This window comes from Escherichia sp. MAL-1 (genome assembly GCF_052948035.1).
The window spans coordinates 1,151,711-1,208,671 of the sequence record NZ_CM129609.1; the positions used below are offsets into that span (position 1 = coordinate 1,151,711).

56 protein-coding genes, 5 tRNA genes and 1 pseudogene (2 of these 62 only partly in view) are annotated in these 56,961 nt (G+C 52.8%); 30 read left to right on the forward strand and 32 right to left on the reverse strand.

Annotated features, from left to right (window positions below; translation table 11 throughout):
• The 6 genes from flhA to hypA all read right to left on the reverse strand — a co-directional run.
• Positions 1 to 802 carry the start of a formate hydrogenlyase transcriptional activator FlhA gene (gene flhA / locus ACU8XX_RS05610; protein WP_001301332.1) on the reverse strand. The gene continues 1,277 nt to the left of window position 1, outside the view, so the window shows 802 of its 2,079 coding nt (coding positions 1-802); the start codon lies at positions 800 to 802; the stop codon falls past the left edge of the window.
• Between the two features lie 73 nt (positions 803 to 875).
• On the reverse strand, positions 876 to 1,886 hold the full coding sequence (gene hypE / locus ACU8XX_RS05615; RefSeq protein WP_001059922.1) for a hydrogenase maturation carbamoyl dehydratase HypE: 1,011 nt from the start codon (positions 1,884 to 1,886) through the stop codon (positions 876 to 878).
• Positions 1,883 to 3,004 carry a hydrogenase formation protein HypD gene (hypD, locus tag ACU8XX_RS05620; RefSeq protein WP_001212982.1) on the reverse strand — a complete coding sequence of 374 codons (1,122 nt, stop codon included), beginning with the start codon at positions 3,002 to 3,004 and terminating at the stop codon, positions 1,883 to 1,885. The genes hypE and hypD overlap by 4 nt, the downstream gene beginning before the upstream one ends.
• Positions 3,004 to 3,276, reverse strand: coding sequence for a hydrogenase 3 maturation protein HypC (hypC, locus tag ACU8XX_RS05625; protein WP_000334881.1), 273 nt, complete (start codon positions 3,274 to 3,276; stop codon positions 3,004 to 3,006). The genes hypD and hypC overlap by 1 nt, the downstream gene beginning before the upstream one ends.
• Positions 3,267 to 4,139 carry a hydrogenase nickel incorporation protein HypB gene (hypB, locus tag ACU8XX_RS05630; protein WP_060618018.1) on the reverse strand — a complete coding sequence of 291 codons (873 nt, stop codon included), beginning with the start codon at positions 4,137 to 4,139 and terminating at the stop codon, positions 3,267 to 3,269. The genes hypC and hypB overlap by 10 nt, the downstream gene beginning before the upstream one ends.
• 3 nt (positions 4,140 to 4,142) lie before the next feature.
• Positions 4,143 to 4,493, reverse strand: a complete 351-nt coding sequence (hypA, locus tag ACU8XX_RS05635) for a hydrogenase maturation nickel metallochaperone HypA (RefSeq protein WP_001299100.1) — start codon at positions 4,491 to 4,493, stop codon at positions 4,143 to 4,145.
• A gap of 211 nt (positions 4,494 to 4,704) precedes the next feature.
• Between hypA and hycA the strand changes: the two genes are divergently transcribed.
• The 9 genes from hycA (at position 4,705) to hycI (ending at position 12,567) form a co-directional block, all read left to right on the forward strand.
• The gene (hycA, locus tag ACU8XX_RS05640) at positions 4,705 to 5,166 is read left to right on the forward strand and encodes a formate hydrogenlyase regulator HycA (protein ID WP_000158056.1); all 462 of its coding nucleotides are present in this window, start codon (positions 4,705 to 4,707) and stop codon (positions 5,164 to 5,166) included.
• A gap of 124 nt (positions 5,167 to 5,290) precedes the next feature.
• Complete coding sequence (gene hycB, locus ACU8XX_RS05645; RefSeq protein ID WP_001079186.1) at positions 5,291 to 5,902, forward strand: formate hydrogenlyase subunit HycB; 612 nt, start codon at positions 5,291 to 5,293, stop codon at positions 5,900 to 5,902.
• Positions 5,899 to 7,725 (forward strand): formate hydrogenlyase subunit 3, encoded by a 1,827-nt coding sequence (gene hycC / locus ACU8XX_RS05650; protein ID WP_001274418.1) that lies wholly within the window; start codon positions 5,899 to 5,901, stop codon positions 7,723 to 7,725. The genes hycB and hycC overlap by 4 nt, the downstream gene beginning before the upstream one ends.
• Before the next feature lie 2 nt (positions 7,726 to 7,727).
• On the forward strand, positions 7,728 to 8,651 hold the full coding sequence (hycD, locus tag ACU8XX_RS05655; RefSeq protein WP_000115199.1) for a formate hydrogenlyase subunit HycD: 924 nt from the start codon (positions 7,728 to 7,730) through the stop codon (positions 8,649 to 8,651).
• A 17-nt stretch (positions 8,652 to 8,668) separates the two neighbouring features.
• The gene (gene hycE, locus ACU8XX_RS05660; protein ID WP_001288134.1) at positions 8,669 to 10,378 is read left to right on the forward strand and encodes a formate hydrogenlyase subunit HycE; all 1,710 of its coding nucleotides are present in this window, start codon (positions 8,669 to 8,671) and stop codon (positions 10,376 to 10,378) included.
• Between the two features lie 9 nt (positions 10,379 to 10,387).
• Positions 10,388 to 10,930, forward strand: a complete 543-nt coding sequence (gene hycF, locus ACU8XX_RS05665; RefSeq protein WP_000493785.1) for a formate hydrogenlyase subunit HycF — start codon at positions 10,388 to 10,390, stop codon at positions 10,928 to 10,930.
• A complete protein-coding gene (gene hycG / locus ACU8XX_RS05670; protein ID WP_000067392.1) occupies positions 10,930 to 11,697 on the forward strand; it encodes a formate hydrogenlyase subunit HycG in 768 nt (255 codons plus the stop codon). Before hycF ends, hycG begins: the two co-directional genes overlap by 1 nt.
• The gene (hycH, locus tag ACU8XX_RS05675; RefSeq protein WP_016242341.1) at positions 11,694 to 12,104 is read left to right on the forward strand and encodes a formate hydrogenlyase assembly protein HycH; all 411 of its coding nucleotides are present in this window, start codon (positions 11,694 to 11,696) and stop codon (positions 12,102 to 12,104) included. The genes hycG and hycH overlap by 4 nt, the downstream gene beginning before the upstream one ends.
• A complete protein-coding gene (hycI, locus tag ACU8XX_RS05680) occupies positions 12,097 to 12,567 on the forward strand; it encodes a hydrogenase maturation peptidase HycI (protein ID WP_000132961.1) in 471 nt (156 codons plus the stop codon). The genes hycH and hycI overlap by 8 nt, the downstream gene beginning before the upstream one ends.
• Positions 12,568 to 12,725: 158 nt before the next feature.
• On the opposite strand, the gene ascB is transcribed toward hycI, so the two are convergent.
• Complete coding sequence (gene ascB, locus ACU8XX_RS05685; RefSeq protein WP_016242340.1) at positions 12,726 to 14,150, reverse strand: 6-phospho-beta-glucosidase AscB; 1,425 nt, start codon at positions 14,148 to 14,150, stop codon at positions 12,726 to 12,728.
• 8 nt (positions 14,151 to 14,158) lie between these two features.
• Positions 14,159 to 15,616 (reverse strand): PTS cellobiose/arbutin/salicin transporter subunit IIBC, encoded by a 1,458-nt coding sequence (gene ascF, locus ACU8XX_RS05690; protein ID WP_001107827.1) that lies wholly within the window; start codon positions 15,614 to 15,616, stop codon positions 14,159 to 14,161.
• Positions 15,617 to 15,875: 259 nt separating this feature from the next.
• Here ascF and ascG point away from each other — a divergent pair, with 259 nt between their 5' ends.
• The 3 genes from ascG (at position 15,876) to hypF (ending at position 19,967) form a co-directional block, all read left to right on the forward strand.
• Entirely contained in the window at positions 15,876 to 16,886 is a 1,011-nt protein-coding gene (gene ascG / locus ACU8XX_RS05695; protein ID WP_001394680.1) for a DNA-binding transcriptional regulator AscG, read from the forward strand.
• 148 nt (positions 16,887 to 17,034) lie between these two features.
• Entirely contained in the window at positions 17,035 to 17,562 is a 528-nt protein-coding gene (gene hydN / locus ACU8XX_RS05700) for an electron transport protein HydN (RefSeq protein ID WP_001078777.1), read from the forward strand.
• A gap of 152 nt (positions 17,563 to 17,714) precedes the next feature.
• Positions 17,715 to 19,967: a carbamoyltransferase HypF gene (gene hypF / locus ACU8XX_RS05705; RefSeq protein WP_032174791.1), complete on the forward strand. Its 2,253-nt coding sequence runs from the start codon at positions 17,715 to 17,717 to the stop codon at positions 19,965 to 19,967.
• A gap of 127 nt (positions 19,968 to 20,094) precedes the next feature.
• Here hypF and norW read toward each other — a convergent pair whose 3' ends face one another.
• Together norW and norV are read right to left on the reverse strand one after the other, a co-directional pair.
• Positions 20,095 to 21,228: an NADH:flavorubredoxin reductase NorW gene (gene norW, locus ACU8XX_RS05710; protein ID WP_000064752.1), complete on the reverse strand. Its 1,134-nt coding sequence runs from the start codon at positions 21,226 to 21,228 to the stop codon at positions 20,095 to 20,097.
• Positions 21,225 to 22,664 (reverse strand): anaerobic nitric oxide reductase flavorubredoxin, encoded by a 1,440-nt coding sequence (gene norV, locus ACU8XX_RS05715; RefSeq protein ID WP_000029634.1) that lies wholly within the window; start codon positions 22,662 to 22,664, stop codon positions 21,225 to 21,227. Before norV ends, norW begins: the two co-directional genes overlap by 4 nt.
• Before the next feature lie 186 nt (positions 22,665 to 22,850).
• Between norV and norR the strand changes: the two genes are divergently transcribed.
• Positions 22,851 to 24,365: a nitric oxide reductase transcriptional regulator NorR gene (norR, locus tag ACU8XX_RS05720; protein ID WP_000010770.1), complete on the forward strand. Its 1,515-nt coding sequence runs from the start codon at positions 22,851 to 22,853 to the stop codon at positions 24,363 to 24,365.
• On the opposite strand, the gene gutQ is transcribed toward norR, so the two are convergent.
• The 7 genes from gutQ to srlA form a co-directional block, all read right to left on the reverse strand.
• Positions 24,362 to 25,327 (reverse strand): arabinose-5-phosphate isomerase GutQ, encoded by a 966-nt coding sequence (gutQ, locus tag ACU8XX_RS05725; RefSeq protein ID WP_001287420.1) that lies wholly within the window; start codon positions 25,325 to 25,327, stop codon positions 24,362 to 24,364. The genes norR and gutQ overlap by 4 nt on opposite strands.
• Positions 25,320 to 26,093 carry a glucitol operon DNA-binding transcriptional repressor SrlR gene (gene srlR / locus ACU8XX_RS05730; RefSeq protein ID WP_000804550.1) on the reverse strand — a complete coding sequence of 258 codons (774 nt, stop codon included), beginning with the start codon at positions 26,091 to 26,093 and terminating at the stop codon, positions 25,320 to 25,322. Before srlR ends, gutQ begins: the two co-directional genes overlap by 8 nt.
• Positions 26,094 to 26,159: 66 nt before the next feature.
• The gene (gene gutM, locus ACU8XX_RS05735; RefSeq protein ID WP_000252908.1) at positions 26,160 to 26,519 is read right to left on the reverse strand and encodes a transcriptional regulator GutM; all 360 of its coding nucleotides are present in this window, start codon (positions 26,517 to 26,519) and stop codon (positions 26,160 to 26,162) included.
• A gap of 104 nt (positions 26,520 to 26,623) precedes the next feature.
• Positions 26,624 to 27,403: a sorbitol-6-phosphate dehydrogenase gene (gene srlD, locus ACU8XX_RS05740; RefSeq protein ID WP_001077358.1), complete on the reverse strand. Its 780-nt coding sequence runs from the start codon at positions 27,401 to 27,403 to the stop codon at positions 26,624 to 26,626.
• A gap of 3 nt (positions 27,404 to 27,406) precedes the next feature.
• Positions 27,407 to 27,778 carry a PTS glucitol/sorbitol transporter subunit IIA gene (srlB, locus tag ACU8XX_RS05745; protein WP_000216194.1) on the reverse strand — a complete coding sequence of 124 codons (372 nt, stop codon included), beginning with the start codon at positions 27,776 to 27,778 and terminating at the stop codon, positions 27,407 to 27,409.
• Between the two features lie 10 nt (positions 27,779 to 27,788).
• A complete protein-coding gene (srlE, locus tag ACU8XX_RS05750; protein WP_000148875.1) occupies positions 27,789 to 28,748 on the reverse strand; it encodes a PTS glucitol/sorbitol transporter subunit IIB in 960 nt (319 codons plus the stop codon).
• Positions 28,745 to 29,308, reverse strand: a complete 564-nt coding sequence (gene srlA / locus ACU8XX_RS05755; RefSeq protein ID WP_000573321.1) for a PTS glucitol/sorbitol transporter subunit IIC — start codon at positions 29,306 to 29,308, stop codon at positions 28,745 to 28,747. The genes srlE and srlA overlap by 4 nt, the downstream gene beginning before the upstream one ends.
• A 255-nt stretch (positions 29,309 to 29,563) precedes the next feature.
• On the opposite strand from srlA, the gene mltB reads away from it, so the two are divergent.
• From mltB to luxS, 15 genes are all read left to right on the forward strand, one after another.
• On the forward strand, positions 29,564 to 30,649 hold the full coding sequence (gene mltB / locus ACU8XX_RS05760) for a lytic murein transglycosylase B (RefSeq protein ID WP_001295177.1): 1,086 nt from the start codon (positions 29,564 to 29,566) through the stop codon (positions 30,647 to 30,649).
• Positions 30,650 to 30,793: 144 nt separating this feature from the next.
• Positions 30,794 to 31,291, forward strand: coding sequence for a nicotinamide-nucleotide amidase (gene pncC, locus ACU8XX_RS05765; RefSeq protein ID WP_016242338.1), 498 nt, complete (start codon positions 30,794 to 30,796; stop codon positions 31,289 to 31,291).
• 79 nt (positions 31,292 to 31,370) lie between these two features.
• Positions 31,371 to 32,432 (forward strand): recombinase RecA, encoded by a 1,062-nt coding sequence (gene recA, locus ACU8XX_RS05770; RefSeq protein WP_000963143.1) that lies wholly within the window; start codon positions 31,371 to 31,373, stop codon positions 32,430 to 32,432.
• Positions 32,433 to 32,500: 68 nt separating this feature from the next.
• On the forward strand, positions 32,501 to 33,001 hold the full coding sequence (gene recX, locus ACU8XX_RS05775; RefSeq protein ID WP_000140508.1) for a recombination regulator RecX: 501 nt from the start codon (positions 32,501 to 32,503) through the stop codon (positions 32,999 to 33,001).
• A gap of 127 nt (positions 33,002 to 33,128) precedes the next feature.
• On the forward strand, positions 33,129 to 35,759 hold the full coding sequence (gene alaS / locus ACU8XX_RS05780) for an alanine--tRNA ligase (RefSeq protein ID WP_000047184.1): 2,631 nt from the start codon (positions 33,129 to 33,131) through the stop codon (positions 35,757 to 35,759).
• 234 nt (positions 35,760 to 35,993) lie between these two features.
• Positions 35,994 to 36,179 carry a carbon storage regulator CsrA gene (csrA, locus tag ACU8XX_RS05785; RefSeq protein ID WP_000906486.1) on the forward strand — a complete coding sequence of 62 codons (186 nt, stop codon included), beginning with the start codon at positions 35,994 to 35,996 and terminating at the stop codon, positions 36,177 to 36,179.
• A 315-nt stretch (positions 36,180 to 36,494) separates the two neighbouring features.
• Positions 36,495 to 36,587: transfer RNA gene (locus ACU8XX_RS05790), tRNA-Ser, on the forward strand.
• 3 nt (positions 36,588 to 36,590) lie between these two features.
• Positions 36,591 to 36,667 (forward strand) — tRNA-Arg (locus tag ACU8XX_RS05795).
• Between the two features lie 64 nt (positions 36,668 to 36,731).
• Positions 36,732 to 36,808, forward strand: a tRNA-Arg gene (locus ACU8XX_RS05800).
• 62 nt (positions 36,809 to 36,870) lie between these two features.
• Positions 36,871 to 36,947 (forward strand) — tRNA-Arg (locus tag ACU8XX_RS05805).
• Positions 36,948 to 37,145: 198 nt separating this feature from the next.
• Positions 37,146 to 37,222, forward strand: a tRNA-Arg gene (locus ACU8XX_RS05810).
• Between the two features lie 280 nt (positions 37,223 to 37,502).
• Positions 37,503 to 38,069 (forward strand): fructose-1-phosphate/6-phosphogluconate phosphatase, encoded by a 567-nt coding sequence (gene yqaB, locus ACU8XX_RS05815; protein ID WP_000273290.1) that lies wholly within the window; start codon positions 37,503 to 37,505, stop codon positions 38,067 to 38,069.
• On the forward strand, positions 38,066 to 38,494 hold the full coding sequence (locus ACU8XX_RS05820) for a YqaA family protein (protein WP_001287454.1): 429 nt from the start codon (positions 38,066 to 38,068) through the stop codon (positions 38,492 to 38,494). The genes yqaB and ACU8XX_RS05820 overlap by 4 nt, the downstream gene beginning before the upstream one ends.
• 72 nt (positions 38,495 to 38,566) lie before the next feature.
• Positions 38,567 to 40,123, forward strand: a complete 1,557-nt coding sequence (gene gshA / locus ACU8XX_RS05825; protein WP_000611804.1) for a glutamate--cysteine ligase — start codon at positions 38,567 to 38,569, stop codon at positions 40,121 to 40,123.
• Positions 40,124 to 40,272: 149 nt separating this feature from the next.
• Positions 40,273 to 40,788 (forward strand): S-ribosylhomocysteine lyase, encoded by a 516-nt coding sequence (gene luxS, locus ACU8XX_RS05830; RefSeq protein WP_001130211.1) that lies wholly within the window; start codon positions 40,273 to 40,275, stop codon positions 40,786 to 40,788.
• A gap of 63 nt (positions 40,789 to 40,851) precedes the next feature.
• Here the strand turns inward: luxS and emrB are convergent, their stop codons facing one another.
• The 14 genes and pseudogenes from emrB to ACU8XX_RS05900 form a co-directional block, all read right to left on the reverse strand.
• Positions 40,852 to 42,390 (reverse strand): multidrug efflux MFS transporter permease subunit EmrB, encoded by a 1,539-nt coding sequence (emrB, locus tag ACU8XX_RS05835; protein WP_001295176.1) that lies wholly within the window; start codon positions 42,388 to 42,390, stop codon positions 40,852 to 40,854.
• Between the two features lie 16 nt (positions 42,391 to 42,406).
• On the reverse strand, positions 42,407 to 43,579 hold the full coding sequence (emrA, locus tag ACU8XX_RS05840) for a multidrug efflux MFS transporter periplasmic adaptor subunit EmrA (protein WP_001295175.1): 1,173 nt from the start codon (positions 43,577 to 43,579) through the stop codon (positions 42,407 to 42,409).
• Between the two features lie 126 nt (positions 43,580 to 43,705).
• On the reverse strand, positions 43,706 to 44,236 hold the full coding sequence (gene emrR, locus ACU8XX_RS05845; RefSeq protein ID WP_000378442.1) for a multidrug efflux transporter EmrAB transcriptional repressor EmrR: 531 nt from the start codon (positions 44,234 to 44,236) through the stop codon (positions 43,706 to 43,708).
• A 90-nt stretch (positions 44,237 to 44,326) separates the two neighbouring features.
• Complete coding sequence (gene ygaH, locus ACU8XX_RS05850; RefSeq protein ID WP_000119763.1) at positions 44,327 to 44,662, reverse strand: L-valine transporter subunit YgaH; 336 nt, start codon at positions 44,660 to 44,662, stop codon at positions 44,327 to 44,329.
• Complete coding sequence (gene ygaZ, locus ACU8XX_RS05855) at positions 44,652 to 45,389, reverse strand: L-valine exporter subunit YgaZ (RefSeq protein ID WP_000445651.1); 738 nt, start codon at positions 45,387 to 45,389, stop codon at positions 44,652 to 44,654. Before ygaZ ends, ygaH begins: the two co-directional genes overlap by 11 nt.
• Before the next feature lie 123 nt (positions 45,390 to 45,512).
• Positions 45,513 to 46,697: an MFS transporter gene (locus tag ACU8XX_RS05860; RefSeq protein ID WP_000165699.1), complete on the reverse strand. Its 1,185-nt coding sequence runs from the start codon at positions 46,695 to 46,697 to the stop codon at positions 45,513 to 45,515.
• Between the two features lie 291 nt (positions 46,698 to 46,988).
• On the reverse strand, positions 46,989 to 47,981 hold the full coding sequence (gene proX, locus ACU8XX_RS05865) for a glycine betaine/L-proline ABC transporter substrate-binding protein ProX (protein WP_001216521.1): 993 nt from the start codon (positions 47,979 to 47,981) through the stop codon (positions 46,989 to 46,991).
• A gap of 57 nt (positions 47,982 to 48,038) precedes the next feature.
• Positions 48,039 to 49,103 carry a glycine betaine/L-proline ABC transporter permease ProW gene (proW, locus tag ACU8XX_RS05870; protein ID WP_000774988.1) on the reverse strand — a complete coding sequence of 355 codons (1,065 nt, stop codon included), beginning with the start codon at positions 49,101 to 49,103 and terminating at the stop codon, positions 48,039 to 48,041.
• Positions 49,096 to 50,298: a glycine betaine/L-proline ABC transporter ATP-binding protein ProV gene (gene proV, locus ACU8XX_RS05875; protein ID WP_000985494.1), complete on the reverse strand. Its 1,203-nt coding sequence runs from the start codon at positions 50,296 to 50,298 to the stop codon at positions 49,096 to 49,098. The genes proW and proV overlap by 8 nt, the downstream gene beginning before the upstream one ends.
• Positions 50,299 to 50,651: 353 nt before the next feature.
• Entirely contained in the window at positions 50,652 to 51,611 is a 960-nt protein-coding gene (gene nrdF / locus ACU8XX_RS05880) for a class 1b ribonucleoside-diphosphate reductase subunit beta (protein ID WP_000777969.1), read from the reverse strand.
• A gap of 9 nt (positions 51,612 to 51,620) precedes the next feature.
• Positions 51,621 to 53,764, reverse strand: a pseudogene (nrdE, locus tag ACU8XX_RS05885) (class 1b ribonucleoside-diphosphate reductase subunit alpha).
• The gene (gene nrdI / locus ACU8XX_RS05890) at positions 53,737 to 54,147 is read right to left on the reverse strand and encodes a class Ib ribonucleoside-diphosphate reductase assembly flavoprotein NrdI (RefSeq protein ID WP_000080947.1); all 411 of its coding nucleotides are present in this window, start codon (positions 54,145 to 54,147) and stop codon (positions 53,737 to 53,739) included. The pseudogene nrdE and the gene nrdI overlap by 28 nt, the downstream one beginning before the upstream one ends.
• A complete protein-coding gene (gene nrdH / locus ACU8XX_RS05895; RefSeq protein WP_061351061.1) occupies positions 54,144 to 54,389 on the reverse strand; it encodes a glutaredoxin-like protein NrdH in 246 nt (81 codons plus the stop codon). Before nrdH ends, nrdI begins: the two co-directional genes overlap by 4 nt.
• 247 nt (positions 54,390 to 54,636) lie before the next feature.
• Entirely contained in the window at positions 54,637 to 54,966 is a 330-nt protein-coding gene (locus ACU8XX_RS05900; protein ID WP_001295174.1) for a DUF883 domain-containing protein, read from the reverse strand.
• Between the two features lie 151 nt (positions 54,967 to 55,117).
• Between ACU8XX_RS05900 and ACU8XX_RS05905 the strand changes: the two genes are divergently transcribed.
• Positions 55,118 to 55,462 carry a DUF2002 family protein gene (locus ACU8XX_RS05905; RefSeq protein WP_000281320.1) on the forward strand — a complete coding sequence of 115 codons (345 nt, stop codon included), beginning with the start codon at positions 55,118 to 55,120 and terminating at the stop codon, positions 55,460 to 55,462.
• A gap of 36 nt (positions 55,463 to 55,498) precedes the next feature.
• On the opposite strand, the gene alaE is transcribed toward ACU8XX_RS05905, so the two are convergent.
• Positions 55,499 to 55,948, reverse strand: coding sequence for an L-alanine exporter AlaE (alaE, locus tag ACU8XX_RS05910; RefSeq protein ID WP_000492656.1), 450 nt, complete (start codon positions 55,946 to 55,948; stop codon positions 55,499 to 55,501).
• 668 nt (positions 55,949 to 56,616) lie between these two features.
• On the opposite strand from alaE, the gene stpA reads away from it, so the two are divergent.
• Positions 56,617 to 56,961: the 5' portion of a DNA-binding protein StpA gene (gene stpA / locus ACU8XX_RS05915; protein ID WP_000115383.1), read on the forward strand. 60 nt of this gene lie beyond the right edge of the window; the window shows 345 of its 405 coding nt (coding positions 1-345); the start codon lies at positions 56,617 to 56,619; the stop codon falls past the right edge of the window.

Sequence of the window (56,961 nt, forward strand, 5' to 3'; positions counted from 1 at the left end):
TTTTGAACACGCGTTCGGTGAGGGTTCCGGCTTCATCGACTTCGCTCTGTTCGTGGGCGGGATGCTGTTTATCAAGATAGTGAGTGGAGTAGATGTTGAGTTTGTTTTTACGGTGGCTGCGTAAGACGATACTGATATCGTCAATGTCGAAATAGTAATGGATTTCTTTGGCGACTTCGCTGACCAGTTCGTCCATATCCAGGCGGGAAAGCACCGCGTTGGTGATGGCGACCAGGATGCGGAAGTTATCGCGTTCCCGGCATAACAACTCATAGTCGACATTGTTAACGACGCGGCTCTGGATTTGTTCGGTGACGACAGAAACGATCTGCGTAAATGTTTGCAGACGATTGAACTCTTTTTCGCTCCAGGGGCGATCGTCATAACGAATAAATTCACAGCCACCAAAAATATGCCCTTCCGCCGCCAGTGGCATCAGGCAATAGTGACCAAATTTTGGGTATAGCCCACCTGCGTCCAGCTGCGGCCAGGTTTCACAAAATTCTTCGTAACTGCAATGCAGCGTATCAGGGCGCGACAAAATGCTGCGTACCGGACCGTGTGCCAGAACAGTTTCGTCTTCATATTTAATGGGGGTGTCTTTTTCACGCGACGCGTAATAAGACGCACGTTGAGTCTGCGCTTGCCACAACACAATAGCCGCGTTGTCGGCGAGCGCAGAACGCTTTACCAGTTGCGAAAGAGCCTCACACAGCGAGGCCAGATCGGGCTGCTGCAATAGTGTCCGAGTGATGTCGAACAACCCTTGTTGTCCGAGATCACTCATCGGTGTATATGACATTTTGTTCTTCCAGGAAAGCACCGCAAAGCGGTGCAAAAGGTCATTGACTAACTATAGGAGATTTAGAATTTTATTAGCATATACGCGGAAGCGGTTCGGCGTGTGGTAAATCGAGGGTTCGTTTCACGCCATACAGACCGGCAAGACGAACACCTTTACGTTCCACCACTTCACCAATCAGCGCCGCGTCTTTCCCCAGTGGATGGGAATGTAACGCTGCCAGCACTTGCTCTGCCGCGTTGCGTTCAACAGCTATTACTAGTTTGCCTTCGTTGGCAAAGTTCAGGGCGTCCAGTCCCAGCAATTCGCAAACGCCACGCACGGCAGGTTTAACAGGCAGTGCCGCTTCTGAAAGTTCAATACCACAACCGCAGGCTGCCGCGAACTCATGAACCACCGCGTTTACACCACCACGGGTGGCATCACGCAGCGCTTTCACGCCGGGAATGTCACGCAGCGTCTGAATAAGCGGCGTCAGCACCGCGCAGTCGCTGACCAGTTCGCCATCCAGCCCCAGCTGCTCACGCAGGTTAAGGATAGTCGCCCCGTGGTCGCCGAGTGTACCGCTCACCAGCAATACATCGCCTGCGGTTAGCGTCTGTGCGCCCCAGTGAATATTCGCCGGAATTGCGCCCATGCCAGCGGTGTTGATAAACAGTTTATCTACCGCGCCGCGCTGCACCACTTTAGTATCGCCAGTAACGATGGCAATGCCTGCCGCGCGGGCGGTTTCTGCCATGCTGGTCACTACGGCTTTCAGTGTCTCCATCGGCAATCCTTCTTCGAGGATAAAGCCACAGGAGAGATAGCGCGGAATAGCGCCACTGACCGCAACGTCATTGGCTGTGCCGCAAATCGCCAGCTTGCCGATATTACCGCCAGGGAAGAACAGCGGGTCAATAACGTAACTGTCGGTGGAGAACGCCAGACGGTCGCCTTCCGCTACCAGCTGCGCCAGATCAAGACGTGCCTGATCTTCCTGCTCTGCCAGCCACGGGTTGGCAAAGGCTTCCATAAACAGGCTGTTGATTAATTGCTGCATCGCCTGGCCGCCGCTACCGTGGGCGAGTTGGATATTATTCACGCTTCACTCTCCTGCTGACGATACTGATACCACGCGGCGCACGCTCCTTCGGAGGAAACCATCAGCGCACCAAACGCGGTTTGAGGATTACAGGTGTTACCAAACAGCGGGCATTGATGCGGCTTACATTTGCCCGTTAATACCTCACCACAACGCGCGCGCGGGTCATCGCAGACCTGCTGCGGTGCCGGGCGGAAATGTGCTTCGGCATCGAATCGTTGATAATCCGGCGTCAGGTGCACGCCAGAAGATTCAATCACGCCTAAGCCGCGCCATTCGCTGTCGCCGTTGACACAGAACACATCGGCAATCGCTTGTTGCGCCAGCAGGTTACCGGCATCCGGTACCACTCGACGATACTGATTCTCTACCTTGCTGTGGGCCGCTATTTTCTGCTCCACCAGCATCACCACGCCTTGCAGTAGATCAAGGGGTTCGAAACCAGCGACCACCAGCGGACGATGAAAATCGCTGGCGATAAAATTATAGGCATCAGTGCCGATAACCATACTAACGTGGCCCGGCGCGAGGAACGCGTCGATACCGTTATCCGGCTGTTCCAGCAAACTGCGCAGCGTCGGGATAAGCGTAATGTGCTGGCAGAAGAAGTAAAAATTCTGCACATCACGCGCTTTCGCCTGTTGCAGAGTGATAGCGGTGGTCGGCATAGTGGTTTCAAAACCTAAGCCGAAGAACACCACTTTGCGGGTTGGATTCTCCTGCGCCAGTTTCAACGCATCCATCGGCGAGTAAACGATGCGCACATCGGCACCGCGTGCTTTTGCCTGCAACAGCGATCCCTGTTTCCCCGGCACGCGCATGGCGTCGCCAAAGGTACAGAAGATGACTTCCGGATGGCTGGCAATCTCCACGCAGGTGTCGATTCTACCCATCGGCAGTACGCACACCGGGCACCCCGGACCGTGGATAAACTCAACGTTTTCCGGCAGTAACTGGTCGAGGCCGAATTTAAAGATAGCGTGGGTATGACCGCCACACACTTCCATAATCCGCAGAGGGCGTTCGGCGGTGTAAGAGAGATGTGAAGCACGTTCGCGCAGATGCTCAATTAACTGCATCACCTGTTCCGGCGCGCGATATTCATCAACAAAACGCATTATTTTTCCTCGCCATACAACAGCGCGCCGACATCCGGCTCAACGTCAAACATGTTTTGTAAGGCGTCGAGAGTGTCGCGTGCTTCGGCTTCATTAATTACGCTCATGGCAAAGCCAACGTGTACCAGTACCCACTGGCCCACGCGCGGCTGACCGTTTTCATCGCAGCTGCCGACTAACGTTAAATCGACATCGCGCTGAATGCCGCAGACGTCGACTTTCGCCTGGTTGCCGTCAATGGTGCGGATCTGGCCGGGAACGCCTATGCACATCGCTGTGTCTCCAGCCAGTTCAGCCACTGGTCCATCCCTTCGCCGCTGGTGGCGGAAATAAGGATGATTTCAATTTCTGGATTGATTTCGCGGGCGCAGGCGATGCACTTTTCAACGTCAAAGTTGAGATACGGCAACAGGTCAACTTTGTTGAGCAGCATCAGCGAGGCGGCGGCAAACATATGCGGATATTTCAGCGGTTTGTCTTCACCTTCGGTAACGGAAAGCACCGCCACTTTGTGTTTTTCACCGAGATCGAAGCTGGCCGGGCATACGAGGTTGCCAACGTTTTCGATAAACAGAATACCGTTATCGTCCAGTGGCAGACGCGGTGCGGCGTCGGCAATCATCTGTGCGTCAAGATGGCAGCCTTTACCGGTGTTCACCTGAATCGCTGGTGTGCCGGTAGCGCGAATGCGTGCGGCATCGTTCACGGTTTGCTGGTCGCCTTCAATAACTGCGCACGGAACGCTGTCTTTCAGGCGCATTAGGGTTTCCGTCAGCAGGGTGGTTTTACCGGAACCAGGGCTGGAAACCAGGTTGAGCACCAGTTGCTTGCGGGCAGCAAAGCGCGCGCGGTTGCGTTCAGCCAGACGGTTATTTTTGTCCAGCACGTCAATTTCGACTTCCAGCATCCGACGCTGGCTCATGCCCGGTGCGTGAGTGCCCGCTTCGCCATGACCGTAATGCAGGTCGCCTTCTTCAGTCTGGCTGGGGGTAAATTCAGGCGCTTTAATGCCGGTGATTTTCATCTTCGGGCGTGCCGCCGGGGCAAATGGCGCGCTACGAAACGCGGAATGAGGGTTATGTTCATCACCCTCGATATACAGGTTGCCTTCACCGCAACCGCATGTTGTACACATCGCTCACTCCTGGTCTATTTCTATCCGCCGAATCTGTAAACCGTCGTCTGCCACAATCTGCAGCATGTCACCATGACACTGTGGACAGCGGCGGACGCGCTGGGTCAGTAGCGTCACATACTGTTGGCATGTTTCACACCAGCATTCGGCCTCTTGTTCTTCGAGGTGCAGTTTACAACCTTCCGCCACGCTGCCGCGGCAAACCAGATCAAAACAAAAGGCAAGAGAGCTGGTTTCGACACAAGAAAATGCGCCAATTTTGAGCCAGACCCCAGTTACGCGTTTTGCGCCGTGTTTTGCGGCCTGCTGTTCGATCAATTCCAGTGCCCGTTGGCAGAGGGTTATTTCGTGCATATCGCCTCCCATTAACTATTGCCAGCTACAAGCAATAATTGTGCCAGTGTTGATTATCCCTGCGGTGAATAATGTCGATGATGTCGAAATGACACGTCGACACGGCGACGAAATTCATCTTTAGCTTAAAAATCTCTTTAATAACAATAAATTAAAAGTTGGCACAAAAAATGCTTAAAGCTGGCATCTCTGTTAAACGGGTAACCTGACAATGACTATTTGGGAAATAAGCGAGAAAGCCGATTACATCGCACAGCGGCATCGTCGCCTACAGGACCAGTGGCACATCTACTGCAATTCGCTGGTTCAGGGGATCACGTTATCGAAAGCGCGCCTGCATCACGCCATGAGCTGCGCGCCGGACAAAGAACTCTGTTTCGTCCTTTTTGAACATTTTCGCATTTACGTCACCCTGGCGGATGGCTTTAACAGCCACACCATCGAGTATTACGTCGAAACAAAAGATGGCGAAGACAAACAGCGGATTGCGCAGGCGCAACTGAGCATTGACGGCATGATTGATGGCAAGGTCAACATCCGCGATCGCGAACAGGTTCTGGAACACTATCTCGAAAAAATCGCTGGCGTTTACGACAGCTTATACACCGCCATTGAAAACAATGTGCCGGTGAATTTAAGCCAACTGGTAAAGGGACAAAGCCCGGCAGCATGAGCTGAGGCTTTGCCCGTTTTGCAGGCGTTACGCCTGTTTGGGGATGGGCGTGTCGATGAGTGTCGAAAATGACATTTCATCGGCATGTTTTCGTCAAAAATGACAATCACCTGAGGAATGCCTGGTGAATCGTTTTGTAATTGCTGACTCCACGCTCTGTATCGGCTGCCACACTTGTGAGGCCGCCTGTTCAGAGACGCATCGCCAGCACGGCCTGCAATCAATGCCGCGCCTGAGAGTGATGCTGAATGAAAAAGAATCTGCGCCGCAGCTCTGTCACCACTGTGAAGATGCACCCTGCGCGGTGGTCTGCCCGGTTAACGCCATCACCCGCGTTGATGGGGCCGTGCAGTTGAATGAAAGCCTGTGCGTAAGCTGCAAACTGTGCGGCATCGCCTGCCCGTTTGGCGCAATTGAATTTTCCGGCAGCCGTCCGCTGGATATTCCGGCAAACGCCAATACCCCGAAAGCGCCACCGGCACCGCCTGCTCCGGCGCGTGTCAGCACATTGCTTGACTGGGTGCCAGGTATTCGCGCGATCGCCGTCAAATGTGACCTTTGTAGCTTTGATGAACAAGGTCCGGCCTGCGTGCGGATGTGCCCGACTAAAGCCCTGCATCTGGTGGATAACACCGATATCGCCCGCGTCAGCAAACGTAAGCGTGAGCTGACTTTTAACACGGACTTTGGCGATCTCACCTTGTTTCAGCAGGCTCAAAGTGGAGAGGCTAAATGAGCGCAATTTCCCTGATCAATAGCGGCGTGGCGTGGTTTGTCGCCGCCGCTGTTCTGGCATTTCTCTTTTCTTTTCAAAAAGCGTTAAGTGGCTGGATAGCCGGAATTGGCGGCGCGGTTGGTAGTCTGTATACGGCAGCCGCGGGCTTCACTGTACTGACTGGCGCGGTTGGCGTGAGCGGTGCGCTGTCGCTGGTAAGCTACGATGTGCAAATCTCTCCGCTTAACGCGATTTGGCTGATTACGCTCGGTCTGTGCGGTCTGTTTGTCAGCCTCTACAACATTGACTGGCATCGCCACGCGCAGGTGAAGTGCAACGGCTTGCAGATCAATATGTTGATGGCTGCCGCCGTCTGCGCCGTCATCGCCAGCAACCTCGGCATGTTCGTGGTAATGGCCGAAGTCATGGCCTTGTGTGCGGTGTTCCTCACCAGCAACAGCAAAGAGGGCAAACTGTGGTTTGCGCTGGGGCGTCTTGGCACTCTGCTGCTGGTGATTGCTTGCTGGCTGCTGTGGCAGCGTTATGGCACGCTGGATCTGCGCCTGCTGGATATGCGTATGCAACAGCTGCCGCTCGGTTCCGATATCTGGCTGCTCGGTGTGATTGGCTTTGGCCTGCTGGCCGGGATTATTCCGCTGCACGGCTGGGTGCCGCAGGCACATGCTAACGCCTCTGCGCCAGCTGCCGCGTTGTTTTCTACGGTAGTCATGAAAATTGGCCTGCTGGGCATGTTAACCCTGTCACTGCTTGGCGGTAATGCACCGCTGTGGTGGGGGATCGCGCTGCTGGTGCTCGGCATGATCACCGCGTTTGTCGGTGGTCTGTATGCGCTGATGGAGCACAACATCCAGCGCCTGCTGGCTTACCACACCCTGGAAAATATCGGCATTATCCTGCTGGGGCTGGGCGCTGGCGTAACGGGTATCGCGCTCGAACAACCGGCACTGATTGCTCTTGGCCTGGTCGGTGGTCTGTACCATCTGCTTAACCATAGCCTGTTCAAAAGCGTACTGTTCCTCGGGGCGGGGAGCGTCTGGTTCCGTACCGGTCATCGCGATATCGAAAAACTCGGTGGTATTGGCAAGAAAATGCCGGTTATCTCCATCGCCATGTTAGTCGGGTTGATGGCAATGGCTGCGCTGCCGCCACTGAACGGGTTTGCCGGGGAATGGGTTATCTATCAATCCTTCTTCAAACTGAGCAATAGCGGCGCGTTTGTTGCCCGTCTGCTGGGGCCGCTGCTCGCTGTGGGTCTGGCAATTACCGGTGCGCTGGCGGTGATGTGTATGGCGAAAGTCTATGGCGTCACGTTCCTCGGCGCGCCGCGTACCAAAGAAGCCGAAAACGCCACCTGTGCGCCGCTCCTGATGAGCGTAAGCGTAGTGGCACTGGCGATTTGCTGCGTAATTGGCGGTGTTGCTGCGCCGTGGCTGCTGCCGATGCTCTCTGCTGCTGTACCTCTGCCTCTGGAGCCTGCTAACACCACCGTTTCTCAACCAATGATCACATTGCTGCTGATTGCCTGCCCGCTGCTGCCATTCATCATTATGGCGATTTGCAAAGGCGACCGCCTGCCGTCACGTTCCCGCGGTGCGGCCTGGGTGTGCGGCTACGACCATGAAAAATCAATGGTGATTACCGCTCACGGTTTTGCCATGCCGGTGAAACAGGCGTTTGCGCCAGTGCTGAAACTGCGCAAATGGCTGAATCCGGTGTCGCTGGTGCCGGGCTGGCAGTGCGAAGGTAGTGCGTTGCTGTTCCGCCGGATGGCGCTGGTTGAACTGGCGGTACTGGTGGTGATTATTGTTTCACGAGGAGCCTGAGAATGAGTGTTTTATATCCGTTAATTCAGGCGCTGGTGTTATTTGCCGTTGCGCCGCTGCTCTCCGGTATTACCCGCGTGGCGCGCGCCCGTCTGCATAACCGTCGTGGGCCGGGTGTGTTGCAGGAGTATCGTGACATTTTCAAACTGCTGGGCCGCCAGAGCGTTGGCCCGGATGCCTCCGGCTGGGTGTTCCGCCTGACGCCGTATGTGATGGTGGGCGTCATGCTGACTATCGCTACTGCGCTGCCGGTGGTGACCGTCGGTTCTCCGCTGCCGCAACTGGGTGATTTAATCACCTTACTGTATCTCTTTGCCATCGCGCGTTTCTTCTTTGCCATTTCTGGTCTGGATACCGGTAGCCCGTTTACCGCTATCGGCGCGAGCCGTGAAGCGATGCTTGGCGTGCTGGTCGAACCGATGCTGCTGCTTGGTCTGTGGGTTGCCGCACAGGTTGCCGGTTCCACCAACATCAGCAACATCACCGACACCGTTTATCACTGGCCGCTGAGCCAGAGCATCCCGCTGGTACTGGCGCTTTGTGCCTGTGCGTTCGCCACCTTTATCGAAATGGGCAAACTGCCGTTCGACCTAGCGGAAGCCGAGCAGGAGCTGCAGGAAGGCCCGCTCTCTGAATACAGCGGCAGCGGCTTTGGCGTCATGAAATGGGGTATCAGCCTGAAACAGCTGGTGGTGCTGCAGATGTTCGTCGGCGTATTTATCCCGTGGGGACAGATGGAAACCTTCACCGCCGGTGGGCTGCTGCTGGCGCTGGTGATTGCCATCGTCAAACTGGTGGTCGGCGTCCTGGTTATCGCGCTGTTCGAAAACAGCATGGCCCGTCTGCGTCTTGATATTACTCCGCGCATTACCTGGGCTGGGTTTGGCTTTGCATTTTTAGCGTTCGTCTCCTTGCTGGCGGCGTGATTAAAGAGAGTTTGAGCATGTCTGAAGAAAAATTAGGTCAACATTATCTCGCCGCGCTGAATGAGGCATTTCCGGGCGTCGTGCTGGACCACGCCTGGCAGACCAAAGATCAGCTGACTGTCACCGTAAAGGTGAACTATCTGCCGGAAGTGGTGGAGTTTCTCTACTATAAGCAGGGGGGCTGGCTGTCGGTGCTTTTTGGTAACGACGAACGCAAACTGAATGGTCATTACGCCGTTTATTACGTGCTGTCGATGGAGAAGGGCACCAAGTGTTGGGTAACGGTTCGTGTCGAAGTTGACGCCAACAAACCGGAGTATCCTTCCGTGACGCCGCGCGTTCCGGCTGCGGTGTGGGGCGAGCGTGAAGTGCGCGATATGTACGGTTTGATTCCGGTTGGTCTGCCGGATGAACGTCGTCTGGTGCTGCCGGATGACTGGCCGGATGAACTTTATCCGCTGCGCAAAGACAGCATGGATTATCGTCAGCGTCCGGCACCGACCACCGATGCTGAAACCTACGAGTTCATCAACGAACTGGGCGACAAGAAAAACAACGTCGTGCCGATTGGTCCGCTGCACGTCACTTCTGACGAACCGGGCCACTTCCGTCTGTTCGTCGATGGCGAAAACATTATCGACGCCGACTACCGTCTGTTCTACGTTCATCGCGGCATGGAAAAACTGGCGGAAACCCGTATGGGTTACAACGAAGTGACCTTCCTCTCTGACCGTGTGTGCGGGATCTGCGGCTTTGCCCACAGCACCGCCTACACCACGTCGGTAGAAAACGCGATGGGTATTCAGGTGCCAGAACGTGCGCAGATGATCCGCGCCATTCTGCTGGAGGTGGAACGCCTGCACTCGCATCTGCTCAACCTTGGCCTGGCCTGTCACTTTACCGGCTTCGACTCCGGCTTTATGCAGTTCTTCCGCGTGCGTGAAACCTCCATGAAAATGGCAGAGATCCTTACCGGTGCGCGTAAAACCTACGGCCTGAACTTGATCGGCGGGATTCGTCGCGATCTGCTGAAAGACGACATGATCCAGACCCGCCAGCTGGCACAACAGATGCGTCGTGAAGTGCAGGAGCTGGTGGATGTGCTGCTGAGCACTCCGAACATGGAACAGCGCACTGTCGGCATTGGTCGTCTGGACCCGGAAATCGCTCGCGACTTCAGTAACGTCGGCCCGATGGTCCGTGCCAGCGGTCACGCCCGCGATACTCGCGCCGATCACCCGTTTGTCGGTTATGGCCTGCTGCCAATGGAAGTCCACAGCGAGCAGGGCTGCGACGTTATTTCCCGTCTGAAAGTGCGTATCAACGAAGTTTATACCGCGCTGAACATGATCGACTACGGTCTGGATAACCTGCCGGGCGGTCCGCTGATGGTGGAAGGCTTTACCTACATTCCGCACCGTTTCGCGCTGGGCTTTGCCGAAGCGCCGCGCGGCGACGATATCCACTGGAGCATGACCGGCGACAACCAGAAGCTGTACCGCTGGCGCTGCCGTGCCGCGACCTACGCGAACTGGCCGACCCTGCGCTACATGCTGCGCGGTAACACCGTTTCCGATGCGCCGCTGATTATCGGTAGCCTGGACCCTTGCTACTCCTGTACCGACCGCATGACCGTGGTCGATGTGCGTAAGAAAAAGAGCAAAGTGGTGCCGTACAAAGAACTCGAGCGTTACAGCATTGAGCGTAAAAACTCGCCGCTGAAATAAGGAATCGCCATGTTTACCTTTATCAAAAAAGTCATCAAAACCGGCACGGCGACCTCGTCTTATCCGCTGGAGCCGATTGCGGTTGATAAAAACTTCCGTGGTAAGCCGGAGCAGAACCCGCAGCAGTGCATCGGCTGTGCGGCCTGCGTCAATGCCTGCCCGTCAAACGCCTTAACGGTTGAAACTGACCTCGCCACCGGTGAGCTGGCGTGGGAGTTTAATCTCGGGCGCTGCATCTTCTGTGGACGCTGCGAAGAAGTTTGCCCGACGGCGGCGATCAAACTGTCGCAAGAGTACGAACTGGCGGTGTGGAAGAAAGAAGACTTCCTGCAACAGTCCCGCTTCGCGCTGTGTAACTGCCGCGTCTGCAATCGTCCTTTCGCCGTTCAGAAAGAGATCGACTACGCCATTGCGCTGCTTAAGCACAACGGCGACAGCCGCGCGGAAAACCACCGCGAAAGCTTTGAGACTTGCCCGGAATGTAAGCGCCAGAAATGCCTGGTGCCGTCCGACCGTATTGAACTGACTCGCCATATGAAAGAGGCCATCTGATGAGCAATTTATTAGGCCCCCGTGACGCCAACGGCATTCCGGTCCCGATGACGGTGGATGAATCCATCGCCAGTATGAAGGCGTCGTTACTGAAAAAAATCAAACGTTCTGCCTATGTTTACCGCGTGGACTGCGGCGGCTGCAACGGCTGCGAAATCGAAATTTTCGCCACGCTTTCGCCGCTGTTTGATGCAGAACGCTTCGGCATTAAAGTCGTTCCTTCACCGCGTCATGCGGATATTTTACTGTTTACCGGCGCGGTCACCCGTGCAATGCGATCCCCTGCGCTGCGTGCGTGGCAGTCCGCGCCGGACCCGAAAATCTGTATCTCCTACGGTGCCTGCGGTAACAGCGGCGGGATCTTCCACGATCTCTACTGCGTGTGGGGCGGTACGGATAAAATTGTCCCTGTGGATGTTTATATCCCTGGCTGCCCGCCAACGCCTGCCGCCACGCTGTACGGCTTTGCAATGGCGCTCGGCCTGCTGGAGCAGAAAATTCACGCCCGTGGGCCGGGTGAACTGGATGAACAACCGGCGGAGATCCTGCATGGCGATATGGTGCAGCCGCTGCGCGTGAAAGTGGATCGCGAAGCACGTCGCCTGGCGGGTTATCGTTACGGTCGTCAGATTGCCGATGATTACCTTACACAGTTAGGGCAGGGCGAAGAACAGGTTGCACGCTGGCTGGAAGCGGAAAACGATCCGCGTCTGAACGAGATTGTCAGCCATCTGAATCATGTTGTTGAAGAGGCGCGTATCCGATGAGTGAAAAGGTGGTGTTCAGTCAACTGAGCCGTAAATTTATTGATGAGAACGATGCCACGCCCGCCGAGGCGCAGCAGGTGGTCTATTACAGCCTGGCGATTGGTCACCACCTTGGGGTTATCGATTGCCTGGAAGCGGCGCTCACCTGTCCGTGGGATGAATATCTGGCATGGATTGCCACTCTGGAGGCGGGCAGTGAAGCCCGCCGCAAAATGGAAGGCGTGCCGAAGTATGGTGAAATCGTCATCGACATTAACCATGTGCCGATGCTGGCCAACGCATTCGATAAAGCCCGGGCAGCGCAAACTTCGCAGCAGAAAGAATGGAGTAGAATGCTGTTAAGTATGTTGCATGATATTCATCAGGAAAACGCCATCTATTTGATGGTGAGGAGATTGCGTGACTGACGTTTTACTCTGTGTTGGCAATAGCATGATGGGCGATGATGGCGCAGGTCCGCTGCTGGCGGAAAAGTGCGCCGCCGCGCCGAAAGGCAACTGGGTGGTGATTGACGGCGGTAGCGCACCGGAAAACGACATCGTCGCTATCCGTGAACTGCGCCCGACACGACTGCTGATTGTCGACGCCACGGATATGGGGCTAAACCCCGGCGAGATCCGCATCATCGACCCGGATGACATCGCCGAGATGTTTATGATGACTACCCATAACATGCCGTTGAACTACCTTATCGATCAGTTGAAAGAAGATATTGGCGAAGTGATTTTCCTCGGCATCCAGCCGGATATCGTCGGCTTTTACTACCCGATGACCCAGCCGATTAAAGATGCGGTAGAAACCGTTTATCAACGACTGGAAGGCTGGGAAGGGAACGGCGGCTTCGCGCAGTTAGCGGTGGAAGAAGAGTAGTTTTTCAATAAGGAATCAGGACAGGGATGTTCTTGATGGGGTGAACCAGCTCTGATGCCAAATGCTAAATTGCCCGATGCACTGCGCTTATCGGGCTTTCCTGGTTCGTGCGACACGTAGGCCGGATAAGGCGTTCACGCCGCATCCGGCACTGTTGCTTACTCTAAATCTTCACCGTTACTGGCAATCACTTTTTTATACCACCAGAATGATTTCTTACGCGTGCGCGTCAGCGTGCCGTTGCCTGCGTCGTCACGGTCAACAAAGACAAAACCGTAGCGTTTGCTCATTTCACCCGTAGAGGCGGAGACTAAATCAATACAGCCCCAGGTGGTGTAGCCCATCAGCGGAATGCCATCTGCAATCGCTTCGCCCATTGCGCGGATATGTTCGCGTAAATAGCTGATGCGATAGTCATCGTTAATCTCGCCATTGGCAGCAAGTTCATCTTTTGCGCCGAGGCCGTTTTCCACCAGAAACAGCGGCTTCTGATAACGGTCGTACATCATGTTCATGGTGATACGCAGACCGAGTGGATCAATACCCCAGCCCCAGTCGCTCACTTGCAGATACGGGTTACGCAGCGATTTCACTACGTTAGCCGCACTGCTGTTGTTGGCGTTCATCTCCGCCGAGGCGCAGCGCGAGGCGTAATAGCTGAAAGAGACAAAATCGACGGTGTTTTTCAGGATTTCATCATCGCCCGATGCTTTGTTGATGGTTACCCCTTTTTCGCGGAATACGCGGGCAGAGTAAGCCGGATACGCGCCGCGCGCCTGCACATCGATAAAAAACAGGTTTTCCCGGTCTTTCTCCAGCGCCGCCCAGACATCTTCCGGCTTGCAACTGTAAGGGTAGAAGTTACCGCCCGCCAGCATACAGCCCACCTGATTTTGCGGGTTAACCTCATGGGCGATTTTGGTGGCTAGCGCACTGGCAACCAGCTGGTGATGCGCGGCCTGATATTTCACCTGATCCTGATTTTCACCTTCTTCAAACACCAGACCCGCGCCGGAGAACGGGCTATGCAACATAATGTTGATTTCATTGAAGGTAAGCCAGTATTTCACCAGACCATCAAATGCTTCAAAGCAGGTCCGGGCGTAGCGGCTGAAAAACTCCACCAGCTTGCGGTTACGCCAGGAGCCATATTCGGTGACCAGATGCATTGGCACATCGAAGTGGCACAACGTGACCAGCGGTTCGATGCCGTACTTTTTGCACTCTTCAAAGACAGAACGGTAAAAAGCAATGCCCTGCTGGTTGGGCGTCAGTTCATCGCCCTGCGGGAAGAGGCGGCTCCAGGCAATTGAGGTACGGAAAACCTTGAATCCCATCTCTGCCATCAGGGCGATATCTTCTTTATAACGATGATAAAAATCCGTCGCCTCATGGCTGGGATAAAACTCGTCATCGCGCAACTGAAAACGTTTTTCCAGCCCCAGTTTCACCGCCATTCGATGCTCGCCATGTGGGATTATATCGACCGTTGTCAGTCCTTTGCCACCTTCACGGAACGCACCTTCAGACTGGTTGGCGGCAAGCGCGCCGCCCCATAAAAAACCTTCTGGAAATACTGACATTTTCATCCTCAATTAAGACTTACTTCTTTGGCGACGGTCGGTTGTACGCTCTGATGCTTTCGCGCCTCGGCAGCCGCTTCCTCAACAGGAATATCCTCAAAGCCGAGCAATAGTGTGAGGATAAACGACAGCACCACCGCCAGCGCCATGACCGCGAACACCCAGACGATGCTCATTGGATTCGCCGGATCGAAGAACTGCACGCTGGTAAATAGCCCCGGCGCTGCCATTGAGTGGCTGGCAAGCCCCGCCATACCGGCAACCGCGCCGCAAATAAAACCGCTGATAAGACTGGCGATAAGCGGACGTTTCAGGCGGATCGCCACGCCGTATAACGCCGGTTCGGAAATCCCCGCCATAATGGCTGATGCCGCCGCAGCCAGCGCCGTCTGGCGCAGTTCCGGGTTTTTCGTTTTCCACGCCACCGCCAGTGATGAACCGCCCAGCGACAGGTTAGCGCCGATCTCTGACGGCATGACCATCCCTTCTTTGCCGGTTTCGGCAATGGTCTGAATGATGGTTGGCGTAAAGACGCGGTGCATCCCGGTCATTACCAGCAGAGGCCACAGCGCGCCCATAATGGCGACTGAAAGCCAGCCCAGATAACCATGAATGGTGTAAACCAGCGCCGAAATGGCGCTACCGATCCAGATACCAATCGGGCCAATCAGCAGGATTGCCAGCGGTGCGGCAATCAACACAATCAGCATTGGTTTGAGGAAGTTTTTGGTCACCGCCGGTGTAATGCTGTCCACCCAGCGTTCGATATATGACAGGCACCAGGTCATCACCAACGCCGGGATCACCGTGTAGGTGTATTTCACCGCGGTGACCGGAATCAGGGCAAATTCGACATGTTCACCCTGGGCCGCTTTCGCCATCAGTTCAATAAAACTCGGATGTACCAGCACACCCGCGATGGCAATCGCCAGCGACATATTGGTTTTAAATTTGATGGCGGCAGATGCCGCGACCATCAGCGGCAGGAAGAAGAAAGCACCGTCACCAATCACATTCAGAATGGTTAAGGTCGGCGATCCTTTTGTCAGCACGCCGCTCATCTCGAGGATCATTGCCAGCAGTTTGACCATCGATCCGCCGATAATCGCCGGGATCAGCGGTGACATGGTGCCGATCAGCGCATCGAGGATCCCCGCACCAATGCGACGTAGCGTGAGTTTGGGTTTACCCACGGGCTGTGCGGGCTGCATATCTCCCGGCAGCAGGCTGACGACTTCCTGAAAGGCTTGTGAAACGGTATTGCCGATAATCACCTGACACTGGTTGTCACTACGTACCACGCCGAGCACGCCGGGGATGGTTTTTAACGTCGGGCTGTCGATAAGCGCATCATCTTTGATAACAAAGCGCAACCGCGTCATACAGTGCGTGACCGCCGAGATGTTATCAACGCCGCCCAGTGCCGCTATCACCGAGCGTGCCAGCGCCGCATAATTTTTGGCCATCGGATTTTATCCTGTTATCAGTAGGGTAGATGTAGTTGTTATCAGTCGACGTGACGGAAAAATGCCGATGCTGAAACGGAATTAAGAAACCGGTTTCACAAAATCATGAATAGTTGTCACTAAATAAGCAAGAGAGTGAATTGTTCATTTTTTATATTTGTGAAACCGGTCACCTGAATATTTTTCCCGCCGATTGTGCAAGGACAATCGGCAAACGGTGCAGTACACTGCGTTGATTGCGTGTAAAGGGATGAAAATGATGACGACGATGCTGGAAGTGGCGAAGCGCGCCGGGGTTTCAAAAGCGACCGTTTCCCGCGTGCTTTCAGGTAATGGCTACGTCAGCCAGGAGACTAAAGATCGCGTGTTTCAGGCGGTAGAAGAGAGCGGTTACCGTCCAAACTTGCTGGCGCGCAATCTGTCGGCGAAGAGTACTCAGACGCTGGGGCTGGTAGTGACCAACACGCTTTACCACGGCATTTATTTTAGTGAATTACTCTTTCATGCCGCGCGAATGGCGGAAGAGAAAGGGCGGCAGTTGCTATTGGCAGATGGTAAACACAGCGCAGAAGAAGAGCGCCAGGCGATTCAGTATCTGCTGGATCTGCGCTGCGACGCGATCATGATTTACCCGCGTTTTTTAAGCGTGGATGAGATCGATGACATCATTGACGCGCACAGTCAGCCGATAATGGTGCTTAATCGCCGCCTGCGCAAAAACAGCAGCCATAGCGTCTGGTGCGATCATAAACAGACCAGTTTTAACGCCGTGGCAGAGTTGATAAACGCCGGGCATCAGGAGATTGCTTTCCTTACCGGCTCGATGGATTCCCCCACCAGCATTGAACGTCTTGCCGGGTATAAAGACGCGCTGGCGCAGCATGGTATTGCGCTCAATGAAAAACTTATCGCTAACGGTAAATGGACGCCTGCCAGCGGGGCCGAAGGGGTAGAAATGTTGCTCGAACGTGGGGCTAAATTTAGCGCGTTAGTTGCCAGTAACGACGATATGGCGATAGGTGCGATGAAAGCGTTACACGAGCGCGGCGTAGCGGTGCCAGAGCAGGTGTCAGTTATCGGATTCGATGATATCGCTATTGCCCCCTACACCGTTCCGGCGCTCTCCAGCGTAAAAATTCCGGTGACTGAGATGATTCAGGAAATTATTGGACGGCTGATTTTTATGCTCGATGGCGGGGATTTCTCACCGCCGAAAACCTTCAGCGGAAAACTGATCCGCCGCGACTCACTCATTGCTCCTTCGCGATAAACATTGTCATCACATGTCATCGTCACTAGTGTCGATGACATCGTTTTTCCTGCATTACAGAAATTAATTTCCTTAAATAACAGTAAATTAAAAACTGGCATGATTTGTGAATGTATCGGCGCATTAACTGTCATTGCTGGAGAATTTGATGAACCGTTTCATCATTGCTGACGCGAGTAAATGTATTGGTTGCCGTACCTGTGAAGTAGCGTGCGTGGTTTCTCATCAGGAAAATCAGGACTGTGCATCGCTGACCCCGGAAACTTTTTTACCGCGTATCCATGTCATTAAAGGTGTGAACATTTCCACGGCGACAGTTTGCCGTCAGTGTGAAGATGCACCGTGCGCTAACGTCTGCCCGAATGGTGCTATCAGCCGTGATAAAGGGTTTGTTCATGTGATGCAGGAACGTTGCATTGGTTGCAAAACCTGCGTTGTGGCTTGCCCGTATGGTGCGATGGAAGTGGTGGTACGTCCGGTGATCCGCAACAGCGGCGCGGGTCTGAATGTACGGGCTGACAAAGCCGAAGCCAATAAATGCGACCTGTGCAACCATCGTGAAGACGGCCCGGCGTGTATGGCGGCTTGCCCGACTCATGCGCTGATTTGTGTCGATCGTAATAAACTTGAACAACTGAGCGCAGAAAAACGCCGCCGTACGGCGCTGATGTTCTAAAAATCTTACAGAACTGTTCTGGCATCAAAGGAATTCCCGGAAATATTCGTAGAATACGGAGCGGGCGGTATCGCCGACCTGTGACTGCCGGATGCGACGCTGTCGTGTCCGGCAGGGCGGGTTACGCAATTCATGATGGCGGGAATAACTCAATGGCAAAAAACACATCTTGCGGTGTCCAACTGCGTATTCGTGGCAAAGTGCAGGGCGTCGGTTTTCGTCCGTTTGTCTGGCAGCTGGCACAGCAATTAAATCTTCACGGCGATGTCTGTAATGACGGCGATGGCGTAGAAGTCCGGCTGCGGGAAGACCCGGAAACGTTTCTTGTTCAATTGTATCAGCACTGCCCGCCGCTGGCGCGTATTGATAGCGTCGAGCGTGAGCCGTTTATCTGGTCACAACTGCCCACCGAGTTCACTATACGCCAGAGCACAGGCGGCACCATGAATACGCAAATTGTTCCCGATGCCGCTACTTGCCCTGCTTGCCTTGCCGAAATGAATACCCCAGGCGAACGGCGTTATCGTTATCCGTTTATCAACTGTACCCACTGCGGCCCGCGTTTCACCATTATTCGCGCCATGCCTTACGACCGCCCGTTTACCGTGATGGCGGCGTTTCCGCTATGTCCGGCCTGTGACAAAGAGTACCGTGACCCGCTCGATCGTCGCTTCCACGCCCAGCCGGTGGCCTGCCCGGAGTGTGGCCCGCATCTTGAATGGGTAAGTCATGGTGAACATGCGGAACAAGAGGCGGCATTACAGGCAGCTATCGCACAGTTAAAAATGGGCAAAATTGTCGCCATCAAAGGGATTGGCGGATTTCATCTTGCCTGCGATGCACGTAACAGTAACGCGGTGGCGACACTTCGGGCGCGCAAACATCGCCCGGCGAAACCGCTGGCGGTCATGTTGCCAGTGGCTGACGGTTTACCAGACGCTGCGCGCCAGTTGCTTACCACGCCCGCCGCGCCGATTGTGCTGGTGGATAAAAAATACGTTCCTGAGCTTTGTGATGATATCGCCCCTGACCTTAACGAAGTCGGGGTAATGTTGCCTGCGAACCCGCTCCAGCATTTGCTGTTACAGGAACTGCAATGCCCGCTGGTGATGACCTCCGGCAACCTGAGCGGTAAACCACCAGCTATCAGCAACGAACAGGCGCTGGCGGATTTGCAGGGCATTGCCGACGGATTTTTGATACATAACCGCGACATCGTGCAGCGGATGGATGATTCGGTGGTGCGCGAAAGCGGCGAAATGCTGCGCCGTTCGCGGGGGTATGTGCCGGATGCGCTGGCTTTGCCTCCGGGCTTTAAAAATGTTCCGCCTGTGCTGTGTCTCGGCGCGGATCTGAAAAATACCTTCTGCCTGGTGCGCGGTGAACAAGCGGTGTTGAGTCAGCATCTGGGCGATTTAAGTGACGATGGCATCCAGATGCAGTGGCGCGAAGCGTTACGCCTGATGCAAAACATCTACGATTTCACCCCGCAATACGTTGTGCATGACGCACATCCGGGCTATGTCTCCAGCCAGTGGGCGCGCGAAATGAATCTGCCGACGCAAACGGTGCTGCATCATCATGCCCACGCAGCGGCGTGTCTGGCAGAGCATCAGTGGCCGCTGGATGGCGGTGATGTCATTGCTTTGACGCTCGACGGTATCGGTATGGGGGAGAATGGCGCTTTGTGGGGCGGCGAGTGCCTGCGGGTGAACTATCGCGAATGTGAGCACCTGGGCGGCTTGCCTGCAGTGGCGCTTGCTGGTGGCGATTTGGCGGCGAAGCAGCCGTGGCGAAACCTGCTGGCGCAGTGCCTGCGCTTTGTGCCGGAGTGGCAGAATTATCCCGAAACAGCGAGTGTGCAACAGCAAAACTGGAGCGTGCTGGCGCGGGCCATTGAGCGTGGAATTAACGCGCCGCTGGCGTCATCGTGTGGGCGTTTTTTCGATGCAGTGGCGGCGGCACTGGGCTGTGCGTCAGCCACGTTAAGTTATGAAGGTGAAGCGGCTTGTGCTCTGGAGGCGCTCGCAGCCTCATGCCACGGAGTGACGCATCCGGTGACAATGCCGCGGGTGGACAATCAACTGGATCTCGCCACTTTCTGGCAGCAGTGGCTGAACTGGCAGGCACCGGTTAATCAACGCGCGTGGGCGTTTCATGATGCGCTGGCGCAGGGTTTTGCCGCGTTGATGCGTGAGCAGGCCACGATGCGTGGTATCACTACGCTGGTATTTAGCGGCGGGGTTATTCATAACCGTTTGCTGCGTGCACGTCTGGCGCATTATCTCGCTGATTTCACATTGCTCTTTCCACAGAGTTTACCGGCGGGTGATGGCGGTTTGTCTCTGGGGCAGGGGGTTATTGCTGCGGCGCGTTGGTTAGCGGGTGAAGTCCAGAACGGATAAAACGTGTTGCATTTGGACACCATTGCCGGATGCGGCGTAAACGCCTTATCCGGCCTACACATGCGTCCCCGTAGGTCGGATAAGACGCGCCAGCGTCGCATCCGACATTTTAGGCACAGTAGCCCACCTACATCGGCAATGTTTTCAACAATCCAAATGCCTCTTTCATCCGATCCTCACTGACCACAAAGGCGCGAAGCTGGTCAGCATCGTCAACGCCGCGCGCCACCATTCCCTGGCGTTCGGTATTAATTTGCCAGCGTAAATCCTGACGCTGGGTTTCGCCTGCCAGATGCAGCGGTAATTCCGGCGTTTTGATTTTCACCAGCATCGCCGGGAGTTTCAGCGGCGTGTTATTGCCGAGAAGATTTTTTGCCAGCACCATCGCGCTAAGTTGAATCGGCTGGAGGAACGGCAATACCTGACCGTTAATTTCCGCGCAATCGCCCAGCGCGTAAATATCGGTATTACTGGTTTGCAGATAACTATCGACGCAAACGCCGCGATTAATCGTCAGCCCGGCGCGTCGTGCCAGGGCGGTTTCCGGGCGCAGTCCGGTGGCGGCAATTACCGCATCCACTTCGATATTGCGCTGGCGGTCCAGCGTTGCCTGAATGCCAGAATCCGTTTTTTCCAGCCCCTGTAACTGAGATTTCAACAGCAGATGAACGCCCATCTCCGTCAACCGATGCTGCAAGCGGCTGCTTACTTCCGGTGGCATTAACGACGCCAGAATACTGGCAGCGTTGTCGATTAGCGTGACCGCTTTGCCTGCACGACAAAAATCCATCGCCAGTTCGCTACCAATCAAACCACCGCCAACAATCAACACGCGTCGGGCATCCCGCAGTTGCGTTTCACAGGCGCGATACTCTTGCTGACTATTTAACGTCAGCATTAACTCACGCCCAGGCACAGGCGGGACAAAGGCACTGGCACCGGTTGCCAGTACTAGCTTGTCGTATTGCCACTGATTATTCTGGCTTTTCACCACACGGGCTTCGGCATCGATATCCGTCACCCAGGTTTGTGGAAACAGGTGCAGATTAAACTGCTCGGCAAATTCACCCGCCGTCTGGCGGGTAAGGTCATCGGCACGTTGCCCCTGACTGATAACATGGCTGAGGTCAGGTTTGTTGTACTCATCCATGCTGTCGGCGGCAATCAGGGTTAATGGAATAGTGGCGTCCTGTTTGCGAATATTTTTCACCAGTTGGCGGGCGGCGAAGCCCGAACCGATGATCACAATGCCGTTACTCATTTTGCCTCCGATGCCAGTTCTTCAAAGACGTCTTTGCCGAGGGAGCATTCCGGGCAGAGGAAGTTATCCGGGACTTCACTCCACGGCGTTCCTGGCGCAACGTCCTGCATTGGCTCGCCTTTTGCCGGATCGTAAATCCACTGGCAGACGCTGCACTGCATCCGTGGGCCGAGGTCAGCCGTCGTGGTGGCAGAGGTTTCTTCTTTAACTACCGTATTCACCGTGCTCTGCGGCAGCGGCGCGAGCGCCCACTGACGGGCGATTTCGCGACCGTGTTCACGGCATAACTTCAGAGCGTCCTGGTCTGGTCGCCATTTCGCTTTCAGGCTAAGCGACATTTCGAAACCCGCATCCTGCAGGCGCGTGGAAAGACGATCCACCGCACCGCCGCTCCAGCCGTGAGAGCCGAAAGCACTGGCGCGTTTGTTACGGAAGCGTAAACCAGTCATCTCCTCCACCAGCCCGGCGATTTTCGGCATCATCACGTTATTCATCGTCGAAGTGCCGACCAGCACGCCTTTTGAGCGGAAGACATTAGTCAGGATTTCGTTTTTATCGCTTCGGGCGACGTTGAAAATTTTCACCGCCACGCGTGGGTCGGTTTCCGCAATCCCCTGGGCGATAGCGTCAGCCATCATGCGGGTGTTATTCGACATGGTGTCGTAGAAAATGGTGATTCTGTCTTCCTGATAATCAGCCGCCCATTTCAGGTACAGCTCGACAATTTGCGTCGGGTTATCGCGCCATACCACGCCGTGGGAAGTGGCTATCATATCGACTGGTAAGTTAAAGCCCAGGATCTCGGTAATTTTCGGTGTTACCAGGCGGCTGAACGGCGTCAGGATATTGGCGTAGTAACGCTGGCACTGCTCGAAAAGCTCCGTCTGATCCACTTCATCGTTGAACAGATGCTCGTCGCAGTAGTGTTGACCGAAAGCATCGTTACTGAACAGCACCGCGTCGCCTGTCAGGTAAGTCATCATGCTGTCCGGCCAGTGCAGCATTGGTGTTTCGACAAAAATGAGCTGTTTGCCGTTGCCGATATCCAGCGTGTCGCCAGTTTTCACCACATTAAAATTCCACTCCGGATGATGGTGATGACCATTTATCGAGTCGATAGCGTTGGCTGTACAGTAGATCGGCGTATCGGGAATTTGTGCCATCAGTTCGGTCAGCGCCCCGGCGTGGTCCTCTTCTGCATGGTTAATCACGATGTAATCGATATCCGCCAGATCGATTTCATTACGCAGGTTCTGCACAAATTCGCGGCTGAATTTATGGTCGACGGTGTCGATCAGCACGTTTTTTTCTTCGCGGATGAGGTAGCTGTTGTAACTGCTGCCGCGCAGCGTTTTATATTCCGTACCGTGAAAATCACGCACTTCCCAGTCACGTTGACCAACCCAATGAATGTTATTTTTCACCACAATAGACATAGCAACCTCAATTTATTCAGCGTGTTCTAAAAAGATGTCTTGCTAATTGCAGATTACGTGCCAGTTTTTTATCTGATTGTTTTTACTATATAAATAAAATTATGCTCATTAATGAGTAGTCAAAATGACTATCAATCAAATGGTCGATATGACAATATCTATAGTCAAATTGACAGTGAGGCAAAGATGAGTTTTTCCGTTGATGTGCTGGCGAATATCGCCATCGAATTGCAGCGTGGGATTGGTCATCAGGATCGTTTTCAGCGCCTGATCACCACGCTACGTCAGGTGCTGGAGTGCGATGCGTCTGCGTTGCTACGTTACGATTCGCGGCAGTTTATTCCGCTTGCCATCGACGGTCTGGCAAAGGATGTACTCGGTAGACGCTTTGCGCTGGAAGGGCATCCACGGCTGGAAGCGATTGCCCGCGCCGGGGATGTGGTGCGCTTTCCCGCAGACAGCGAATTGCCCGATCCCTATGACGGTTTGATTCCTGGGCAGGAGAGTCTGAAGGTTCACGCCTGCGTTGGTCTGCCATTGTTTGCCGGGCAAAACCTGATCGGCGCACTGACGCTCGACGGGATGCAGCCCGATCAGTTCGATGTTTTCAGCGACGAAGAGCTACGGCTGATTGCTGCGCTGGCGGCGGGAGCGTTAAGCAATGCGTTGCTGATTGAACAACTGGAAAGCCAGAATATGATGCCAGGCGATGCCACGCCGTTTGAAGCGGTGAAACAGACGCAGATGATTGGCTTGTCCCCTGGCATGACGCAACTGAAAAAAGAGATTGAGATTGTGGCGGCGTCCGATCTCAACGTCCTGATCAGCGGTGAGACGGGAACCGGTAAGGAGCTGGTGGCGAAAGCGATTCATGAAGCCTCGCCACGGGCGGTGAATCCGCTGGTCTATCTCAACTGTGCTGCACTGCCGGAAAGTGTGGCGGAAAGTGAGTTGTTCGGGCATGTGAAAGGAGCGTTTACTGGCGCTATCAGTAACCGCAGCGGGAAGTTTGAAATGGCGGATAACGGCACTCTGTTTCTGGATGAGATCGGCGAGTTGTCGTTGGCATTGCAGGCCAAGCTGCTGAGGGTGTTGCAGTATGGCGATATTCAGCGCGTTGGCGATGACCGTAGTTTGCGGGTCGATGTGCGCGTGCTGGCGGCGACTAACCGCGACTTACGCGAAGAGGTGCTGGCAGGGCGATTTCGCGCTGACTTGTTTCATCGCCTGAGCGTGTTTCCACTTTCGGTGCCGCCGCTGCGTGAGCGGGGCGATGATGTCATTCTGCTGGCGGGGTATTTCTGCGAGCAGTGTCGTTTGCGGCTGGGGCTCTCCCGCGTGGTATTAAGTGCCGGAGCGCGAAATTTACTGCAACACTATCGTTTTCCGGGGAACGTGCGCGAACTGGAACATGCTATTCATCGGGCGGTAGTGCTGGCGAGAGCCACCCGCAACGGCGATGAAGTGATTCTTGAGGCGCAACATTTTGCTTTTCCTGAGGTGACGTTGCCGCCGCCAGAAGCGGCGGCGGTGCCCGTTGTTAAGCAAAACCTGCGTGAAGCGACAGAAGCGTTCCAGCGTGAAACTATTCGTCAGGCACTGGCACAAAATCATCACAACTGGGCTGCCTGCGCGCGGATGCTGGAAACCGACGTCGCCAACCTGCATCGGCTGGCGAAACGTCTGGGATTGAAGGATTAAATAATCCCGGCCTGATAGAAATCCTGCAGGTTTATTGCGCCGGTGAGTTTGCCGTTTTCATCCACCACCGGTGCGGCAGTGATTTTGCGCTTCATCAGGATCTCTTTGGCGTCGATGGCGCGACTTTGCGATTGCAACGTGGTGCCGCCGACCGTCATCGCTTCATTGACTGGCGTGGTGAGTGCGCCGCCGCCAACCAGCCAGCGACGTAAATCGCCGTCGGTAAAGACGCCTTGTACCTGTTGTTGAGCGTCACATACCGCCACCAGCCCCAGACCGGTGCGGCTGAGTTCCAGCATCGCATCCATCACGCTGGCGGTTAACGCCACCTGTGGGATGGCATCGTCACGGCGCATCAGATGATGCACTTTATTCAGCAAGCGAGCGCCCAGTGCCCCGGCTGGGTGGGAGCGGGCAAAATCTTCTTCATTAAATCCGCGCGCCTGCATGACCGCCATCGCCAGCGCGTCACCCATCATCAGGGTATTGACGGTGCTGGAGGTCGGCGCAAGGTGCATCGGGCAGGCTTCGCGTTCTACGGAGATATCCAGCACCGCTTTTGCCGCCAGGCCCAGCGGTGACGTCGGTTTGCCGGTCATCGCCAGCAGCGCGATAGATTTATCTTCCAGACGCGGAATAATCAGATCCAGTTCCTTCGCGCCACCGGAGTAAGAGATAAACAGCATCACATCGCGGCTTTCGATCATCCCCAGATCGCCGTGCAGCGCTTCTGCCGGATGGACAAAAAAAGCCGGAGTGCCGGTACTGGCAAGCGTTGCGGCGATTTTCTTACCAATGTGGCCCGATTTGCCAATTCCCGAAACCACCACTTTGCCTTCACAGTGCAGGATGATATTGGCGGCGCGAACAAAATCATCGCCCAGACGTTCCGGTAAACGGCTTGCTTCCTGCAACTCCAGCATTAACGTCTGACGTCCCGCGTTCAGTAGTGCTTCACTCATTGCTCTCTCCGGTTATGATCACATCGATCCCTTTCTCTTCCAGCGCCTGACGAAACGCCGGATCGATACCTGCGTCGGTAATCAGCTTATCGACGCTTTCAAGACTGCAAACTACGTTGGGGCTTTTACGGCCAAACTTTGATGAGTCCGCCATCAAAATCACTTCGCGCGCGGCATTGCACATTGCCTTACTGACGGTATAAACCTCGTTAAAGGTGGTTACGCCCGCATTGAGATCGATGCCGTCGGTGCCCATAAACAATTTATCGAAGGTGAAATGCTCGAAGGCATTCTCTGCCAGTTGCCCGTGAAATGAGGCCGATTTTTTGCGAAACGTTCCGCCTGGCATCAGGATAGTTTGTTCGTTATCCAGTTCGGATAGCGCATTGACGATATGCAGGCTGTTGGTCATCACCGTGATGTTATTAAAGCGCGAGAGCAGGGGAACCATCTGCAAAACGGTACTGCCAGCATCAAGAATGATCGAATCGCCATCATGGATAAAACTAACGGCAGCTTCTGCAATCAGCTCTTTCTTGTGGGTGTTGATGAGTGTTTTATGATCGATAGGCGGATCGGATTCCTCTTTATTCAACACCACTCCGCCATAAGTACGAATGACGGTTCCGGCATGTTCCAGAATGACCAGATCTTTGCGAATGGTTGTGCCTGTGGTGTCAAAGTATTGCGCCAATTCTTCAACCGAGCATTTACCCTGCTTTTGCAGATACTCCAGAATGGCGGCCTGACGCTGACGAGGTTTCATGGGCGTGATTACCTGATTTAGGTTTCAAAATGATAACTTCGCAAGCAAGTAACATTCACAACGAAATTATCCACGTTTCAGTTTAAGCGCCAATGATAGAGCATTCTGTGATAGTGGATCATGGGGAAAGATCACATCGGGCTGTAAATCACCCGCATGCATACCGGTAATTGCGGGAATTTTTTGCGGTCGGGCGAAGACGGTCAGTCCTTTCATAAACAAGGTGTCGACGATGCGCTGCTGATCGTCCAGCGCGATGGCGACCACGACCCGCGGTTTAAAGCGCCCGCTGGAACGGCCCACGCCAACCCGCCCTTGCTGGCATAGTGTGTCGAAGGCACGGTTAAAACGAGAAATTTGCCAGCCGCCTAAGGCCAGTTGCGCACACCAGGCGATAACGGCGACGGTGATGAGTGCGGATACCATAACTTTTCCTTAATGTAGTGGCGGAAGTCCTGTATGCCTGATGAGCGTAGCGCATCAGGCATTCTATAGTCTCACGGAGATCCTTAATGGATCTCCGCTGTTGATCAGAACATCACCTGACCGCCGGTGACATTGATCGACTGTCCGGTGCAGTACGACGCCTTAGGACTGGCGTAGAACAGCAGCATATTCAGCACATCTTGATAATCGCAGCCGCGTTTGAGCGGTACTTTGTCGATGTAATACTGCTCGACTTGATCCGGTTTGATACCCAGCTTGGTCGCGTATTGTGGCAACAGTGACTGGAACATCGGCGATTTCAGCAGGTTACCGAGCATCAGTGAATGCACCGTAATGCCGTACTCCGCCAGATCCAGCGCCAGTGATTGAGTCAGCCCGACGCCACCAAATTTCGCTGCGCTGTAGCCAGAGTTGTGTTTGCTGCCCACTTTGCCGGATTTCGAGTTGATCTGAATAATGCGCCCCTGAATCCCGTCGCGGATCATCAAACGCGAAAATTCACGCGCACACAGGAAATAACCCACCAGATTCACCTGTAGCGAACGGTCAAAATCGCCGAGCTGGAAGTCGCTGATAAAGGCTGCTTTTGCTATTCCGGCGCTGTAGACCAGCAAATCCACGCGACCAAAGATTTCATCTACCCCACGAGAGAGCGCCAGAACGCTTTGCTCGCTAGTGGCGTCAGCACCAAAACCGTACGCCATACTTTCACCATATTCGGCGTTAATTTCTTGTGCCACATTTGCGGCTTTGTCGCTCTGAATATCGACAACCGCGACGCGATACCCCTCGGCAGCCAGACCGTGGCACAGGAACGCGCCTAAGGTTTGCCCACCACCGATGACAACGGCAACCTGATTCATTTTTTACTCCTTAACAGATTCAAACTTCAAAACCGATCCCGGCGCGATATCGTCGGGGACAGGGCCTGCCACATGGACAGTGCCCGGAAATTCCGCTTCGTTTAAACCATCGAAGCGCAGGGTGACATGACCCAGTTCGCGAAGGTTGTCTTCCGCCACGCTGCCAACAGCGGTCACCGGATAGCGATGCTGCCCGAGTGAAAATTGCAAACCGGGATGGAGTGCACCTTTCAACTCGCCGTGGCAATGAATGAAGCAATACTCTTCGAGGTCCGCAGGCGCGCCTTCACGAAAGGTGATGAGCATCTGGTCACTGAGGGCGTCAATGGCACTCGCGCCGATACGGGTGATGGTGGTCTGATAAATAACGGTCATGTTTCAGCCTCTATTGATAGATAAAACCGGAGACAAACCAGGCGATCAGTACAGTCGGCGCGCCGGTTAAAAAGCGGCTCACCAGTACAGAAGGGACACCGACGCGAACCGTGTCCTGACGGGCTTCCGCCAGCGACAAACCGACCGGGATGAAGTCGCAGGCCGCCTGCGCGTTGATGGCAAACAGTGCCGGTAAAGCCAGATGCGGCGGAATATTGCCGAGACCAATCTGCACGCCAATCAATACGCCGATAACCTGTGCGATAACTGCGCCTGGGCCGAGGAAAGGTGAAAGCAGTGGGAAGGAACAGATGAGCGCCAGCATGACCAGACCCAGTGGATGGCTCGCCAGCGGAGCAAGACCGTGGGCAATCCAGTCACCAAGGCCAGAAGCCATAATGATGCCAATGAGCGCCGAGACGAATGCCATAAACGGCAGAATGGTTTTTAATACAGTGTCGATGGTGTCACGACCAGATTGAAACAGCACCGCAACGGCGGACCCCATGCCCATTCCCACCTTCGCCAGTAAACCATCGCTTTGTTCGGTGATTTTCTTACTGGTGTCATAGTCACGGCCCACGGAAGAGGGTTGTGGTGTCGCATCACCTACTACAGTGATGTTTTCTTCTTTTACGCCAGAGACATAAATATCTTCCACAATGTACTGCGCCAGCGGACCGGACTTGCCCGTCGAGTGGATATTAATGGTGGGAATACGTCGTTTCGGATAGATGCCGCAGCGTAATGTGCCGCCACAGTCGATTACCGCGACACCAATTTCCGCCTCCGCGGGTTCACCTTCTTTAAATCCGTCAATAGCCTGCCAGCCAGTAAGCTGTGCCAGTTTGTCAACAATCGCAGGCCGGGTACCGGCGGTGATATAGACGATTTTTTTTCCCGGCGTGGCTTTCAGCTCAAGCGGGCCGCCCCAGCCACCCGTTCCTTTTTCGATCCGAATATGCGTCATGATGTTGCTCCTGCCAGGTGAACTTTTTGTTCAAGTTGAATGCCCATCTTTTTCTCAAAAATGGCGGTGGTCAGATCGGTCACCCAGCCGCGGAAGAAATTGGTGACCAGACCAACCAGCAGATAACTCACCGCCAGTGGGCCAAGTGGCAGGTTCAGCGTTGTCAGACCGCTGGCAATGCCAAGATAAACAAACAGTTCGCCAGGGTTGATATGGGGGAAGAGGCCATTCATTGAGTGGCAGCTATAAGAGGCCGCCGCGTAGTAGCTGGGTTTGTACTTTTCCGGCATAAAGCGACCCAGGCTTAGGGTCATCGGATTGCAAAAGACAAACGTGCCAATGCACGGTAACAGTAGGTAACGGGAAACAGGGTTACCGGCGCAACGTTGAGCAAAACGTTCAATACGATGCTGACCGATAAAATTAATCAGTGCGTTCATGATAACCAGCAGGCTAATCAACAGCGGAAGAATGCCGGTCACCATCCCGGTAAACACCTCTCCGCCCTTTTGGAACAGCCCGATAAACCACTCTGCACCATGAGTAATGGTTTCTATCATTGTTCTCTCCTTCAGGATTTATTGTTTTATTACCAAACGGCAACCTAATCTAATCAGATTGAAAGATTTAAAAGTGTTATTTTGATCGCAAAATGAAAGATAAATATTTTAATTTGAAAGTTTGAATAAAAGGATAGCGAGGGGAATGAGTTGAGTTATGTAAAGTCCGTATCGGGCAGTGACTACCGCTTCCTTGTGCGGGGCGTGATGCTTTACCATACTTGCCCCTGGTTGAATCTGTTAAATGGACCCCTCATGTTCAAGCGTCGTTATGTAACATTGCTTCCCCTTTTTGTGTTGCTTGCCGCCTGTAGCAGCAAGCCAAAACCTACTGAGACTGATACGACCACCGGAACGCCGTCTGGCGGCTTCCTGCTTGAGCCGCAGCACAATGTGATGCAGATGGGCGGCGATTTCGCTAATAACCCGAATGCCCAGCAGTTCATCGACAAAATGGTGAACAAACACGGTTTCGATCGTCAGCAGTTGCAGGAAATTCTCTCCCAGGCGAAGCGTCTGGATTCGGTACTGCGGCTGATGGATAACCAGGCACCAACCACATCGGTGAAACCGCCATCAGGTCCGAACGGCGCATGGCTCCGTTATCGCAAAAAATTTATTACGCCGGACAACGTGCAGAACGGTGTGGTTTTCTGGAATCAGTATGAAGATGCGTTGAATCGCGCGTGGCAGGTGTATGGAGTACCGCCGGAAATTATCGTCGGGATTATCGGCGTTGAAACCCGCTGGGGGCGCGTGATGGGGAAAACTCGCATCCTCGATGCGCTGGCAACGCTGTCATTTAACTACCCACGCCGCGCGGAGTATTTCTCTGGCGAGCTGGAAACCTTCCTGTTGATGGCGCGCGACGAGCAGGACGATCCGCTCAATCTGAAAGGTTCCTTTGCCGGGGCGATGGGCTACGGACAGTTTATGCCGTCGTCTTACAAACAATATGCGGTAGATTTCAGCGGCGACGGGCATATCAACCTGTGGGATCCGGTTGATGCGATCGGTAGCGTGGCGAACTATTTCAAAGCGCACGGCTGGGTGAAAGGCGATCAGGTCGCGGTAATGGCAAACGGTCAGGCTCCAGGCTTGCCAAATGGCTTCAAAACTAAGTACAGCATTTCGCAGCTTGCCGCCGCAGGTTTAACGCCACAGCAGCCGCTGGGCAACCATCAACAAGCCAGCCTGCTGCGTCTGGATGTTGGCACCGGCTACCAGTACTGGTACGGTCTGCCGAACTTCTACACCATCACCCGTTACAACCACAGCACCCATTACGCAATGGCGGTCTGGCAGTTAGGACAAGCCGTGGCGCTGGCGCGAGTACAGTAGCTATTTACAAGAGGGGGGCGTGAGCTTCCCTCTGGCTAATCAGCTTTTTTCTGAATCCTCCTCGTAAAATTGCAACGCCAACACCATCTTCCTGACGAAAGTGCTATCTTGTCCGGCATAAATTTTTGACTGACAGAGGTTGTGATGACTGACAGTGAACTGATGCAGTTAAGTGAACAGGTTGGGCAGGCGCTGAAAGCCCGTGGCGCAACCGTAACAACTGCCGAGTCTTGTACCGGTGGTTGGGTAGCGAAAGTGATTACCGATATTGCCGGTAGCTCCGCCTGGTTTGAACGCGGATTTGTCACCTACAGTAACGAAGCCAAAGCGCAGATGATCGGCGTACGCGAAGAGACGCTGGCGCAGCATGGCGCGGTGAGTGAACCCGTCGTGGCGGAAATGGCGATAGGCGCACTGAAAGCGGCTCGTGCTGATTATGCCGTGTCTATTAGTGGTATCGCCGGGCCGGATGGCGGCAGTGAAGAGAAGCCTGTCGGCACCGTCTGGTTTGCTTTTGCCACTGCCCGCGGTGAAGGCATTACCCGGCGGGAATGCTTCAGCGGCGACCGTGATGCGGTGCGTCGTCAGGCTACTGCGTATGCATTGCAGACCTTGTGGCAACAATTTCTACAAAACACTTGATACTGTATGAGCATACAGTATAATTGCTTCAACAGAACATATTGACTATCCGGTATTACCCGGCATGACAGGAGTAAAAATGGCTATCGACGAAAACAAACAGAAAGCGTTGGCGGCAGCACTGGGCCAGATTGAGAAACAATTTGGTAAAGGCTCCATCATGCGCCTGGGTGAAGACCGTTCCATGGATGTGGAAACCATCTCTACCGGTTCGCTTTCACTGGATATCGCGCTTGGGGCAGGTGGTCTGCCGATGGGCCGTATCGTCGAAATCTACGGACCGGAATCTTCCGGTAAAACCACGCTGACGCTGCAGGTGATCGCCGCAGCGCAGCGTGAAGGTAAAACCTGTGCGTTTATCGATGCTGAACACGCGCTGGACCCAATCTACGCACGTAAACTGGGCGTCGATATCGATAACCTGCTGTGCTCCCAGCCGGACACCGGCGAGCAGGCACTGGAAATCTGTGACGCCCTGGCGCGTTCTGGCGCAGTAGACGTTATCGTCGTTGACTCCGTGGCGGCACTGACGCCGAAAGCGGAAATCGAAGGCGAAATCGGCGACTCTCACATGGGCCTTGCGGCACGTATGATGAGCCAGGCGATGCGTAAGCTGGCGGGTAACCTGAAGCAGTCCAACACGCTGCTGATCTTCATCAACCAGATCCGTATGAAAATTGGTGTGATGTTCGGTAACCCGGAAACCACTACCGGTGGTAACGCGCTGAAATTCTACGCCTCTGTTCGTCTCGACATCCGTCGTATCGGCGCGGTGAAAGAGGGCGAAAACGTGGTGGGTAGCGAAACCCGCGTGAAAGTGGTGAAGAACAAAATCGCTGCGCCGTTTAAACAGGCTGAATTCCAGATCCTCTACGGCGAAGGTATCAACTTCTACGGCGAACTGGTTGACCTGGGCGTAAAAGAGAAGCTGATCGAGAAAGCAGGCGCGTGGTACAGCTACAAAGGTGAGAAGATCGGTCAGGGTAAAGCGAATGCGACTGCCTGGCTGAAAGATAACCCGGAAACCGCGAAAGAGATCGAGAAGAAAGTACGTGAGTTGCTGCTGAGCAACCCGAACTCAACGCCGGATTTCTCTGTAGATGATAGCGAAGGCGTAGCAGAAACTAACGAAGATTTTTAATCGTCTTGTTTGATACACAAGGGTCGCATCTGCGGCCCTTTTGCTTTTTTAAGTTGTAAGGATATGCCATGACAGAATCAACATCCCGTCGCCCGGCATATGCTCGCCTGTTGGATCGTGCGGTACGCATTCTGGCGGTGCGCGATCACAGTGAGCAAGAACTGCGACGTAAACTCGCGGCACCGATTATGGGCAAAAATGGCCCAGAAGAGATTGATGCTACGGCAGAAGATTACGAGCGCGTTATTGCCTGGTGCCATGAACATGGCTATCTCGATGACAGCCGATTTGTTGCGCGCTTTATCGCCAGCCGTAGCCGCAAAGGTTATGGACCTGCGCGTATTCGCCAGGAACTGAATCAGAAAGGTATTTCCCGCGAAGCGACAGAAAAAGCGATGCGTGAATGTGACATCGACTGGTGCGCACTGGCGCGCGATCAGGCGACGCGAAAATATGGCGAACCTTTGCCAACTGTCTTTTCAGAAAAAGTTAAGATCCAGCGTTTTCTGCTCTATCGTGGCTATCTGATGGAAGATATCCAGGAGATTTGGCGAAATTTTGCCGACTGAACGCATACGGTATTTTACTTCCCAGTCAAGAAAACTTATCTTATTCCCACTTTTCAGTTACCAGCCCGGCGGTTAAGACACGCTGGAGCTGGTGGCGATATTTCGTTAGCTTGATTTCAGGATAATTATGAGCAAGAGCACCGCTGAGATCCGTCAGGCGTTTCTCGACTTTTTCCATAGTAAGGGACATCAGGTAGTTGCCAGCAGCTCCCTGGTACCCCATAACGACCCAACTTTGTTGTTTACCAACGCCGGGATGAACCAGTTCAAGGATGTGTTCCTTGGGCTCGACAAGCGTAATTATTCCCGCGCTACCACTTCCCAACGCTGCGTGCGTGCGGGTGGTAAACACAACGACCTGGAAAACGTCGGTTACACCGCGCGTCACCATACCTTCTTCGAAATGCTGGGCAACTTCAGCTTCGGCGACTATTTCAAACACGATGCCATTCAGTTTGCATGGGAACTGCTGACCAGCGAAAAATGGTTTGCCCTGCCGAAAGAGCGTCTGTGGGTTACCGTCTATGAAAGCGACGACGAAGCCTACGAAATCTGGGAAAAAGAAGTAGGGATCCCGCGCGAACGTATTATTCGCATCGGCGATAACAAAGGTGCGCCATACGCATCTGACAACTTCTGGCAGATGGGTGACACTGGTCCGTGCGGCCCGTGCACCGAAATCTTCTACGATCACGGCGACCACATTTGGGGGGGCCCTCCGGGAAGCCCGGAAGAAGACGGCGACCGCTACATTGAGATCTGGAACATCGTCTTCATGCAGTTCAACCGCCAGGCCGATGGCACGATGGAACCGCTGCCGAAGCCGTCTGTAGATACCGGTATGGGTCTGGAGCGTATTGCTGCGGTGCTGCAACACGTTAACTCTAACTATGACATCGACCTGTTCCGCACGCTGATCCAGGCGGTAGCGAAAGTCACTGGCGCAACCGATCTGAGCAATAAATCGCTGCGCGTAATCGCTGACCACATTCGTTCTTGTGCGTTCCTGATCGCGGATGGCGTAATGCCGTCCAATGAAAACCGTGGTTATGTACTGCGTCGTATCATTCGTCGCGCAGTGCGTCACGGTAATATGCTCGGCGCGAAAGAAACCTTCTTCTACAAACTGGTTGGTCCGCTGATCGACGTTATGGGCTCTGCGGGTGAAGACCTGAAACGCCAGCAGGCGCAGGTTGAGCAGGTGCTGAAGACTGAAGAAGAGCAGTTTGCTCGTACTCTGGAGCGCGGTCTGGCGTTGCTGGATGAAGAGCTGGCAAAACTTTCTGGTGATACGCTGGATGGTGAAACTGCTTTCCGTCTGTACGACACCTATGGCTTCCCGGTTGACCTGACGGCTGATGTTTGTCGTGAGCGCAACATCAAAGTTGACGAAGCTGGTTTTGAAGCTGCAATGGAAGAGCAGCGTCGTCGCGCGCGCGAAGCCAGCGGCTTTGGTGCCGATTACAACGCAATGATCCGTGTTGACAGTGCATCTGAATTTAAAGGCTATGACCATCTGGAACTGAACGGCAAAGTGACTGCGCTGTTTGTTGATGGTAAAGCGGTTGATGCCATCAATGCAGGCCAGGAAGCTGTGGTCGTGCTGGATCAAACGCCATTCTATGCGGAATCCGGCGGTCAGGTTGGCGATAAAGGCGAACTGAAAGGCGCTAACTTCTCCTTTGCGGTGGAAGATACGCAGAAATACGGCCAGGCGATTGGTCACATCGGTAAACTTGCTGCGGGTTCTCTGAAAGTGGGCGACGCGGTGCAGGCTGATGTTGATGAGGCTCGTCGCGCCCGTATTCGTCTGAATCACTCCGCAACGCACCTGATGCACGCTGCGCTGCGCCAGGTTCTGGGTACTCATGTATCGCAGAAAGGTTCACTGGTTAACGACAAGGTGCTGCGCTTCGACTTCTCACACAACGAAGCGATGAAACCAGAAGAGATTCGTGCGGTCGAAGACCTGGTGAACACACAGATTCGTCGCAATTTGCCGATCGAAACCAACATCATGGATCTCGAAGCGGCGAAAGCGAAAGGTGCGATGGCGCTGTTCGGCGAGAAGTATGATGAGCGCGTACGCGTGCTGAGCATGGGCGATTTCTCTACCGAGTTGTGTGGCGGTACTCACGCCAGCCGCACTGGTGATATTGGTCTGTTCCGCATCATCTCTGAATCGGGTACTGCTGCAGGCGTTCGTCGTATCGAAGCGGTAACCGGAGAAGGTGCTATCGCCACCGTTCATGCAGACAGCGATCGCTTAAGCGAAGTCGCGCATCTGCTGAAAGGCGATAGCAATAATCTGGCTGATAAAGTGCGCTCAGTACTGGAACGTACGCGTCAGCTGGAAAAAGAGTTACAACAGCTTAAAGAACAAGCTGCCGCACAGGAGAGCGCAAATCTTTCCAGTAAGGCAATTGATGTTAATGGTGTTAAGCTGTTGGTTAGCGAGCTTAGCGGTGTTGAGCCGAAAATGTTGCGTACCATGGTTGACGATTTAAAAAATCAGCTGGGGTCGACAATTATCGTGCTGGCAACGGTAGTCGAAGGTAAGGTTTCTCTGATTGCAGGCGTATCTAAGGACGTCACAGATCGTGTGAAAGCAGGGGAACTGATTGGTATGGTCGCTCAGCAGGTGGGCGGCAAGGGTGGTGGACGTCCTGACATGGCGCAAGCCGGTGGTACGGATGCTGCGGCCTTACCTGCAGCGTTAGCCAGTGTGAAAGGCTGGGTCAGCGCGAAATTGCAATAATATAAGCGTCAGGCAATGCCGTGGACTCGCTTCACGGCATTCGCATTAACGCTATCGACAACGATAAAGTCAGGTTGAAGTTGTGTATATCGGCTAAACTTAGGTTTAACAGAATGTAATGCCATGACTGCTTAGATGTAATGTGTTTGTCATTGCTTACTTTTTGGCGTTATATGATGGATAATGCCGGGATACAGAGAGACCCGACTCTTTTAATCTTTCAAGGAGCAAAGAATGCTGATTCTGACTCGTCGAGTTGGTGAGACCCTCATGATTGGGGATGAGGTCACCGTGACAGTTTTAGGGGTAAAGGGCAACCAGGTACGTATTGGCGTAAATGCCCCGAAGGAAGTTTCTGTTCACCGTGAAGAGATCTACCAGCGTATCCAGGCTGAAAAATCCCAGCAGTCCAGTTACTAATCTTTCCGCGTCTCATCTTTATCGGTGAGACGCACCCTCAAAATTTCTCCTTCACTCTATAGTCTTTTCGCTTTACTCCCGTTCATTCAACTTAAGTCTCCATTTTTTTGCATTACTACTATCTGTCAGACCTCCATTCTTCTGTTGATAAAACACTCTTTTTGACGTTTTTACAGACTAATTGAACGTGAAGTGTGCAAACGATAAAAGTGTAGGAAAAATTGTTTGACTTATAAGTCTCAGAAAGTAATATGTGCGCCACGCAGCGACGATGAGCGATAAACAAGTTCTTCGAAGCACTCGTAAGAGGCGTGTGGTGAGGTGGCCGAGAGGCTGAAGGCGCTCCCCTGCTAAGGGAGTATGCGGTCAAAAGCTGCATCCGGGGTTCGAATCCCCGCCTCACCGCCATTTGCATCCGTAGCTCAGCTGGATAGAGTACTCGGCTACGAACCGAGCGGTCGGAGGTTCGAATCCTCCCGGATGCACCATCTCTTACTTGATACGGCTTTAGTAGCGGTATCAAAAAATCTGCAGTAAAGTAAGTTTCCCGATGCATCCGTAGCTCAGCTGGATAGAGTACTCGGCTACGAACCGAGCGGTCGGAGGTTCGAATCCTCCCGGATGCACCATCTCTTACTTGATATGGCTTTAGTAGCGGTATCAATATCAGCAGTAAAATAAATTTCCCGATGCATCCGTAGCTCAGCTGGATAGAGTACTCGGCTACGAACCGAGCGGTCGGAGGTTCGAATCCTCCCGGATGCACCATATTCTCCGAAATCTTCAGCAATGAAGGTATCGAAGAGGTAGCGGAATTAACCGCAGGCACTAGGGATGATAACGTTGCTTTAGCAACGGCCCGAAGGGCGAGCCGCAAGGCGAGTAATCCTCCCGGATGCACCATCTCTTAATTGATATGGCTTTAGTAGCGGTATCAATATCAGCAGTAGAATAAGTTTTCCCGATGCATCCGTAGCTCAGCTGGATAGAGTACTCGGCTACGAACCGAGCGGTCGGAGGTTCGAATCCTCCCGGATGCACCATATTCTCCGTAACCTTCAGCAATGAAGGTATCGAAGAGATAGCGGTATTAACCGCAGGCACCAGGAAGGATAACGTTGCGCCAGCAACGGCCCGAAGGGCGAACGTCAGTGAGTCATCCTCCCGGATGCACCATCTTCTCCAAAAAATTTCCTTCAAAAATATCTCATTTCTAAATAACTCCTTTATCCATTTCCTGAATTTTCTTCTCCTTCGCCATCAGCGACAAAATCAAGCAATTACGCTAAAGTAGCGTCATATTTTTCGACTTGCGAGAAGACCATGTACGAGCGTTATGCAGGTTTAATTTTTGATATGGATGGCACAATCCTGGATACGGAGCCTACGCACCGTAAAGCGTGGCGCGAAGTATTAGGGCACTACGGTCTTCAGTACGATATTCAGGCGATGATTGCGCTTAATGGATCGCCCACCTGGCGTATTGCTCAGGCAATTATTGAGCTGAATCAGGCCGATCTCGACCCGCATGCGTTAGCGCGTGAAAAAACAGAAGCAGTAAGAAGTATGCTGCTGGATAGCGTCGAACCGCTTCCTCTTGTTGATGTGGTGAAAAGTTGGCATGGTCGTCGCCCAATGGCTGTAGGAACGGGGAGTGAAAGCGCCATCGCTGAGGCATTGCTGGCGCACCTGGGATTACGCCATTATTTTGACGCCGTCGTCGCTGCCGATCACGTCAAACACCATAAACCCGCGCCAGACACATTTTTGTTGTGCGCGCAGCGTATGGGCGTGCAACCGACGCAGTGTGTGGTCTTTGAAGATGCCGATTTCGGTATTCAGGCGGCCCGTGCAGCAGGCATGGACGCCGTGGATGTTCGCTTGCTGTGAGTGAAGCGTTATCGCTTTTCTCGTTGTTTGCCAGTAGTTTTCTCAGCGCTACACTATTACCCGGCAACTCCGAAGTCGTGCTGGTGGCAATGTTGCTTTCCGGGATCAGTCATCCCTGGGTTTTAGTTTTAACAGCAACAATGGGTAATAGCCTTGGAGGGTTAACTAACGTTATCCTTGGGCGTTTCTTTCCATTGCGTAAAACATCGCGCTGGCAAGAGAAAGCTACCGGCTGGCTGAAACGCTATGGTGCAGTCACGCTATTATTAAGCTGGATGCCCGTGGTTGGCGATTTACTGTGTCTGTTAGCGGGATGGATGCGCATCTCGTGGGGACCGGTAATCTTTTTTTTGTGCCTTGGTAAAGCGTTACGCTATGTTGCAGTTGCAGCAGCGACCGTTCAGGGCATGATGTGGTGGCACTAATTGTAGGCCTGCACATATGGTCACCATTACAGTTATGCTAATTAAAACGATTTTGACAGGCGGGAGGTCAATTTGATCCCGGACGTATCACAGGCGCTGGCCTGGCTGGAAAAACATCCTCAGGCGTTAAAGGGGATACAGCGTGGGCTGGAGCGCGAAACTTTGCGTGTTAATGCTGATGGCACACTGGCAACAACAGGTCATCCTGAAGCATTAGGTTCCGCACTGACGCACAAATGGATTACTACCGATTTTGCGGAAGCATTGCTGGAATTCATTACACCAGTGGATGGTGATATTGAACATATGCTGACCTTTATGCGCGATCTGCATCGTTATACGGCGCGCAATATGGGCGATGAGCGGATGTGGCCGTTAAGTATGCCATGCTACATCGCAGAAGGTCAGGACATCGAACTGGCACAGTACGGCACTTCTAACACCGGACGCTTTAAAACGCTGTATCGTGAAGGGCTGAAAAATCGCTACGGCGCGCTGATGCAAACCATTTCCGGCGTGCACTACAATTTCTCTTTGCCAATGGCATTCTGGCAAGCGAAGTGCGGTGATATCTCGGGCGCTGATGCCAAAGAGAAAATTTCTGCGGGCTATTTCCGCGTTATCCGCAATTACTATCGTTTCGGTTGGGTCATTCCTTATCTGTTTGGTGCATCTCCGGCGATTTGTTCTTCTTTCCTGCAAGGAAAACCAACGTCGCTGCCGTTTGAGAAAACCGAGTGCGGTATGTATTACCTGCCGTATGCGACCTCTCTTCGTTTGAGCGATCTCGGCTATACCAATAAATCGCAAAGCAATCTTGGTATTACCTTCAACGATCTTTACGAGTACGTAGCGGGCCTTAAACAGGCAATCAAAACGCCATCGGAAGAGTACGCGAAGATTGGTATTGAGAAAGACGGTAAGAGGCTGCAAATCAACAGCAACGTGTTGCAGATTGAAAACGAACTGTACGCGCCGATTCGTCCAAAACGCGTTACCCGCAGCGGCGAGTCGCCTTCTGATGCGCTGTTACGTGGCGGCATTGAATATATTGAAGTGCGTTCGCTGGACATCAACCCGTTCTCGCCGATTGGTGTAGATGAACAGCAGGTGCGATTCCTCGACCTGTTTATGGTCTGGTGTGCGCTGGCTGATGCACCGGAAATGAGCAGTAGCGAACTTGCCTGTACACGCGTTAACTGGAACCGGGTGATCCTCGAAGGTCGCAAACCGGGTCTGACGCTGGGTATCGGCTGCGAAACCGCACAGTTCCCGTTACCGCAGGTGGGTAAAGATCTGTTCCGCGATCTGAAACGCGTCGCGCAAACGCTGGATAGTATTAACGGCGGCGAAGCGTATCAGAAAGTGTGTGATGAACTGGTTGCCTGCTTCGATAATCCCGATCTGACTTTCTCTGCCCGTATCTTAAGGTCTATGATTGATACTGGTATTGGCGGAACAGGCAAAGCATTTGCAGAAGCCTACCGTAATCTGCTGCGTGAAGAGCCGCTGGAAATTCTGCGCGAAGAGGATTTTGTAGCCGAGCGCGAGGCGTCTGAACGCCGTCAGCAGGAAATGGAAGCCGCTGATACCGAACCGTTTGCGGTGTGGCTGGAAAAACACGCCTGACAGAAAAGAAAAAGGCCACTCGTGAGTGGCCAAAATTTCATCTCTGAATTCAGGGATGATGATAACAAATGCGCGTCTTTCATATACTCAGACTCGCCTGGGAAGAAAGAGTTCAGAAAATTTTTAAAAAAATTACCGGAGGTGGCTAAATGCCGTTGTTAGATAGCTTCACAGTCGATCATACCCGGATGGAAGCGCCTGCAGTTCGGGTGGCGAAAACAATGAACACCCCGCATGGCGACGCAATCACCGTGTTCGATCTGCGCTTCTGCGTGCCGAACAAAGAAGTGATGCCAGAAAGAGGGATCCATACCCTGGAGCACCTGTTTGCTGGTTTTATGCGTAACCATCTTAACGGTAATGGTGTAGAGATTATCGATATCTCGCCAATGGGCTGCCGCACCGGTTTTTATATGAGTCTGATTGGTACGCCAGATGAGCAGCGTGTTGCTGATGCCTGGAAAGCGGCAATGGAAGACGTGCTGAAAGTGCAGGATCAGAATCAGATCCCGGAACTGAACGTCTACCAGTGTGGCACTTACCAGATGCACTCGTTGCAGGAAGCGCAGGATATTGCGCGTAGCATTCTGGAACGTGACGTACGCATCAACAGCAACGAAGAACTGGCACTGCCGAAAGAGAAGTTGCAGGAACTGCACATCTAGTCAGTAAACTATCTTCACAATTAATTGAAAAAAGCCAGTTCAAATGAACTGGCTTAGTTGTACTTAGTGCGCACCGCCTCCGCCGCCACCTGCGCCAAATGGCGGTTTAGCAAACCACACCAGCCCCAGCAGGACGAGGAATATCCCGGCTGACATCCAGAAGATCTCATTGGCGGAAATAATCAGCCCCTGATTGGTGATCTGCTGGGCAATCCAGCCTGATGCCTGCTGTTGCGTCATCCCAAGCCCTTCCAGTTGACTGTACATCGCCTGGGCATTCGGGTTGAACGGGTTTACCGACTCAGTCAACTGCGCATGGTGCATCGACTCGCGGTTGGTCCACATGGTCGTGGTTATCGACGTGCCGATAGACCCCGCCAGCGTTCGCGTAAAGTTAGAGAGGCTCGATGCCGCCGCCAGTCGTTCCGGTGGCAAACCAGACAGCGTAATGGTGGTCAGCGGCATAAAGAAGCAGGCCACCGCAAACCCCTGGATAAACTGCGGCCAGGCCGACGCGCCAAAATCCATACCTGGTTCAAAGGTATAGGCACGCCAGTAGAAGCAGACGGCATACATAATAAAGCTGAAGGTTACCAGCCGCCGCATATCCAGTTTATGCGCGAAGCGGCCGATAATCGGCGACAGGATCACCGGAATAATCCCTACCGGCGCAGAGGCCAAACCTGCCCAGGTCGCCGTGTAACCGTAGACCTCCTGCAACAACTGCGGCAGCAGAACAATAGCGCCGAAGTAGAGCATATACGCGAGGCTGATACACAAGCAGCCGATGGTGAAGTTGCGCGACTTAAACAACGACAGATCGACTATCGGGTTATCGTCGGTCAGCTCCCAGACAATCAGGAAGCAGATAGCCACCACCGCCACCACGGTAAGGATGATAATTTCCTGTGATGAAAACCAGTCCAGCTCTTTACCGCGGTCGAGCATAATCTGCAGGCTGCCGATACCAATAACCAGCAGTGCCAGCCCCACGGCATCAATCCGCCGCCGTTCGGTGCGGGTTTCACGTCCGCGCAGAGTTTGCAGTGTCATCAACACCACCGCCACGCCAATCGGCACGTTGATGAAGAATATCCAGCCCCAGTGGTAATTATCGCTGATATAACCGCCGAGGATCGGGCCGCAAATTGGCGCGACAATCACCGTCATCGACCACAACGCCAGCGCGATCGAGCGTTTGGCTGGCGGGTAGTTATTCAGCAATAGACTTTGCGAAAGCGGGATCAACGGCCCGGCGACAATCCCCTGAATCACGCGGAAGAAGATCAGCATATTCAGGCTGCTGGAGACACCACACGCCCACGACGCAATAGCAAAGGCGATGGTGGACCAAAGGAACAGTTTCACTTCCCCGACGCGCTTTGCCAGCCAGCCGGTAAGCGGGATCGAGATGGCATTCGCCACCCCGAAAGAAGTGATTACCCACGTTCCCTGGCTGAGCGATGAGCCCAGATTCCCGGCGATAGTGGGGATCGCCACGTTAGCAATGGTGGAGTCCAGCACCTGCATGAATGTCGCCAGTGACAGCGCAATCGTCATAATGACCAGTTGCGCGCCTTCCAGCGGTTTTTGCTGTTGCATCACACGCACCTCTGGATTAGCCAGCGTTAGCTTTTACGATATCGTCGATCAGTTTATTGACAGGTGCCAGGCTGATTTCACGCGCGGTGCTTACCGCTACCGGAGTGGAACGTACTTTATTTGCCAGTACCTGACCGTCACGGTTAGTGGTATTGACGCTCACCAGCGTGGACAAACCGATACGCAGCGGATATTGCTCCAGCTGTTTCTGGTCCAGTTCGATACGCACAGGCAGACGCTGAACGACTTTGATCCAGTTACCGGTCGCATTTTGCGCTGGAAGCAGTGAGAACGCGCTACCTGTGCCCATATCCAGACCAACCACTTTACCGGTGTATTTCACATCATCGCCGTAAATATCCGTGGTGATAGTGACCGGCTGACCGATACGCATATTGGCAATCTGCGTCTCTTTAAAGTTGGCATCCACCCACATATTGGTGGCTGGAACGACCGCCATCAGCGGCGTCGTTGGGCTAATTTGCGCCCCAGGCTGTACCGCGCGGCGGGAGACATAACCGGTCATCGGACTGACAATACGAGTACGCTCCAGCGCCAGCCAGGCGTTACGTACTTCGGTGGCAGCCTGTTGCACGGCTGGCTGATCTTCCAGTTTAGTCCCCAGAATCATCGCCTGATTGGCATTGTATTGTTGAATCGCGACGTCCAGTTGCGCCTGGGCACTGGTGACGGCGTCGCGGGCGTGTTGCAGCTCTTCGCGACCAATCAGGTTGGCATTGCCCAGCGGCACACGGCGGTTGTAGTCGCTTTGTGCTTTCGCGAGGGCGATTTTCTGCACCTCAATATTCGCCTGCAACTGCTTGCTGTTAATCATCAGCTGGTGGGTTTGGCGAACGCTGGAAGCCAGTGCAGTTTTGGCTTTTTCAAACGCCTGGCGAGCATCTGTCGGGTCGAGAGTGACCAGCACGTCGCCTTCTTTTACAAAATCGGTGTTATCGGCCCAGACTTTCGTCACGCTGCCAGACACCTGAGACATAATTTGAATTTGATTCCCTGCCACGTATGCGTCATCGGTTTCTTCGAAGTGACGCAGTACCAAAAACCAATAAATCCCTATCGCTACGGCAATAATTATAAAGAGCAAGGTGAGAAGGAGGAGCAGACGCTTACGTTTGCCGCTCTTCTTTACCGGTTGCTGCGGGGTTTGAGTCTCCGCATTTGCGCTCATATTGTTCTCCACGATCTTCTTAACTCATCGGCTGAGCCGACCTGCTTGCCAAAAAGGCCAGCATGTTGCGATGCTGGCCAGTCATTTTTTCTTTTATAAATCTGGATTTTTGAGCGAGATGACGCGTTAGCTCATCGCTTCGAGAACCACACCGTCTTGTTCCATCTGGTCGAGACGGGAGAGCAATTTGCGGGTGATTTGCTCGAGCTGATCTTTTTCTGTTGTGCTGAGCGCGGACCAGAGTTGATGCAGGCAGTTATGCTGCGGTGGTAAAACCTCGCGCAAAAACTCGTGACCTTTTTCCGTTAATTGCAGATGCAGGCAGCGGCGATCGTTATCGCTTTCACGACGTTCGATCCAACCGCGTTTTTCCAGTTCATCGGCAATACGCGTCGCGTTGGTACGGGATGATCCAAGAGCACAACTTAATTCAGAAGGCTGAATACTGTGGTTTTCCTGAGACTCCAGCGTAATCAACGCCATAAACAACGTCTCGTTAATCCCCTGAGCCTTCAGCATTTTATTGCGGTTCTCCAGCAGCTTGCTTTGCATGTGCATGCAAAGACGAGTCAGAAGGATCTCCTGATAAGGAAAATCTTCGTGGCGGCTGGCGCGAAATTTTAGCATTTGTTCAATGGGCGTAAACGAACTATCCATTTGGGTATGACCTCATTAATTTCAGCCGATATAGTAACGACAGTGACAAATAAAGTAAATGTATTGTTTTAGAAAAATGATTCTTGTGGGTTATATAATCGCCATCACTTTCCAGGCGAGCCCATAGGCCAGCGCACTAAGCAGTGTTGGGATGATAATGCTGCGTGTTTTATAGAAACTGGCACCCAGTACCGCGAAGCCGACCAGCGTGGGCACGAAACGGCGTGTATCGTGCATCACTTCTGGTGCGGTAGAGACAACCAGCAGAGCGCATATCGAGGCGATGCCAATGGTGTCGAGCAAAATACCTACCGCGCCACGTTTGGTTGGGCGGGCATTACCCACACGCAGGCGCAGCGGCAAATAGCGGAAGCAATAATTCGCCACGCCAACTAGTAACCCAAGCAGCAGAACCTCATAGCTCATCGGGCGCTCCTTGCCAGAATGCCTGGATTAACGCAGTGAGGCAGCCACAGACAATGCCTGCCAGAATGGCGACGGGAATAGAAAATAGCGTTACGCCTGCAAGGGCACCAACTAACGCTGCGGTAACGCAAAGAGATTGTTTGCGCTGGAAAGAGGCGAGCAGGAAACTCATAAAGAGTGCCGGAAGCATAAAACCTAATGCAGCTTCAACGGCGGGATAACCTTGCAGCAAGCCGCTGCCGGAGAATGCCCCTATTACCGTACCAAATACCCACGATGACCATGAACTGAAGGCAATGCCGATCATCCAGTTCTCGCTCCAGCGGCGATTATTGCGTACCAGTTTTGCGGTTGCGGCGGCAAAAACCTCATCCGTCAGGCCAAACGCCCACAGGGCGGTTTTCGATTTTTGCAGACGCTGAATAATACGGCTACGCAGTGACGGGCCATACAACACATGGCGAACATCCATTGCCATGACGGTCAGTGCAGCAATCCACAAACTACTCCCGGCTGCCAGCATCGCGGTAATGACGAACTGGCTCGCGCCTGCATAAATGATGCAGGAGAAAAAAACGCTTTCGAGAGGAGAGAATCCCAGACGGGTCGCATTCAGACCGAACGCAAAGGCCACCGGAATATAACTAATAACAATCGGTAAACTGTCTTTGCATCCTTCCATGAAGGTCGCCGAACCAGGAGCAGGCTGTGGAGTAGGGCTTTCCATAGAGTGTACGCTTAACGATTGTTAATATTATAAATAGACTGAATGAATATCTTAACCTTATCAGACTGATGGGCTTCTTAACACCCTTATAAGTGTAAAGCCACGAAAACGGTTGCTGATTGCTTAATTTGCGGCTTCCTGACGATGAAAACCTCGCCACCAGACCAGTAAGTTAACCAGGGCAATCGTCGCGCCAGCCAGACAAACGCCAGCCCAACCGCCATGTTGCCAGGCTGAGGCTGAAATTAGCGAACCGGCGGCACCGCCAATAAAGTAGCTAGTCATGTAACCTGCGGTCAGGCGATTGCGCGCATCAGGATGTATCCGATAAATTACCGTCTGGTTAGTGATATGCACGCCCTGCACGGTGAGATCCAGCACCAGGATTCCGATAATCAACGCCAGTACGGAAGTGTGACCAAACCAGATCGCCAGCCATGAAAGTAATAGCAGCAGCAGACCGAAAGTTGTGGTGTGGTGCGATTTGCCCTTATCGGCAAAACCGCCCGCCGGACGAGCGCCCAACGCTCCGGCAGCTCCCGCAAGTCCAAACAGACCAATTACACCATCGCTGTAGTTAAAAGGTGGAGCGGCAAGCAAAAAGGCCATTGAGGTCCAGAGAATGCTGAAATTGGCAAAGGTCAGGCAGCCCAGCAACGCGCGGGTACGCAGAATTTTATCGCTGATAAACATACTGAAAACGGAACCCAACAACTGTGGGTAGTTGAGGTGGGTTTCTGATTTCATTTGTGGCAGACCACGCCATAATGCCAGCGCCATCAGTGCCATTAACACCGAAGCAACCCAAAAGACGGTGCGCCAGCCGCCGAGATTCGCCAGCAATCCGGCAACTGTCCGTGCCAGCAAGATCCCCAACAGCAGACCGCTCATAATAGTGCCAACCACTTTGCCGCGTTTGTCCGGTGAAGCCAGCGTCGCTGCCAGCGGAACCAGAATTTGTGCCACGACAGAGAATAAACCGGTTAATGCCGTACCGAGGATCATCATCGCCAGCGACTGACTGCTGGCAGTGATTAACATGCCGCCTGCCGCCAGTAAGGTCATCGAGACAATCAGGCGGCGGCGTTCAAACATATCACCGAGGGGAACAAGAAACAGCAGACCTGCTGCATAGCCCAATTGCGCGGCGGTAACAATAAAGCCTGCCGAACTGGCGGAAAGGGAAAAGTTACGCGCGATGGTGTCGAGCAATGGCTGAGCGTAATAGTTACTGGCGACCGCCAGACCGGTGGCGATAGACATCAGCACGATCAGCGCCGGGCTAAGCTCATGATTAGGTTTAGTCATTATTTTTGTTCATCAGGTGATGATTAAGCTGGAAATCAATAATAGCGGATGTTGATGAATATGGGATGAAAGATAGCTTGTTGAAATGTGCGATGTGGTTTGTAGGCATGATAAGACGCGCCAGCGTCGCATCAGGCATTGTGCACAGAACGGCGGATGCGGCGAAAACGCCTTATCCGCCATACGGAATGAGTGTATTTTGTAGGCATGATAAGACGCTCCAGCGTCGCATCAGGCATTGTGTACAGAGCGGCGGATGAGGTAAAAACGCCTTATCCGCCCGAATAAAAATTACTTCTGCGCTGCCAGCGCCTCATTCACCCAGCCATCGAACTGCTGCTGGTGGGCTTTGATCCAGCCATCAACATGGCCCTGAATATCGCCTTCTGAGGCTTTGCCGTCATGCATAATGGCGTTCTGGGCGTTAATATCTGCCACTGGCAACTGCATAATGGCAAACAGTTTCGCTGCTGCCGGGTTTTTCTCGGCCCAGGCTTTGTTGGCAACGATATGCATGGTGCTGACCGGGAAGCCATAATTCGCACCATTCGGCAGTTTGGTATCGGCGTTTTTATCGCCCGGCAGTGCGGAGAACGGCACCTGCAACCAGACCACATCTTTCCCTGGCTTCAGCTCATTACTCACCCAGTACGGCGTCCAGGTGTAGTAAAACACCGGTTTGCCCTCTTTGTAGCGACTGATGGTGTCGGCCATCATCGCCGCGTAGTTCCCCTGATTATGCGTCACGGTATGGGTCAGTTCATACGCGGCAAGCTGGTGGTTGATCGCACCTTCGCAGCCCCAGCCAGGGTTACAACCGGTTAAATCCGCTTTTCCGTCGCCGTTGGTATCGAACAGTTTGGCGATCTTCGGATCTTTCAGTTGTGCGATGTTGGTGATTTTGTACTGGTCGGCGGTTTTCTTATCGATCAGGTAACCCTGTGCCGCGCCGTTAACAAATACCCCTTCACGATAAAATTTCTTATCGCCACCGGCAGCTTCGTACATGTTGTCATGCAGTGGCGTCCAGTTCACGGCGGTGAAGGTTGCATCGCCGGAAGCAAGCGAGGTGTAGCCAACGTTGTAATCTACTTCGCTGGGTTTGTTGACGGTATAACCTAATTTCTCCAGCGCACGACTGACCAGCAGCGTCTGGAAGGTTTCTTCAGTGATGGTGCTCTGAACTGGATTAACAGTAATGCCTTTGCCCGGCAGATCGGCAGCAAAAGTTTGTGTAGAGATAAGCGTGGCAAACGCTGTCGCAAAAAGTACGCTATGTCGCATTGTTATTCCTTTTTTTGGCAGGGTGATAATGCCCGGCGTCACCGGGCAAGTGCAGAGTTACTTAATGAATGGGCGGGTCAGCAGACCAACAGGGCCAGTGGTGTACCAGCGACGGTTGCCGCGACTGCGTGAGTCGCGCCCAACGGCCTGCGTCAGACGATCGAGGATAATGGCGAGGATCACAATCCCGACGCCGCCAACGGTGGCAAGCCCCATATCCAGACGACCGATACCGCGAAGTACCATCTGACCCAACCCGCCGACGGCAATCATCGAGGCGATGACCACCATAGAAAGGGCCAGCATCAGCGTCTGGTTAACGCCCGCCATAATGGTCGGCATCGCCAGCGGTAACTGAACTTTGAACAGCATCTGGCGCGGGCTGGCACCGAATGAGCGCGAGGCTTCAATCAGATCCGCCGGAACCTGGTTAATCCCCAGAATGGTCAGACGGATAATCGGCGGCAGAGCAAAGATGATCGTCACCACCACGCCCGGCACGTTACCGATACCAAATAGCATGACGATTGGCACCAGATAAACAAACGCTGGCGTGGTCTGCATGGCATCAAGCAGTGGACGAATAATTTTCGCCGCTCGCGGACTTCTCGCCAGCCATATCCCCAACGGCAAACCGATGACGATACAGAACAGCAGGGCGGTTAACACCAGCGCCAGAGTCACCATTGCCTGCGACCAGGCACCGATTGCGCCGATGGCAATCAGCGAAACCAGCGTCGCCACACCCATTCCGACCCCGGAAATCTGCCAGGCGATGAGAGCGAAAACGATAATCGCCACCGGTGCGGGCATACCCAGCAGCAATTGCTGGAAACCGTTGAGGATATAATCAACCGGAACGCGCACGCCCTGGAAGACGGGACGGAAATGGGTAACGACCCAGTCGATCCCTTCAGTGACCCAACTGTCGAGCGGGATCAGCGTTTTATGGAACGGATCGAGAATATTAAAATGCTCGACGTTTGGCGCAGGCGTACTGGTCAGCCAGTCAGCACCACCGCCGTCAGTCGGTGCAGTCGTCGGTGTACCCCAGGCGTCTGCGGATTGCGCGGCACTGTCCGCCGCTGGCGTGGTATCCCACGGATTATTTTGATCAGCCATTATTTACCCCCTCACGATCTAAAGCGCGCAGCAGCATTCCTTTCGAAATGATGCCGACATACTGTTGGTCCTCGTCGACCACGGGCACCGCACAGGGTGCCTGTCCGACATGAGAGAGCAACTCGCTAAGAGGCGTTTGTGCATCGACTGCTAACGGCGCATCAATCAGCGCCGCATCAAGACCTTGCTGCTGCGTTAACGCGGTTTTAAGCGAATCGATGGAGACTGCGCCGACAAACTTATTACCGCGTTCGATAACGTAGCCATATTCGCGATCTTCATCCTGCAATAATTTCAGTGCCGAACGTGGGCCGAAGCCAGGGGTTTTACGAATTAAGCCATTCGGTGTCCGGCGGGCAATATCTTTCGCACTGAATACCTGACTAATATCAACGCCACGGAAGAAGGTACGGACATAATCATTCGCCGGATTATTGAGAATTTCATCCGGTGTGCCGACCTGTACCACTTCACCATTTTGCATAATGGCAATTCGGTCGCCAATACGCATGGCTTCATCAAGATCGTGGGAAATAAAGACAATGGTGCGCTGATGTTTCGCCTGTAATTTTACCAGCTCATCCTGCATCTCGGTGCGAATTAATGGATCGAGCGCCGAGAAGGCTTCGTCCATTAATAATATATCCGGATTAATCGCTAACGCGCGGGCTAATCCCACACGTTGACGCATCCCGCCAGAGAGTTCATCCGGGTAGCTGTGGGCATAATTTTCCAGCCCGACCTGACGCAGTGCATCAAGGGCTTTTTCCCGGCGTTCTTCGGCATTAATTCCGGCCAATTCCATACCGAACGCAGTATTGTCCAGCACGGTCATATGCGGCATTAAGGCAAAGGACTGGAAGACCATCGCAATCTTTTTTCTGCGCACCTCACGGAGTTCGGCGTCGGATATTTTGGCAATATCCACACCATCAATCAGCACTTGCCCGCGGGTGGGTTCAATCAGGCGATTGAGAAGGCGTACCATTGTGGATTTACCCGAGCCGGATAATCCCATGATGACAAATATCTCGCCTTCTTCAATGGCCAGACTGGCGTCTTTTACGCCAAGCGATAGCCCAGTTTTTTCCAGAATTTGTTCTTTTGAAAGTCCTTGTTCGATATATTTGAACGCTCGCTGTGGATGCTCGCCAAATATTTTATAAAGATTTTTAATTTCTAATTTAATTGCCATGCAATAGAAAGATTCCTTTATTTGTCTATGTCGATATATTACCCAATGGAAATAGTCACTTTTTTCTACCCTAACATACTGAGAATCTGAGGCAACCCCTGATGGCAAATGTGGCATGAATATTGATGCGAGCAAATCGCCGGAATTTCCCGTGATATAAGGGCTGAGAGCAAATCGAGAAAGTTGATATTTTTTGTCAAAGATAGCGAAAAAACGCCTGAATATTGTGGTTTCAGGCGAATAATGCAACAGAGTATCAGTGTAGATCACCACAAATTATTTGCGTGATAAAAAGCTATTTGGCGGGAATTATTTCCCTGCTGCGGGTAGTGATATTTTTGAAAATAACACCCTCAGAAATTCCAGTCTTCATCTTCTGTTTCAACCGCTTTCCCCATCACATAAGAGGAGCCTGAACCGGAAAAGAAATCGTGATTTTCATCGGCATTCGGCGAAAGCGCGGCGAGGATTGCCGGATTCACTTCCGCCATTTCTGCGGGAAATAACGGTTCGTAGCCCAGATTCATCAAAGCCTTATTGGCGTTGTAACAGAGAAACGCTTTCACATCGTCAGCCCACGGGGTTTCGGCGTACAGCTCATCGGTGTATTGCAACTCGTTGTCGTAGAGTTCCAGCAACAAATCGAAGGCGAAACTCTTCAACTCTTCACGTTGTCCCAGAGATATCTTTTCCATGTTTTTCTGATATTTATAGCCTATGTAGTAACCGTGGACTGCTTCATCGCGGATAATCAGACGGATCAGGTCCGCGGTATTGGTCAGCTTTCCGCGGCTGGAAAAATACATCGGCAGCCAGAAACCGGAATAGAACAAAAAAGATTCAAGAAACACACTGGCGATTTTCTTTTTCAGCGGATCATCACCGCGATAATGTTGCTGAATAATCTGAGCTTTTCGCTGCAACGGTGCGTTTTCTTCACTCCAGGCGTAGGCGGCATCGACATCTTTGGTCTGGCATAGCGTCGAGAAAATCGAACTGTAAGAGCGGGCATGAACCGCTTCCATAAAGCTGATATTCGATAATACCGCTTCTTCATGAGGCGTGAGTGCATCGGGCATCAGAGAAGGCGCGCCGATAACATTTTGCAGCGTGTCGAGCAGCGTCAGGCCAGTAAAAACGCGCATCGTCAGTTGTTGTTCTACGACAGTTAATGTCTGCCAGGCAGGAATATCGTTCGACAGCGGCACCTTTTCTGGTAGCCAGAAATTGCTGGTCAGGCGATTCCACACCTCCAGATCTTTATCGTCAGATATCTTGTTCCAGTTGATGGCGCTGATACGTGAGAGTTTCATAGATATTCCTTAAAGTGCACAGGAGACGCAGCCTTCAATTTCAGTGCCTTCCAGCGCCATCTGACGCAGGCGGATGTAATAGAGCGTTTTGATACCCTTGCGCCAGGCGTAAATCTGCGCTTTGTTGATATCGCGAGTGGTGGCGGTATCGGGGAAAAAAAGCGTCAGCGACAGCCCCTGATCGACATGGCGAGTCGCTTCCGCGTAGGTGTCGATGATCTTTTCTGCGCCAATTTCGTAAGCGTCCTGATACAGCGCCAGATTCTCGTTAGTCATAAACGGGGCAGGGTAGTAAACGCGTCCTGTTTTGCCCTCTTTGCGTATCTCTACTTTCGCCACAATCGGATGAATACTCGACGTAGCATGGTTGATATAAGAGATAGAACCGGTTGGCGGCACCGCCTGAAGATTCTGGTTGTATATGCCGTAGCGCATCACGTCGTCGCGCAGCTGCGCCCACATCTCACGGGTAGGTAACGTAATACCGCTACGGGTAAACAGTTCGCCAACTTTCGCCGTTTTCGGCTGCCAGTTCCCTTGCAGATATTGGCTAAAATATTCACCACTGGCATAGCGTGACTGTTTGAACCCGGCGAAGGTTTCACCGCGTTCGCGTGCCAGCAACATCGAGGTACGCAGTGCATGCCAGGTGATGGCATAGAAATAGAGATTGGTGAAATCCAGTGCTTCCGGCGAACCATAAGCGATGCCTTCTCGCGCCAGATAGCCGTGTAAATTCATCTGCCCCAGTCCGATGGCGTGCGAGGCGGCATTTCCGGCTTCGATGGACGGCACGCTGCGGATATGACTCATATCTGATACTGCCGTTAAACCGCGCACGGCAGTCTCTACCGTGCGGGCAAAATCGGGGGAATCCATGGTGTGCGCAATATTCAACGAACCTAAATTGCAGGAAATATCATGGCCTGTGCGGGTATAGTCGAGATTCTCGTCATACTCTGAGGCGCTGTTAACCTGCAAAATTTCTGAGCAGAGATTACTCATATTTATGCGCCCGGCGATAGGGTTAGCACGGTTTACCGTGTCTTCATACATGATGTAGGGATAGCCGGACTCAAACTGGATTTCTGCCAGTCGCTGGAAGAAATCACGGGCGTTGAGGTATTTTTTGCGAATGCGTTCATCGGCAACCAGTTCGTCATAGTGTTGGCTGATGGCCACATCGGCAAACGGCTTGCCATAAACTCGCTCTACGTCATAAGGCGAAAACAGCGCCATCTGCGCATTCTCTTTTGCCAGATGGAAAGTGATATCCGGGATCACCACGCCAAGCGACAGTGTTTTAATGCGGATTTTTTCGTCGGCATTTTCCCGTTTCGTGTCGAGAAAACGCAGAATATCGGGATGATGAGCATGTAAATAGACTGCACCAGCCCCCTGACGAGCGCCGAGTTGGTTGGCATAGGAAAATGCGTCTTCCAGCATTTTCATCACCGGAATTACGCCAGAAGATTGATTTTCAATACGTTTAATTGGCGCGCCCGCTTCTCGCAGATTCGACAACAAAATGCTACGCCGCCGCCGCGTTTCGACAGTTGCAGTGCGGAATTTACCGCCCGACCAATCGACTCCATATTGTCTTCAATACGCAGCAAAAAACAGGAAACCAGTTCGCCGCGCTGCTGCTTACCGCAGTTGAGGAATGTTGGCGTGGCTGGCTGAAAGCGTCCTGACAGCATTTCATCTGTCAGTTGCAACGCCAGCGTCTCATCGCCTTGTGCCAGCGTCAGCGCCACCATCGTGACTCGATCGGCAAAATCTTCCAGATAACGTTTACCGTCGAATGTCTTCAACGTATAGCTGGTGTAAAACTTCCATGCCCCGAGGAATGTCTGGAAACGAAAACCGCTGGTGTGTGCGTGGGCAAACAGCGTAATGACAAAGTCGCGAGAGTAGCGATTAAGAACGCTTTCATCATAGTAACCTTCGTTGACCAGCCAGTTCAGGCGCTGCTGCTGGCTACTGAAGGTCACACTGTTCGGACGCACATGCGTCGCAATAAAGGCGTCAACGGCCTGGCGGTCTTTATCGAACTGAATGCGACCTGCGCTATCGTAGAGGTTAAGCATCGCATTCAGCGCGTGGTAATCCATCGTTTCCTGCGTCAGGCATTCTGCGGTTGTCGTTGCCAAAATTCGGTTACTCCTTTACGAACGTTTTCGATATCGCTTTGCGTACCCATGAGTTCAAAACGGTACAGCCACGGCACGCCGCATTTCCGGGCAATCACATCTCCGGCGCGGCCATACGCCTCACCAAAGTTGCGATTACCAGAAGCAATAACGCCGCGAAGCAACGCCCGGTTGTGCTCGTCGTTTAAAAAGCGAATTACCTGTCGTGGCACCGCGCCAGCCGTACCGCCGCCGCCGTAAGAGGGCACGATCAGGATGTAAGGCTCGTCTACCTGAATCCGTTCCCGCTCATTGAGCGGGATGCGCACCGCGGGCAGTCCTAAACGTTCGATAAAACGCTGCGTATTTTCGGAGCTACTGGAAAAGTAGACGAGCTGGCTCATGCACTGGCCGCGTGTGGCGCTGGATGCAGACGGTTAATCATGTCCGGACGGAAACCAGACCAGCTAAGATCGCCAGCAATCACTACCGGCAACTGACGAAAGCCCTGAGCACGCAACGCTTCTGCCGCTTCAGGAACGCGATCGACATTAATCATTTCAAAATCAAAGCCCCGATTTTCCATCGCCCGTTTGGTGGCGTGGCACTGAACGCAATCGTTACGAGTGTAAGTAGTAATGCGCATGATTCGTATTTCCGTTTAAAATGAAGATACGGCGCGATGATACGCGTCGGGTTGTCTCTCTGTTGATACAGAGATACTAGATGTAGTTGAAAAAAGATTCAACCACACAATATATAGAAAATAGTGGTCGAAATTACCCTGGATATGAGCGTGACGGGGTAGGGGGATTTTTGTGATTCACCAGGCAAAAAGAAACCCCGAAGACAGGCTTCGGGGTCAAAGACGCGTATTTATTATCATTTTTGCACTACGATTTGCGCATGCTTAACAGTGCGCCGATAAAAATACCTACCGCAGCTGCTGTACCCACGCTACACCAAGGTCTTTCACGAACAAAAGAATCCGCGCAGCCAACGGCATCGCGTGCGGCTTGCTGGACGCGAGTACGACCATGCATTCGCGCCCTGGTTTCTTTCAGCAATGCCTGAGCTTTACTGCGTGCGGCTTCAGCTTCCCCTTTGGCGTCGCTGCCCCAGGACTTCAATACAGATTCGAGGCTGTCAGCTAATTGATTGACATCATTCTGGATATCCTGCACGCCATCATCAACGTCGTTGCGGTTCGGTCGGTTAAACATATGATCCCCCATTAGAATTCGATGTAATTTTCAGTGTAGACCATAATTTTCTTAACTGAGGTTCATCGCGGCTTTATGGACTTTTCTGAAAGCGTTGTGAATGCGCAATCAGGTAAGGTAGGCCCGCGGTTGATAATAACGAGGATCAAATATGTATTTACGACCAGACGAGGTGGCGCGCGTACTTGAAAAAGTCGGTTTTACTGTCGATGTGGTAACCCAGAAAGCGTATGGTTACCGCCGTGGGGAAAATTATGTCTATGTTAATCGCGAAGCGCGAATGGGACGTACCGCACTGGTAATTCATCCAACATTAAAAGAACGTAGTTCGACACTGGCTGAACCCGCTTCCGATATTAAAACTTGCGATCATTATCAACAATTTCCGCTCTATTTAGCAGGCGAGCGACACGAGCATTACGGTATCCCGCATGGCTTTAGTTCGCGTGTTGCGCTTGAACGTTATTTGAATGGTTTATTTGGCGAAGCCAGTTAAAGACGCGACTGGCGATGCCAGTCGCGAAAAGAAGGGTCAGGCTTTTACCTGCTGGTAACGGCTGACTTTAAACAGTCGGCGGCAATAATCGAGGAAGTAGCCATAAACCGCCCCCATCAACATCGAAACAACGATGTTTGAACTGACCGCCGCCATAATCTGATGCCAGTCTGCGCCCACCACTAACAAGATCGCCACATACACCGGTGACTGGAACGTCACATAAGCCAGAATATCCGCCAGATTTTTTATCCAGCCCGACGGGCTAACTTTGCGTGCCGCGCGCATAAACAGATCACGGTACATACCGTATGGCCATGCAATTAAGATGTTCACCGGAATCGCTACCAATCTGGAATAAAAAGACTGTTCGAAGCTCATTCCGGAGAGGAAAACTTCAATACACATGTTCACGACAGAACAGTAAACAACCATCGCGAACGTATCTGCAACTGCATGACGCAAGCGTGACTGCGGTGAGAACATGCTAATGCTCCTTAATAAAAGCGTAATGGGATGTTAATGGAGATGAAAGCAGTGGATCTCATTGCCATCTGCATTTTCGCATAGCGTATATCGCTGGCTATGACTAATCAATTAGTGAAAAATTTTTATTTAGTCAGTTTTTGTAGATAAAATATTCCGTAACGGCTCGTTTTTTGTACATTGTGGATTTTTACATGCCGATATGATTTATTTTTAATTAAATCAATTAGATATGGCCTTACCTTTAATATCACTAATGAAAGTTTGGGGGTGAGGTAACGCTATAAGCGTAGAGAATTCGGTGTATGTAGTAGCTGGGTCATTTTCAGCATTTTTTATGCCAGACAATGTACATTAACAGCAGAAAGCACCAGTGATGGATGTTTTCTTTTATTCTGTTATATTGCATTTTTATTCACTTTGATTTTGTCAGGCTTGCGGAATTAGCGAGCAGAGAGCGCCGCTCTGTTCACCAATAATCTAAATTACTCATCAAAATGGCTAATATATAATCTTGAAATTATTCTGAGAGTTTCAGAAAATAACAGCTGAAATAATCTCGCGCAGGACTGTAAATAGATTAAATTTTGTGGAAATATAATAAGTGATCGCTTACACTACGCGACGAAATACTTTTTTTGTTTTGGCGTTAAAAGGTTTTCTTTATTATGTCCGTAATGTTACAAAGTTTAAATAACATTCGCACCCTCCGTGCGATGGCTCGCGAATTCTCCATTGACGTTCTTGAAGAAATGCTCGAAAAATTCAGGGTTGTCACTAAAGAAAGACGTGAAGAAGAAGAACAGCAGCAGCGTGAACTGGCAGAGCGCCAGGAAAAAATTAGCACCTGGCTGGAGCTGATGAAAGCTGACGGAATTAACCCGGAAGAGTTATTGGGTAATAGCTCTGCTGCTGCACCACGCGCTGGTAAAAAACGCCAGCCGCGTCCGGCGAAATATAAATTCACCGATGTTAACGGTGAAACTAAAACCTGGACCGGTCAGGGCCGTACA

Bases quoted from the DNA above. Each gene is read 5' to 3' on its own strand.
- hypD (WP_001212982.1), bottom strand. From the start codon at position 3,004: ATGCGTTTTGTTGATGAATATCGCGCGCCGGAACAGGTGATGCAGTTA.
- hypC (WP_000334881.1), bottom strand. From the start codon at position 3,276: ATGTGCATAGGCGTTCCCGGCCAGATCCGCACCATTGACGGCAACCAG.
- hypB (WP_060618018.1), bottom strand. From the start codon at position 4,139: ATGTGTACAACATGCGGTTGCGGTGAAGGCAACCTGTATATCGAGGGT.
- hypA (WP_001299100.1), bottom strand. From the start codon at position 4,493: ATGCACGAAATAACCCTCTGCCAACGGGCACTGGAATTGATCGAACAG.
- hycA (WP_000158056.1), top strand. From the start codon at position 4,705: ATGACTATTTGGGAAATAAGCGAGAAAGCCGATTACATCGCACAGCGG.
- hycC (WP_001274418.1), top strand. From the start codon at position 5,899: ATGAGCGCAATTTCCCTGATCAATAGCGGCGTGGCGTGGTTTGTCGCC.
- hycD (WP_000115199.1), top strand. From the start codon at position 7,728: ATGAGTGTTTTATATCCGTTAATTCAGGCGCTGGTGTTATTTGCCGTT.
- hycE (WP_001288134.1), top strand. From the start codon at position 8,669: ATGTCTGAAGAAAAATTAGGTCAACATTATCTCGCCGCGCTGAATGAG.
- hycF (WP_000493785.1), top strand. From the start codon at position 10,388: ATGTTTACCTTTATCAAAAAAGTCATCAAAACCGGCACGGCGACCTCG.
- hycG (WP_000067392.1), top strand. From the start codon at position 10,930: ATGAGCAATTTATTAGGCCCCCGTGACGCCAACGGCATTCCGGTCCCG.
- hycH (WP_016242341.1), top strand. From the start codon at position 11,694: ATGAGTGAAAAGGTGGTGTTCAGTCAACTGAGCCGTAAATTTATTGAT.
- ascB (WP_016242340.1), bottom strand. From the start codon at position 14,150: ATGTCAGTATTTCCAGAAGGTTTTTTATGGGGCGGCGCGCTTGCCGCC.
- ascF (WP_001107827.1), bottom strand. From the start codon at position 15,616: ATGGCCAAAAATTATGCGGCGCTGGCACGCTCGGTGATAGCGGCACTG.
- ascG (WP_001394680.1), top strand. From the start codon at position 15,876: ATGACGACGATGCTGGAAGTGGCGAAGCGCGCCGGGGTTTCAAAAGCG.
- hydN (WP_001078777.1), top strand. From the start codon at position 17,035: ATGAACCGTTTCATCATTGCTGACGCGAGTAAATGTATTGGTTGCCGT.
- hypF (WP_032174791.1), top strand. From the start codon at position 17,715: ATGGCAAAAAACACATCTTGCGGTGTCCAACTGCGTATTCGTGGCAAA.
- norW (WP_000064752.1), bottom strand. From the start codon at position 21,228: ATGAGTAACGGCATTGTGATCATCGGTTCGGGCTTCGCCGCCCGCCAA.
- norV (WP_000029634.1), bottom strand. From the start codon at position 22,664: ATGTCTATTGTGGTGAAAAATAACATTCATTGGGTTGGTCAACGTGAC.
- norR (WP_000010770.1), top strand. From the start codon at position 22,851: ATGAGTTTTTCCGTTGATGTGCTGGCGAATATCGCCATCGAATTGCAG.
- gutQ (WP_001287420.1), bottom strand. From the start codon at position 25,327: ATGAGTGAAGCACTACTGAACGCGGGACGTCAGACGTTAATGCTGGAG.
- srlR (WP_000804550.1), bottom strand. From the start codon at position 26,093: ATGAAACCTCGTCAGCGTCAGGCCGCCATTCTGGAGTATCTGCAAAAG.
- gutM (WP_000252908.1), bottom strand. From the start codon at position 26,519: ATGGTATCCGCACTCATCACCGTCGCCGTTATCGCCTGGTGTGCGCAA.
- srlD (WP_001077358.1), bottom strand. From the start codon at position 27,403: ATGAATCAGGTTGCCGTTGTCATCGGTGGTGGGCAAACCTTAGGCGCG.
- srlB (WP_000216194.1), bottom strand. From the start codon at position 27,778: ATGACCGTTATTTATCAGACCACCATCACCCGTATCGGCGCGAGTGCC.
- srlE (WP_000148875.1), bottom strand. From the start codon at position 28,748: ATGACGCATATTCGGATCGAAAAAGGAACGGGTGGCTGGGGCGGCCCG.
- srlA (WP_000573321.1), bottom strand. From the start codon at position 29,308: ATGATAGAAACCATTACTCATGGTGCAGAGTGGTTTATCGGGCTGTTC.
- mltB (WP_001295177.1), top strand. From the start codon at position 29,564: ATGTTCAAGCGTCGTTATGTAACATTGCTTCCCCTTTTTGTGTTGCTT.
- pncC (WP_016242338.1), top strand. From the start codon at position 30,794: ATGACTGACAGTGAACTGATGCAGTTAAGTGAACAGGTTGGGCAGGCG.
- recA (WP_000963143.1), top strand. From the start codon at position 31,371: ATGGCTATCGACGAAAACAAACAGAAAGCGTTGGCGGCAGCACTGGGC.
- recX (WP_000140508.1), top strand. From the start codon at position 32,501: ATGACAGAATCAACATCCCGTCGCCCGGCATATGCTCGCCTGTTGGAT.
- alaS (WP_000047184.1), top strand. From the start codon at position 33,129: ATGAGCAAGAGCACCGCTGAGATCCGTCAGGCGTTTCTCGACTTTTTC.
- csrA (WP_000906486.1), top strand. From the start codon at position 35,994: ATGCTGATTCTGACTCGTCGAGTTGGTGAGACCCTCATGATTGGGGAT.
- yqaB (WP_000273290.1), top strand. From the start codon at position 37,503: ATGTACGAGCGTTATGCAGGTTTAATTTTTGATATGGATGGCACAATC.
- luxS (WP_001130211.1), top strand. From the start codon at position 40,273: ATGCCGTTGTTAGATAGCTTCACAGTCGATCATACCCGGATGGAAGCG.
- emrB (WP_001295176.1), bottom strand. From the start codon at position 42,390: ATGCAACAGCAAAAACCGCTGGAAGGCGCGCAACTGGTCATTATGACG.
- emrA (WP_001295175.1), bottom strand. From the start codon at position 43,579: ATGAGCGCAAATGCGGAGACTCAAACCCCGCAGCAACCGGTAAAGAAG.
- emrR (WP_000378442.1), bottom strand. From the start codon at position 44,236: ATGGATAGTTCGTTTACGCCCATTGAACAAATGCTAAAATTTCGCGCC.
- ygaH (WP_000119763.1), bottom strand. From the start codon at position 44,662: ATGAGCTATGAGGTTCTGCTGCTTGGGTTACTAGTTGGCGTGGCGAAT.
- ygaZ (WP_000445651.1), bottom strand. From the start codon at position 45,389: ATGGAAAGCCCTACTCCACAGCCTGCTCCTGGTTCGGCGACCTTCATG.
- ACU8XX_RS05860 (WP_000165699.1), bottom strand. From the start codon at position 46,697: ATGACTAAACCTAATCATGAGCTTAGCCCGGCGCTGATCGTGCTGATG.
- proX (WP_001216521.1), bottom strand. From the start codon at position 47,981: ATGCGACATAGCGTACTTTTTGCGACAGCGTTTGCCACGCTTATCTCT.
- proW (WP_000774988.1), bottom strand. From the start codon at position 49,103: ATGGCTGATCAAAATAATCCGTGGGATACCACGCCAGCGGCGGACAGT.
- proV (WP_000985494.1), bottom strand. From the start codon at position 50,298: ATGGCAATTAAATTAGAAATTAAAAATCTTTATAAAATATTTGGCGAG.
- nrdF (WP_000777969.1), bottom strand. From the start codon at position 51,611: ATGAAACTCTCACGTATCAGCGCCATCAACTGGAACAAGATATCTGAC.
- nrdI (WP_000080947.1), bottom strand. From the start codon at position 54,147: ATGAGCCAGCTCGTCTACTTTTCCAGTAGCTCCGAAAATACGCAGCGT.
- nrdH (WP_061351061.1), bottom strand. From the start codon at position 54,389: ATGCGCATTACTACTTACACTCGTAACGATTGCGTTCAGTGCCACGCC.
- ACU8XX_RS05900 (WP_001295174.1), bottom strand. From the start codon at position 54,966: ATGTTTAACCGACCGAACCGCAACGACGTTGATGATGGCGTGCAGGAT.
- ACU8XX_RS05905 (WP_000281320.1), top strand. From the start codon at position 55,118: ATGTATTTACGACCAGACGAGGTGGCGCGCGTACTTGAAAAAGTCGGT.
- alaE (WP_000492656.1), bottom strand. From the start codon at position 55,948: ATGTTCTCACCGCAGTCACGCTTGCGTCATGCAGTTGCAGATACGTTC.